Here is a 56120-nt window from a genome sequence, read left to right on the forward strand (position 1 = left end):
GAGTTTGGTGTCTTTATGTGTCTGACAGGCATCTTTCCATTCAAACTACCGTTTCGCTACCGTCAAAGTGCTACAAATATAAAGATTTGGTTTCAAAAAGAAAAAATGTGTAACAAAATGTTATTTTTGTGCAACTTTGTGAACAGCGTCAAACTTCGGATACCCCTGAGCTGAAAATTCTCGTTTTTATTTCTATTTATATGATTTTCTTATATTTAATTTTGCTAAGGTTATTTTTTCTCCGTAATGCCGGAAAGTTTGGATTTTACAGATAACGATTTTTGGACGTCTGGAGTGCCGTGCGAAAGGCTAAAAAATGTACTATTTAATCAGAAAATGCTAATCCACAATAAAATTACTGGTTATTTTTTGTGCAAATGTATTGCGATGAAATATTACGTAACAGGTGGAGGGGATTGAATGGTTGTGTTTAACGTGAGATGGGTATCCAGATAACATGAAAAGGGTATAAAAAAGGCCAGCAATGCTGGCCTTTGAAACAATAACGCACGTTTAGAAGGTGGCGTTACGCGGAGTACGCGGGAACGGAATAACATCACGGACGTTTTGCACGCCGGTGACGTAAGCGATCAGACGCTCGAAGCCCAATCCGAAGCCGGAATGCGGAACGGTACCGTAGCGACGCAGGTCGCGATACCACCAGTAATCCTCTTTGTTCAGACCCATTTCCAGCATACGGGCATCCAGCACGTCCAGACGCTCTTCACGCTGAGAACCACCGATGATTTCGCCGATTCCAGGAGCCAGAACGTCCATTGCAGCAACGGTTTTACCGTCTTCGTTAAGGCGCATATAAAACGCTTTGATATCTTTCGGGTAGTTTTTCACCACCACCGGCGCTTTAAAGTGCTCTTCAGCAAGATAACGTTCATGCTCGGAAGACAGATCCACACCCCAGTAAACCGGGTTTTCAAACTGTTTGCCGCATTTTTCCAGAATGCTTACCGCGTCGGTGTAATCCACCTGCGCGAAGTCAGCGTCAATGAAACGTTCCAGGCGTGAAATCGCGTCCTTGTCGACACGTTCAGCGAAGAATTTCATATCATCCGCACGCTCTGCCAGTACGGCTTTGAACGCGTATTTCAGCATCGCTTCAGCCAGGCCTGCAACATCGTTCAGGTCAGCGAACGCCACTTCTGGTTCCAGCATCCAGAACTCTGCCAGGTGACGACTGGTGTTAGAGTTTTCTGCACGGAACGTCGGGCCAAAGGTATAAATTTTGGACAGAGCGCAGGCGTAGGTTTCACCGTTCAACTGACCGGAAACGGTCAGGAACGCTTCCTTACCAAAGAAGTCTTTATCGAAATCGACTTTACCCTGATCGTTACGCGGCAGGTTTTCCAGATCCAGCGTAGAAACACGGAACATTTCACCGGCACCTTCCGTATCGGAAGCGGTGATCAGCGGAGTCGATACCCAAAAGAAACCCTGCTCGTGGAAGAAGCGATGCAGCGCTTGCGCCAGCGTATGACGTACGCGTGCTACCGCACCAATCATATTGGTGCGCGGACGCATATGCGCCACTTCACGCAGATACTCGATGCTGTGACGCTTAGCCGCCATTGGGTAGGTATCAGGATCTTCAACCCAGCCCGCGACTTCAACTTCAGTGGCCTGAATTTCAAAGCTCTGTCCTTGTCCAGGTGATGCAACGACTTTACCCGTTACGATAACTGAACAACCCGTCGTCAGGCGCAGTACGTCCTGATTGTAATTGGGCAGAGAATTATTGATGACGGCCTGTACAGGATCAAAGCAGGAACCGTCATAAACGGCGAGGAAGGAGATGCCAGCTTTTGAATCTCGGCGGGTACGCACCCATCCGCGCACGGTGACTTCGCTGTCAACGGCTACGCGGCCCTGGAGTACGTCGGCTACAGGCACAACGCTCATAATATTCTCTCTGTTAATAGTCGGATATATAAACACATGTCCACCCATAATGGGGGGGATACCTATGTTACCTGGCATCTGCAATCAGACAAGCAGAATTCGTAGCTGGAGTGAAAGATTTCGGAAATAAACGCGAATAAGGGAGCCAAAATGGCTCCCTGGAAGGATTAACTGGCTTTTTTAATATGCGGGAGATCGAAGGCTTTGCGCAGTGCACGAACAAATGCTTTATCGTGGCAGATGGTTTTACCCGGGCTGTCAGATAACTTCGCCACTGGTTTGCCGTTACATTCCACCAGCTTAATTACGATATTAAGCGGCTTAACCTGTGGAATGTCGCATGTTAGCCGTGTCCCAATACCAAAACTCAACTGTACGCGGGAAGAGAAGTGGCGGTAGAGTTCAATCGCTTTTTTCAGATCGAGGTTATCTGAAAAGACCAGCGTTTTGCTCAGCGGATCAATACCCAGTTTTTCATAATGGGCGATGGCTTTTTCACCCCATTCCACCGGATCGCCTGAGTCATGGCGTAATCCCTGGTAGCGCGTCGCAAACTCAACGCCAAAGTCGCGTAAAAATGCGTCCATGGTGATGCAATCGGTCAATGCAATGCCGAGTTGATCAGGATACTCATTTAACCAGGCGGCCAGGGCTACACGTTGGCTGGTGGCAAGTTCAGGACTGATTTGCTGATGAGCCTGGAACCACTCATGCGCCTGCGTACCCATTGGGGTTAATGACAGACGGCGGGCCAGATCGTAGTTACTGGTGCCGACAAACCAGGGCTCTTGCTGCAGGCGTTTAACGATAGCCTGCTGTACTTCGCGCGAAAAACGACGACGCGTACCGAAATCCATCAAATGGAAGCGGGACATATCGACATCTTTCGTTAAAGCAGAGAATTCTACTAGTTTGCTTTCCAGCTCATCGAGTGCCTGCGGGACGCCTGATTCAGGTGAGCGGTAACGGTGTACCAGTTCGCTAATCACCGCTAACAGCGGGACTTCCCACATGATCACTTCACGCCACGGACCGGTTAAGCGGATGTTTAGCTTACCGTTATCATTGGTGACGCAAACCTGTTCCGGGTTATAGCGGAAATCACGTAACCAGGTGAGGTAATCAGCTTTAAAGAAAGGCAGGCCGGAGAGCCACTGGTACTCATCCTCCTGCAGTCGCAGGTGCTGCATAGCATTCACCTGCTCACGAATAGAATCGGCATAAATACCGAGCAGGTCATCGCCACGGCAACGAAATTCAGCCGCTACTTGTACGTCATAGTAGTGGTGAAAAACGGCTTGCTGCATATGCAACTTATAAGCGTCTGTATCCAGCAGCGAGTGCAGAACAGGAGAAGCGAATTGTGTCATAGGTGCGCAGTAGCATCCTCTCACGGGAGCGTTTAGTACAATAAACAACTAAGAAAACCGCTGGAGTATACCCTGTTTAGCGATTTATTGAACCCCGATCACACCATAAGCTCTCTTTCTGGTCGAGGGCAATTCGTGCCACGTGTTATAAAAATGTAGCAAAAAGGGTGTTTGTGCCTGAAAAGATGAACATTCTGCGTAGCGCGATTTACGCAACAGGAATAGACTGAAGCCGAGACTCTATTAAAGATGCTAAAGGTTTTTTTATGACACAACAGCCACAAGCCAAATACCGTCACGACTATCGTGCGCCGGATTACCAGATTACTGATATTGATTTGACCTTTGACCTGGATGCTGAAAAAACCGTGGTCACCGCAGTGAGCCAGGCTGTCCGTCATGGCGCGTCCGACGCGCCCCTGCGCCTGAATGGCGAAGATCTGACCCTGGTGTCTATCCACGTAAACGACGAGCTGTGGACAGAGTATAAAGAAGAAGAGGGCGCTCTGGTCATCAATCAACTGCCGGAACGTTTTACGCTGCGTATCGTGAATGAAATTAGCCCAGCGGCGAATACCGCGCTGGAAGGGCTGTACAAGTCAGGCGATGCGCTGTGTACCCAGTGCGAAGCAGAAGGTTTCCGCCATATTACCTGGTATCTTGATCGCCCGGACGTGCTGGCGCGTTTTACTACCAAAATAATCGCCGATAAAACGCAATATCCGTTCCTGCTCTCCAACGGTAACCGCGTGGCGCAGGGTGAACTGGAAAATGGTCGCCACTGGGTTCAGTGGCAGGATCCATTCCCGAAACCGTGCTATTTATTTGCGCTGGTGGCCGGTGATTTTGACGTCCTGCGCGATACTTTTACTACCCGTTCAGGGCGTGAAGTGGCACTGGAACTGTACGTCGATCGCGGTAACCTGGACCGCGCGCCATGGGCGATGACCTCGCTGAAAAACTCCATGAAATGGGATGAAGAGCGCTTTGGCCTCGAGTATGACCTCGACATCTATATGATTGTCGCTGTGGATTTCTTCAACATGGGCGCGATGGAGAATAAAGGTCTGAACATCTTTAACTCCAAATACGTGCTGGCGCGTACCGATACCGCCACCGACAAAGATTACCTCGATATTGAGCGCGTCATCGGTCACGAATATTTCCATAACTGGACCGGCAACCGCGTGACCTGTCGCGACTGGTTCCAGCTGAGCCTGAAAGAGGGTTTAACTGTGTTCCGCGATCAGGAGTTCAGTTCCGATCTCGGCTCACGTGCGGTAAACCGCATCAGCAATGTGCGTACCATGCGCGGCCTGCAGTTTGCTGAGGACGCCAGCCCGATGGCGCATCCTATCCGCCCGGATATGGTCATCGAAATGAACAACTTCTATACCCTGACCGTGTACGAGAAGGGGGCGGAAGTGATTCGTATGATCCACACCCTGCTGGGTGAGGCTAACTTCCAGAAAGGGATGCAGCTGTACTTTGAGCGTCACGACGGTAGCGCTGCAACCTGTGATGATTTTGTGCAGGCGATGGAAGATGCGTCTAACGTTGATCTCTCCCATTTCCGCCGCTGGTACAGTCAGTCCGGTACGCCGATTCTGACCGTGCGTGATGACTATAACCCATCAACTGAACAGTACACGCTGACCATTAGCCAGCGCACGCCGGCCACGCCGGATCAGGCTGAAAAACAACCGCTGCATATTCCTTTCGCTCTCGAGTTGTATGACAACGAAGGGAAAGTGATCCCGCTACAAAAAGGCGGGCACCCGGTGAATTCCGTACTCAACGTCACCCAGGCAGAGCAGACGTTTGTCTTTGATAACGTCTACTTCCAGCCGGTTCCGGCATTGCTGTGCGAATTCTCCGCGCCGGTAAAACTGGAATATAAATGGAGCGATCAGCAACTGACCTTCCTGATGCGTCACGCGCGTAATGATTTCTCTCGTTGGGACGCGGCGCAAAGCCTGCTGGCGACCTACATTAAGCTCAACGTTGCTCGCCATCAGCAGGGACAACCGCTGTCGCTGCCGGTACACGTGGCCGATGCATTCCGCGCAGTTTTGCTGGATGAGAAAATCGATCCGGCGCTGGCGGCAGAGATCCTGACGCTGCCTTCAGTAAATGAAATTGCCGAACTGTTCGACATCATTGATCCGGTGGCGATAACCGAAGTACGCGAAGCGTTAACCCGCACGCTGGCGGCCGAGCTGGCGGATGAATTCCTCGCCATCTATAACGCTAATCATCTTGATGAGTACCGCGTTGAGCATGCCGATATTGGCAAGCGTACGCTGCGTAACGCCTGCCTGCGTTTCCTGGCCTTTGGCGAAACCCATCTGGCTGACACGCTGGTAAGCAAGCAGTACCATGAAGCGAACAATATGACCGATGCGCTGGCGGCGCTATCCGCGGCAGTCGCGGCGCAGCTTCCTTGTCGTGACGCGTTGATGCAGGAGTATGACAATAAGTGGCACCATGACGGTCTGGTGATGGATAAATGGTTTATCCTGCAATCCACCAGCCCGGCTAGAAACGTGCTGGAAACGGTACGCGGCCTGTTGAAGCATCGCTCTTTTAGCATGAGTAACCCAAACCGCCTCCGTTCGCTGATCGGTGCCTTCGCGGGCAGCAACCCGGCAGCTTTCCATGCGGAAGATGGCAGCGGCTATCAGTTCCTGGTTGACATGCTGACTGAACTGAACAGCCGCAACCCGCAGGTGGCGTCACGTCTGATTGAGCCGTTGATTCGTTTAAAACGTTATGATGCCAAACGTCAGGCGAAGATGCGTGCGGCGCTGGAACAGCTGAAAGGTCTGGAGAATCTGTCAGGCGATCTGTTCGAAAAGATCTCTAAAGCGTTAGCCTGATAATATTGCCGGATGGGTCCGGCCTACCATTCACGCGTAGGCCGGATAAGCGGTAGCGCCATCCGGCATTTTTAACCTTGCTTGCGTAGCTGAACTTCATTGTCGCCACGCTGCATCACCCGGTTCAACACCTCTGCTTCCAGTTCTGTCAAACGCACGGAACCAATCCGGCGAGGTCGTGCAATATCCACCGTTAAATCCAGCCCGATTTTTCCGTCCTCAATCAGCAAAACGCGATCGGCCATTGCTACCGCTTCGCTGACGTCATGGGTGACCAACAGTACGGTAAAGCCGTGCTCTTGCCATAAAGAGACGATCAGCTCCTGCATTTCAAGGCGGGTTAAGGCATCCAGTGCGCCGAGGGGTTCATCCAGCAGCAGCAGACCAGGACGATGAATTAATGCCCGGGCCAGGGCCACGCGCTGTTTTTGTCCGCCAGAAAGCGCTGCGGGCCACTCCTGAGCACGATTCTCCAGTCCAACGGCGGCCAGCGCATCTCGGGCCGCATTGTGCCAGTGACCTTTCAGACCCAGACCGACGTTATCGATAACCGTCTTCCATGGCAGCAGACGCGCATCTTGAAACATCATACGCGTATCATCCTGAATTTCCGCCAGTGGGGTGGTTCCGGCAAGTAATGCGCCTGAGGTGGGCGACTCCAACCCTGCCAGCAGACGCAGCAACGTGCTTTTACCACCACCGCTGCGGCCAACCACGGCAACGAATTGCCCGGCCTGTATATGCAAATCTAACTGATTGAGCACTGTATTGGCGGCGTATTGTTTTGTCACGGCGCTCAGCAACAGCGGCGTACCTTGGTTCAAGCGAGCGGTATTCATACGGTAGCCTCCTTTATATGGTAAGCCGGGTGCCAGCGCAGCCAGACTCGCTCCAGCAATTGGGCGCTGACGTCGGCAAGTTTGCCGAGTAAGGCGTAGAGAATAATGGCCACCACGACCACATCGGTTTGCAGAAATTCGCGGGCGTTCATCGCCAGGTAGCCAATACCGGCATTGGATGAAATGGTTTCTGCGACGATAAGCGTCAGCCACATCAGCCCGAGAGCGAAACGCACGCCGACCATAATTGAGGGCAGGGCGCCAGGGAGGATGACATGAACAAACAGTGAAAAGCCGGACAACCCATAGCTACGCGCCATTTCTACCAGCCCACGATCGATATTACGGATCCCATGCCAGGTGTTGATGTAAATCGGGAACAGCGTGCCCAACGCAACGAGAAAGATCTTGGCGGATTCATCAATGCCGAACCACAAAATCACCAGCGGGATCAGCGCCAGATGCGGTACGTTACGCAGCATCTGCACCGAGGTATCCAGCAGGCGTTCTCCCCAACGCGAAAGACCGCTGATCAGTCCCAGCGTCAGGCCAATCGATCCACCGATGGAGAATCCGATCAGCGCGCGCCAGGAACTGATGGCCAGATGCTGCCAAAGCTCGCCGCTGGCGGAAAGCGTCCAGAAGGCTTCGATAACACCCTCCGGAGAGGGTAGTATGCGGTTGGACAGCCAGCCCATTGATGATGCGAGCTGCCAGAGCGCCACCAGACCTACCGGTAAAAACCAGGGCGCGAGGCGCAATAACCATCTGTTTTTCGTCGTTGCCATTAGCCGCTCCTTAGCTTTGTGCGACTTTGCGCGGGATGAATTCGTTTGCAACCGCTTCTCCTTGCTGTTGCAGGCGCTGCGGTTGCGGAATTTCTGGTATCGCGACATCCAGATGCGGGAACAGCAGCTCACCAACCTTGTACGCTTCTTCCAGATGCGGATAGCCGGACAGCACAAAGCTGTCGATGCCCAGCGCGGCATACTCGTTAATACGTGCTGCGACCGTAGGACCGTCTCCAACCAGTGCGGTCCCTGCGCCACCGCGTACCAGTCCTACCCCTGCCCACAGGTTCGGGCTAATTTCCAGTTTGTCGCGTTTACCGTTGTGCAGTGCAGCCATTCGCTGCTGACCAACCGAATCCGTTTTTGAGAAGGCGGCCTGGGCTTTGGCGATGGTGTCGTCATCCAGATGGGCTATCAGACGATCCGCTGCCTGCCATGCCTCGTGCGTTGTCTCTCGTACGATCACATGCAGACGAATACCGAAGCGGATCTTGCGCCCGAGCGCCGCTGCTTTGGCCCGCACCTGTTCAATCTTCGCTTTCACCTGTTCGGGCGGCTCGCCCCAGGTCAGGTAGAGATCAACCTGTTCTGCAGCAAGATCTTGTGCGACATCAGACGAGCCGCCGAAATAAAGCGGTGGTCGGGGTTGTTGTACGGGAGGGAAAAACAGCTTCGCGCCGCGAACGTGAATATGTTTGCCGTTGAAATCCACCGTTTCACCTTGCAGCAAGCGCCGCCAGACCTGAGTAAATTCCGCAGAGGCTTCATAGCGCTCGGTGTGATCGAGGAACACGCCGTCGCCTGCCAGCTCCTGTGGATCGCTGCCGGTCACCAGGTTAAATAACGCCCGGCCATTTGAGAGTCTGTCGAGCGTTGCAGCCTGACGTGCGGCAACCGTTGGCGAGGTAACGCTTGGACGCAGCGCGACCAGAAACTTTAATCGCTGGGTGACCGGGATCATCGAGGCGGCGACCAGCCAGGCATCTTCGCAAGAGCGACCAGTTGGGATCAGAACGCCGGTAAACCCAAGACGATCGGCCGTTTGCGCGATTTGTTGCAGATAACCGTGATCGACAGGGCGCGAACCCTCTTCCGTTCCAAGATAATGACCGTCACCATGGGTGGGTAAAAACCAAAACATGTTCAGACTCATAATTTTTCTCCTGCCTGCTGAGTGGGTTGCCAGATACGCTGGTGAATATCGATTTTTTTCGGCACCAGACGGTTGTCATAAAACAGATCGGCGGTTTGTTGTTGCAGGGCTGCAACAGAGGCGTTGACTGGCACAATGGTGGTTGGCGGACGGTGATCCAGATAAGACGCAATCACCGGTTCTGGCAGTCCCATGGTTTTGGCCAGCAGGGTGATACTGTGCTGGCGCTGGCTGAGGGTTAGCGCATCGGCCTGGCTAAAGGTATCCAGTACGCCAAGAACAAATGCGCCATTTTTCTCGGCATAGGGACGGGCGGCGAGATAAAACGAACCGGTTTGCTTGAGGTCTGAGCCGTCTTTTAGCACGCGTACATCACCTTGCAGTAACGCGGCGGAATAATAGGGGTCCCAGATAGCCCATGCATCAACGTTTCCTTGCTGAAAGGCTGCTCGCGCGTCGGCGGGAGTCAGATAGGTCGGTTGAATATCGGTGAATTTCAGTCCAGCCTGTTGCAGCGCCCGGAGTAGTAAATTGTGGGCGCTGGAACCTTTCTGGAAAGCGACTTTATGTCCTTTAAGCTGCGCGACGCTCTGGATCGGGCTATTTTTCGGCACCAGAATCACTTCGGCTTTCGGCTTGGGCGGCTCGACGCCCACGTAAACCAGATCGGCTCCGGCAGCCTGGGCGAAAATTGGCGGAATATCACCGGTGCTGCCGAGATCGATACTGCCGATGTTGAGCGCTTCCAGCATTTGCGGCCCAGCCGGGAATTCAATCCACGAGATTTTAGTCTGCGGATAGCGTTTCTCGAGTAGCTGATGGCTTTTGGCCAGTACCATACTGACGCTTCCTTTCTGGTAACCAATACGCAAGGCATCGGGGGCCGATTCTGCGGCATGCCCCAGAGTTGATAGCGACAACAACCCACTCAGTGCCAGCCATGACGTGTGACGCTTGAGAAGATTAAGCATGGGCGGCACCTCGCAGGGTGTTCAGTTGAGGAAGTTGGACATCGCGACGATGTAACGCCAGCCAGAAGGTATCGAGCGCACTGTCCAGACGCTGCTGAAGGTTAGGCGTAAACTGAGGTTTATGTTGATAATCAATTACCTGCGAATCATCGGCAAACACACCGTGCAGGATCTCCTGGGCCTTTAATGCGCTCAGTACCGGTTTCAGCGCGTAATCGACGGCAAGCAAATGCGCCACGCTGCCGCCGGTAGCCAACGGCAAAACTACTTTTCCTTCCAGCGCTCGCTCGGGGAGCAGATCGAGCAGGGTTTTCAGGGCGCCAGAGTAAGCGGCTTTATAGACCGGCGTGGCGACAATCAGCCCGTCTGCATCCTGCAATTGTTTGCTAAATGTCTTCAGCGCCGGACTGTCAAAACGGGCATAGATTAGGTCTTCTGGGGCAAAGTTATGCAGGTTCCAGTGAAAGACTTCGACATCATGACCGTTTAGTTTTTCTCGAGCATATTCCAGTAACGCGCTGGAGCGAGAGGGGAAGCGTGGGCTTCCCGCCAGAGTAATGACGCGCATAATTTTAATCTCCCCTTATAACTAATTGTTTGCTTTTGCTTAACATTGATAACAATTTATGCAGTCTGGCAGAGAGATTTTGTTTATCGAAATGATTTATACGGCATAGAAAAGTTGAAAAGTGAATAAAACGGCAGAAGCAGGAAAACGATTGCTATTTATTGCCGCAGGTCAATTCCCTTTTTGCTCGCGATCGCACATAATACGCCCCCGGTTTGCACACCGGGAATCCAGGAGAGTTCATGTACTACCCCTTCGTTCGTAAAGCCCTTTTTCAGCTCGATCCAGAGCGCGCTCATGAATTGACATTCCAGCAATTACGTCGCATTACCGGCACACCGCTTGAAGCGCTTGTGCGCCAGAAAGTACCGGCAAAACCGGTTACCTGTATGGGGTTAACGTTTAAGAATCCGCTCGGGCTTGCTGCCGGACTGGATAAAGACGGGGAGTGCATTGATGCGCTCGGCGCGATGGGATTTGGTTCCATTGAGATTGGTACCGTGACGCCACGCCCTCAGCCGGGTAACGATAAACCGCGTCTGTTCCGTCTGGTCGATGCAGAAGGTTTGATCAACCGTATGGGGTTTAATAACCACGGGGTTGATAACCTGGTTGAGAACGTTAAAAAATCGCATTTTGACGGTATTCTGGGGATTAATATTGGTAAGAATAAAGATACCCCAGTAGAGAACGGCAAAGATGACTATCTGATTTGTATGGAAAAAGTCTATGCTTATGCGGGTTATATCGCGATTAATATCTCTTCACCGAATACGCCGGGATTACGTACGCTGCAATACGGCGAGGCGCTAGACGATCTCCTGACGGCAATTAAAAATAAGCAAAATGATCTGCAAGCGATCCACCATAAATATGTTCCAGTGGCGGTAAAGATCGCGCCGGATCTTTCTGTGGAAGAACTGATCCAGGTTGCTGACAGTTTAGTTCGTCATAATATTGATGGCGTAATTGCGACTAACACCACGCTCGATCGTTCTCTCGTTCAAGGAATGAAAAATTGCGATCAAATGGGTGGCCTGAGCGGTCGACCATTACAATTAAAAAGTACAGAAATTATTCGCCAGTTGTCTCAGGAATTAAAAGGCCAGCTGCCGATTATTGGTGTTGGTGGTATCGACTCGGTGATTGCTGCACGTGAGAAAATAGCTGCTGGTGCAACCCTCGTACAGATTTATTCGGGCTTTATTTTTAAAGGTCCGCCGTTGATAAAAGAAATCGTCAGCAATATCTGAATGCTACCTTAATCACAAACCAGGGCTTTATTTCTAGCCCTGGTTGTTTTATATTCCTTTACTGTTGCTTATTTAAACATTCTGAGCTTTTATTATTAGGGCAATAAACGAAGCGGCAAAAGGATACTGTCGTAACGGTGATGATTAAGGAAAGGAGAGAAACTGATGCGAATTAAACCCGACGATAACTGGCGCTGGTATTATGATGAAGAGCACGATCGTATGATGCTCGATTTAGCCAATGGCATGTTATTCCGTTCGCGTTTTGCTCGTAAAATGCTCACTCCTGATGCATTTTCTCCGTCAGGTTTTTGTGTTGATGACGCCGCGCTTTATTTTTCCTTTGAAGAAAAATGTCGCTACCTGGATTTAGCCAAAGAACAAAAAGCGGAACTGGTGCTCAATGCGCTGGTGGCGATTCGTTATCTCAAACCGCAAATGCCGAAAAGCTGGCACTTTGTTGCGCACGGTATTAACTGGTCGCCGGTCGTGGGTGACGCTGCCTGTGTTGATTTAAGCGATACCGATGAACAGGTAAACCTGTTAGTGGTTGAGCCGGGTGAAAACGCCGCGCTTTGTCTGCTTGCGCAACCTGGTGTGGTTATCGCCGGGCGCACGATGCAGCTTGGCGATGCGATTAAAATAATGAATGACAGACTGAAACCGCAAGCAGTAGTTGACAGTTTCAGCCTTGAGCAGGCGGTTTAGCTCTCCAGCCTGATTGCCGTTTTTGGAACACAGCTGCAGCACAGAATCGTTCCGTCGTCCCCTATCGCTGATTTCTTCAACGGGCTAACTTCGCCATCTACCAGTCGAATTCGACAGCATCCGCAAATGCCTGCCCGGCATGAATAGGGAACCCGGATACCCTGGTTTTCCAGCTGCTCAAGCAATACCTGCTGATTATTTCCGCGAAAGGTCTGTCCCTGCCAGTCAATAAGCACCGTGGCATCAGGCTGCTGCTCGGCGACGGTATCATCAGATTCCGCTGCGCCGTACGCTCTGGCGGGGCCGGTTGCCAAAATCTCTACCTCATCGCCGACGCGAATAACGCCACTGTTGCGTGCGATAAGATTCTGGCCGAAATCGACATCGCCGTTATCTACCGCAGTACGGAAGGTTTGCAGTGTTGCGAGAGGTTCGCCGGATGGATGTTTCTGGCCTTTTTCCGGGCTAACGGTAGTGAAAATACAGCGGCTACAGGGTTTTGCAACATCAAAAATGACGTCGCCAATACGAATCACTTTCCAGGTATCTTCTTCCCAGGCGCCAGCTCCCGAAACCACCAGATTGGGGCGGAACTGTTCCATTTTGACGCTTGCCGGACAGCGCTGTTGCACATCGCGCAGGGATGCTTCGTTGGCCAGCAGATAGGGATAACCATCAGCGAAGGATAAAGGAACATCAACATGTCGTTTTACACGGCGCGTCAGCTGCGGACCGACCCAGCGTAGCTGCACGTCACGGGAGAAAAAACTGCTAAGCCACTGGTTAATAGCCACTGGCGCAATGCGCGCGGTAAAATGATTTCCCCATACTTCAGTTGGCGCATCCTGGGTGGCGAAGTCGGCAAATCGTACGAGCGCACTGCTGCCGTCTGGAGCCGTAAGATGCAGCCCATCGTGGAATGGGGACGGCGTAAAACGGACCATTTGTGGGAACTGGCGGGCGGTTATGAACGTTCCATCAGGTTCAGTGATCATAAATATGCGATCAAAGGCGAGACCGCTAATATCTGCCAGGGCATGCGTAAGCCCAATGCCGCGCATTGATTTAACCGGATGAATAAAAAGTCGGGTTAACGTGACCACTGTACAGCCCCTCGAATGAAAATAAGCCTTCAACTTTATGACATACAGCCCATATTAGCTATAATGCGCAGCAATTTTCTCGGAGTAAAAGTGACATTATGAATTCTCTGTTTGCCAGTACGGCCCGCGGGCTGGAAGAGCTGTTAAAAACTGAACTGGAAAACCTCGGCGCGCTGGAGTGTCAGGTCGTTCAGGGTGGGGTCCATTTTAAGGGCGACACGCGGCTTGTTTACCAGAGCCTGATGTGGAGTCGCCTGGCCTCGCGCATTATCCTGCCGATGGGAGAGTGCAAGGTCTACAGCGATCTTGATCTGTACCTCGGCGTTCAGGCAATCGACTGGACAGAGATATTTAACCCTGGTGCTACGTTTGCCGTTCATTTTAGCGGCCTGAACGAAACCATTCGTAACAGCCAGTACGGCGCGCTAAAGGTCAAGGATGCGATTGTCGATGCATTTACCCGTAAAAATATGCCGCGTCCGAATGTGGATCGTGAATCTCCGGATCTGCGCATCAACGTCTGGTTGAATAAAGATACCGCCAGCATTGCGCTCGATCTGAGCGGTGATGGTTTGCACCAGCGTGGCTATCGCGATCGCGCGGGTCAGGCACCGATTAAAGAAACGCTGGCCGCCGCTATTGTTATGCGTTCTGGCTGGCAACCGGGAACCCCGTTACTCGATCCGATGTGTGGTTCCGGCACACTGCTGATTGAAGCGGCGATGTGGGCAACCGATCGTGCGCCGGGCCTGCACCGCGGGTACTGGGGCTTCAGCGGTTGGGCGCAGCACGACGAAGCCGTCTGGCAAGAAGTTAAAGCCGAAGCGCAGGTGCGTGCGCGTAAGGGACTGGCTGACTATACCTCGCATTTTTATGGATCCGACAGCGATGCGCGAGTGATTGAAAAAGCGCGCAGTAACGCTCGCCGCGCCGGTATCGCCGATCTGATGACGTTTGACGTTAAAGATGTCGCCAAACTGAGCAATCCGTTGCCGAAAGGACCGTATGGGACAGTTATCAGTAACCCGCCTTACGGCGAACGTCTGGATAGCGAACCGGCGCTGATTGCCCTGCACAGCCTGCTGGGCCGTACGATGAAAAACCAGTTTGGCGGCTGGAATTTGTCGCTGTTCAGCGCCTCTCCGGATCTGCTCAGCAGCCTGCAATTACGTGCAGACAAACAATTCAAGGCGAAAAACGGCCCGCTGGATTGTGTACAGAAAAACTATCACGTTGCAGAGACCACCGCGGACAGCAAGCCAGCCACGGTAGCGGAAGATTATGCTAACCGCCTGCGCAAGAACATCAAGAAACTGGAAAAATGGGCGCGTCAGGAAGGCATTGAATGTTATCGCCTGTATGACGCTGACCTGCCGGAATACAACGTTGCTGTGGATCGTTACGGTGAGTGGGTCGTGGTTCAGGAATATGCTCCACCGAAGACAGTTGATGCGCAAAAAGCGCGCCAACGCCTGTTTGACATTATTGCCGCAACGCTGTCAGTACTGGAAATCGCGCCCAATAAACTGGTGCTGAAAACCCGTGAACGCCAGAAAGGCAAGAATCAGTATCAGAAGATGAATGAGAAGGGTGAATTCATTGAGGTAAGCGAGTACAACGCGCGCCTGTGGGTGAACCTGACTGACTACCTTGATACGGGTTTATTCCTCGATCACCGTATTGCGCGCCGTATGCTGGGGCAGATGAGTAAAGGTAAGGACTTCCTTAACCTGTTCTCCTACACCGGCAGCGCCAGCGTACATGCAGGATTGGGCGGTGCGCGTAGCACCACGACGGTTGATATGTCGCGTACCTATCTGGAATGGGCGGAACGCAACCTGCGTCTGAACGGCCTGAGCGGTCGCGCTCACCGTTTAATTCAGGCCGATTGCCTGGGCTGGTTGCGTGATGCCAATGAACAGTTTGATCTGATTTTCATCGATCCGCCGACGTTCTCTAACTCAAAACGTATGGAAGACTCGTTTGATGTGCAGCGCGATCATCTGGCGCTGATGAAAGATCTGAAACGTTTGCTGCGTAAAGACGGCACGATCATGTTCTCCAACAACAAACGTGGGTTCCGTATGGATCTCGACGGTTTGGCTGAACTGGGATTGAAAGCACAAGAAATCACCCAAAAAACGCTTTCCCAGGACTTTGCCCGTAACCGTCAGATCCACAATTGCTGGCTGATTACCGCAGCCTGAAAGGAAAATTAAATGTCATTAATCAGTATGCATGGTGCATGGCTGTCGTTTAGCGATGCGCCGCTTCTTGATAATGCTGAACTGCATATCGAAGATAACGAGCGGGTCTGTCTGGTTGGCCGTAATGGCGCGGGCAAATCGACGCTGATGAAGATCCTGAACCGTGAACAGGGTCTTGACGATGGGCGTATTATTTATGAGCAGGATCTGGTTGTGGCGCGTCTGCAGCAGGATCCGCCGCGCAACGTGCAGGGTAGCGTCTACGATTTTGTCGCCGAAGGGATTGCAGAACAGGCGGTTTACCTCAAGCGTTATCACGATATCTCGCATCTGGTGATCGCCGATCCGAGTGATAAAAACCTCCAGGAACTGGCGAAGGTTCAGGAACAGCTGGATCACCACAATCTGTGGCAGCTGGAAAACCGTATTAATGAAGTACTGGAACAGCTTGGCCTGGAAGCAGACATGGAGCTGGCATCGCTTTCCGGCGGCTGGCTACGTAAGGCGGCGCTGGGCCGCGCGTTAGTGAGCAACCCGCGCGTGCTGCTGTTGGATGAACCGACGAACCACCTGGATATTGAAACCATCGACTGGCTGGAAGGGTTCCTGAAAACCTTCAATGGGACAATTATTTTCATTTCCCATGACCGTTCATTTATCCGCAATATGGCGACGCGTATTGTCGATCTTGACCGCGGCAAGCTGGTGACCTATCCGGGGAGCTACGATCAGTATCTGCTGGATAAAGAAGAAGCGTTGCGCGTAGAAGAGTTACAAAACGCGGAATTTGATCGCAAGTTGGCGCAGGAAGAAGTCTGGATCCGGCAGGGTATCAAAGCGCGTCGTACGCGTAACGAAGGTCGCGTGCGCGCACTGAAAGCCATGCGTCGCGAGCGTGGCGAACGTCGCGAAGTGATGGGCACAGCGAAGATGCAGGTCGAAGAGGCTAGCCGTTCAGGCAAGATTGTTTTCGAAATGGAGAATGTGGATTACCAGGTTGACGGAAAGCAGCTGGTGAAAGATTTCTCCGCGCAGGTGCAGCGTAGCGACAAGATCGCGCTAATCGGACCTAACGGCTGCGGCAAAACAACGCTGCTGAAGTTGATGTTAGGTCAGCTTCAGGCTGACAGCGGACGCATTCACGTCGGTACCAAGCTGGAAGTGGCCTATTTCGATCAGCACCGCGCCGAACTGGATCCCGATAAAACCGTGATGGACAACCTGGCTGAAGGTAAGCAAGAGGTGATGGTTAACGGTAAACCTCGCCATGTGCTGGGTTACTTGCAGGACTTCCTGTTCCATCCGAAACGTGCGATGACGCCAGTACGTGCGCTCTCTGGCGGGGAACGTAATCGCCTGTTATTGGCGCGTTTGTTCCTGAAACCCAGCAATCTTTTGATTCTCGATGAACCAACGAACGATCTTGACGTCGAAACGCTGGAACTGCTCGAAGAGTTGATTGATAGCTACCAGGGCACCGTGCTGCTGGTGAGCCACGACCGTCAGTTTGTCGATAATACCGTGACCGAATGCTGGATCTTCGAAGGCGGCGGTAAAATTGGTCGTTATGTCGGCGGTTATCATGATGCGCGCAGTCAGCAATCGCAGTATGTGGCGTTTAAGCAGCCAGTTGCGAAAAAAACAGAGGAGCCAGCCGCTCCTAAAGCAGAAATTGTCAAACGCGGCACCAGCAAACTAAGCTATAAACTGCAGCGCGAACTGGAGCAGCTCCCCGCGTTGCTTGAAGAACTGGAAGCTAAGCTGGAAGCCTTACAGGCTCAGGTTGCTGACGCCGCGTTTTTCAGTCAGCCTCACGAGCAAACGCAACAGGTGTTAGCTAATTTGAACGAAGCGGAACAAGAACTTGAGCAAGCCTTTGAGCGCTGGGAGTATCTTGAGTCTTTGAAGAATGGCGCATAATTAAAGGAGCACCTATGTGCGAACATCACCATGCCGCGAAGCATATTTTGTGCTCGCAGTGTGACATGCTGGTGGCGTTACCTCGCCTTGAGCATGGTCAGAAAGCGGCATGTCCACGATGTGGCACTACGTTAACCGTTGAGTGGGACGCGCCCCGGCAGCGTCCCACTGCCTATGTTTTAGCCGCACTATTTATGCTGCTGCTGTCAAACCTCTTTCCCTTTGTGAATATGAACGTCGCAGGGGTGAGTAGTGAAGTGACGTTGCTGCAAATTCCCAGCGTGCTCTTTTCTGAAGATTACGCCAGTCTCGGCACCTTCTTTATCTTATTCGTTCAGCTGGTTCCGGCCTTTTGCCTGCTGACGATCCTGCTACTGGTAAACCGGGTTCAGATGCCCGAGCGGCTTAAAGCATGGCTGGCGCGCATTTTGTTTCAGTTAAAAAGCTGGGGAATGGCAGAAATCTTCCTCGCCGGCGTGCTGGTGAGCTTTGTTAAGCTGATGGCCTACGGCGATATCGGCGTGGGCAGCAGCTTTATTCCGTGGTGCTTCTTTTGCGTTTTACAGTTGCGTGCATTTCAGTGCGTTGACCGTCGCTGGCTATGGGATGATATTGCGCCAATGCCTGTCATAAAGCAGGCCTTAAAACCTGGCGTGCCTGGTATTCGACAGGGACTGCGTTCCTGCTCTTGCTGCACTGCAATACTTCCCGCTGATGAACGGGTGTGCCCACGCTGTCAGACGAAAGGCTATGTGCGGCGTAAAAACAGTCTGCAATGGACGTTGGCATTACTGTTTACGTCAATCATGCTTTATCTTCCTGCCAATATTCTGCCGATTATGATTACCGATTTGCTCGGGTCAAAGCTGCCGTCAACCATACTTGAGGGGGTGGTTTTAATCTGGAGCGAAGGCTCGTATCCGGTAGCTGCGGTTATCTTTATCGCCAGTATTATGGTGCCGACGTTGAAAATGATCGCCATTGCCTGGCTATGCTGGGACGCCAAGGGGCACGGCAAGCGCGACAGTGAACGTATGCACCTGATTTATGAAGTTGTGGAATTTGTCGGTCGCTGGTCAATGATCGACGTATTTGTGATTGCGGTACTCTCTGCGCTGGTGCGCATGGGAGGGTTAATGAACATTTATCCTGCAATGGGTGCTTTGATGTTTGCTTTAGTCGTCATTATGACAATGTTTTCTGCGATGACATTTGATCCGCGTCTGTCGTGGGATCGTGAACCAGAACCAGGCCATGAGGAGTCCTGACAGCATGGAATCTAAAAGTGGGGAAGCCAAAGTGCAAAAGGTAAAAAACTGGTCGCCCGTGTGGATATTTCCTATCGTCACTGCACTCATTGGCGCGTGGGTTCTGTTTTATCACTACAGTCATCAGGGGCCACAGGTCACGCTTATTACCACCAATGCCGAAGGTATTGAAGGGGGCAAAACGACGATTAAGAGCCGCAGTGTGGACGTCGGCATCGTTGAGAGCGCAACCCTGACGGATGATCTGACCCATGTGGAGATTAAAGCGCGTCTTAACTCCGGAATGGAAAAGCTGCTGCATAAAGATTCTGTCTTTTGGGTGGTGAAGCCGCAGGTTGGACGTGAAGGTATCAGTGGGCTCGGCACGCTATTGTCCGGGGCTTATATTGAACTGCAGCCTGGCAATAAAGGCAGTAAGCTGGAAAATTACCAACTGCTGGATTCACCGCCGCTGGCCCCGCCAGATGCAAAAGGGATCCGTGTGATTCTGGACAGCAAAAAAGCCGGTCAGTTGAGTCCGGGCGATCCGGTGCTTTTTCGCGGCTATCGTGTAGGTTCGGTTGAAACCAGCACATTTGATGCGCAAAAGCGTACGATCAGCTATCAGCTTTTCATTAATGCGCCTAACGATCGTCTGGTGACCAGTAATGTGCGTTTCTGGAAAGACAGCGGGATCGCCGTAGATCTTACCTCAGCAGGTATGCGCGTAGAAATGGGTTCGCTCTCCACGCTGTTTGGCGGTGGTGTAAGTTTTGATGTGCCAGAAGGTTTAGAGCAGGGCGAGCCGGTCGCACAACAGTCAGCGTTTAATCTTTATGACGATCAAAAAAGTATTCAGGATTCACTGTATACCGATCATATCGATTATCTGATGTTCTTTAAAGATTCGATTCGTGGCCTGCAGCCTGGTGCGCCGCTGGAATTCCGTGGCATCCGCTTGGGTACGGTGAGTAAAGTACCTTTCTTCTCACCGAATATGCGCCAGGTGTTCAACAATGATTACCGCATTCCGGTGCTGGTACGCATCGAACCAGAACGTCTGAAGGCGCAGCTGGGCGAAGATACTGATGTTGGTGCTCATCTGGCGGAATTGCTTAAACGCGGATTACGGGCATCGCTTAAAACCGGGAACCTGGTGACCGGCGCACTTTATGTCGATCTCGACTTCTACCCGAAAGAGCCGCCGATTACTGGTGTGCGCGAATTTAATGGTTATCAAATTATTCCGACCGTGAGCGGTGGTCTGGCGCAGATCCAACAGCGTCTGATGGAAGCGTTGGATAAGATTAATAATCTGCCGCTGAACCCGATGATTGAGCAGGCAACCAATACGCTGTCGGAAAGCCAGCGCACGATGAAGCATCTGCAAACCACGCTGGATAACATGAACAAGATCACGTCCAGCCAGTCGATGCAGGATCTTCCGGCGGATATGCAGAACACGCTGCGTGAACTAAATCGTAGCATGCAGGGCTTCCAGCCTGGTTCTGCGGCCTACAACAAGATGGTGGCAGATATGCAGCGTCTTGATCAGGTGCTACGTGAACTGCAACCGGTACTGAAAACGCTGAACGATAAGAGTAATGCGCTGGTATTTGAAGCGAAGGACAAAAAAGATCCAGAGCCGAAGAGGGCGAAACAATGAAAAAGTGGCTAGTGGTGATGATGGCGGTCTGGCTGACGTCATGCAGCTCCAGCGGAGAGAATAAAAGCTATTACCAGCTCCCTATCGCACAAGGCGGTGTGCAGAGCTCCGCCAATCAGGGAAACCGTCTGCTGTGGGTTGAACAGATTGCGGTACCTGATTATCTGGCCGGTAATGGGGTGGTTTACCAGACCAGCGATGTGCAATATGTTATAGCCAATAATAATCTCTGGGCCAGCCCATTAGATCAGCAATTGCGCAATACGCTGGTTGCTAACCTCAGCATGCAGTTGCCTGGCTGGGTTGTTGCTTCGCAGCCGCTGGGAAGCACTCAGGACACGCTGAACGTCACCGTAACCGGCTTCCACGGTCGTTACGATGGTAAGGTTATCGTGAGTGGAGAATGGTTGCTGAATCATCAGGGACAACTGATCAAACGTCCATTCCACATCGAAGCTGTACAGACTAAAGACGGCTACGATGAGATGGTGAAGGTTCTTGCTAACGCCTGGAGTCAGGAAGCGACGGCTATTGCTCAAGAGCTGAAACGCATCCCATAAGCTTAAATAATTGTAAATTATGCCGCCCCTGGCTCACCGCCCGGGGCGGTTTTTTTTATTTTTTTAGCCGTGGAGATAGCTGTTCTGACTGACTATTTTTGTACAAATGATTTAGAGGCTAGCTCACAAATATGACACTGGCGTGAATTTTGCGCATTGACGAGCCTAATGTTTAGGGGTATTCGTTTAGTGTGATTGCACACTTAGTAATCACTGTTTTCTTTTCCACCAGACCAAAAAATGAGGGAAACGAGGCATGAAGAGACAAAAACGAGATCGCCTGGAACGGGCACATCAACGTGGATATCAGGCCGGCATTGCCGGACGCTCAAAAGAAATGTGTCCCTATCAGACGCTGAATCAGAGGTCATACTGGCTGGGAGGCTGGCGAGAAGCCATGGGGGATAGGGTTTTAATGGCCTGATTCTGTCTCTTTAGATAAAAGAAACCTCCGCAGAGCGGAGGTTTCGCCTTTTTGCACACCAGATATAACGGAGAAACGTTAATGTCTAGCTGCTACGCAGTCCTGGATTAGAACGCGGAAGTGTCCTGGAACAGACCCACTTTCAGATCGTTTGCGGTGTAGATCAGACGACCATCAACCAGCACTTCACCATCAGCCAGGCCCATGATCAGGCGACGGTTAACGATACGTTTGAAATGAATGCGGTAAGTGACTTTCTTCGCAGTCGGCAGAACCTGGCCGGTGAATTTAACTTCACCTACGCCCAGCGCACGGCCTTTACCTTCGCCGCCCAGCCAGCCGAGATAGAATCCAACCAGCTGCCACATGGCGTCGAGACCCAGGCAGCCCGGCATCACCGGATCGCCGATAAAGTGACAACCGAAGAACCACAGGTCTGGGTTGATATCCAGTTCAGCTTCAACATAACCTTTGTCAAAGTTGCCACCGGTTTCGGTCATCTTGATGACACGGTCCATCATCAGCATGCTTGGTGCTGGCAGTTGTGGCCCTTTTGCGCCAAACAGTTCACCGCGACCAGAGGCAAGAAGGTCTTCTTTCGTATAGGATTCGCGTTTATCTACCATGTTCTCTGTAAGCCTTATTTTATTGAAGCACGCAGGATAGCTAACACGTGTACGCTGAACAAGTCCGATCAGTTCGGAATAATCCAGTTCAGCCAACGTAGCGGCCATGGAAAACGGTGACGACCTTCCTGTTGCGTAGCCGTGGCAATACGCTCCTGAATGGTTTGCATCAGCGTTGTCTGGCCTTCGCCATCCCACACCAGATTTAACAACAGTGGCAGCGCATCAGTTACGTCGTCCACCGCCCAGATAGTGAATTTTTCTTCTTCTATGGCCTGTAGCAGCGCGGGATGCAGGCTGAGGTGTCTGACGTTAGCCGAAGGAATGATAACGCCCTGCGTGCCCGTCAGCTCACGTTGCTGGCAGATGGCGAAGAAACCTTCAATTTTCTCATTCAGACCACCGACAGGTTGCGCCCGACCAAACTGATCGACAGAACCGGTAATGGCGATACTTTGATTAACAGGCACGTCGGCGAGGGCGCTGATCAATGCGCACAGTTCTGCCATAGACGCGCTGTCACCGTCCACTTCGCTGTAAGATTGCTCAAAGGTCAGCGAGGCAGAGAAGGGGATTTGCTGCTCAAGCTGGAGTTCCGACATCAGGAACGCCTGCATAATCATCATACCCTTGGCATGAATATTTCCGCCGAGCTCGGCTTTGCGCTCAATGTCCGTAAACTCGCCGTCGCCAATATGCACGACGCAACTGATACGAGAAGGCTCGCCAAATGCGCGTGGGTGGCCTGGAAACTCAATCACCGACAAGGCGTTGATCTGGCCAATACGCTCGCCTTCTGTCTCGATAAGGATTTGCTCTTGCAGAATTTCATCCTGCATGCGTTCAGCCAGGAATCCCTCACGCCATTCGCGCTGAGCCAGCATCAGGCTGAACTGCTCAGCGTTGCAGGTTTCGCTCTCGCATAACGGGGCCACCTCTTTGAACTGTCTGGTGATCCACAGCGGGTTAAGCGGCAATGTATCCTGTTCACCGGTATAGCGAACGGCTTCACGGATCAAAACCTGCCAGGCATCAGGAGCGGGGTAAGGCAAATTATTGCGCATGGCAGTATGCGTGACCCACTGACACCACTGCGTCATGGTTTCGGCATCCACGATCTGCAGATTATCTTCAAACTCGCTGTAAATGGCCTGCTCAGCCAACTCTGGTTCCATATCCTGGAAATCCGCCAGCGATTCACGCTCACCCACCAAAATCACTTTCAGTTTAAGCGGCATAGGCGGAACAGAGACAGGCAGTGGGCGAGACTCATCAAAAGCCACCCAATCAAAACGCTCGTGGCTGACAATGGCTTTCAGACGCATCCACAACAGAGGTTGGGCCAACAGCGTGCGCAATGAGATAACCAGCACACCCCCATTGGCCTGATGTACCAGACCTGGCTGCAGCGTAATTTCGCCATTGAACTGACGTAGACAGCCAAACAGTTGTTCAGCTTCGGCCCAGTCAGCGCTGACCACCTGCGTCAACGTCGCAAAATTGTCTTCCGCTTTTTCAGCTGTACGATAACGAATAGTGTGACCGGAGATGTCGTAATGACCGCCAGTCAGGCTTCCTGCATCCGTGTGCAAGGGACGTGCAGCCTTTGCAATAAGGTTGAGATACTCAAGCTCCTCCGGTGCTTTCACCAACATGAACGAGGATGTTGTCCAGTGCTGAAGAAGCTGCTCTAGCGCGAATTGTAAACGTGGCTGAGTATCACTAAGTAAGGTGTCGGTGTCGTCAGTGACGTGCGGCTGTGCAAATACTTCCTGATAACTGTCGGTATCAGGAACCAGATCACGCCATGCAAGTTTCGTAATGGTCAAAGTTGATGTTTTTTAGTCTGTTGTAAAAAACGAGATTATACCGTAACCCTCACCACTAAACACCTGGAAAGCGCCGCGAAACGGTTGTGATGACGCGCGGCAGTTCACAGGCTGGATATTCTTTTCTTCAGATGCCGAAAAAGCTGATATTCTGATAAGAGTTACACGGTAACATTGAGATCGCAATGAAATATCAACAACTTGAAAATCTTGAAAGCGGATGGAAATGGAAGTACCTGGTGAAGAAGCATCGCGAGGGGGAGTTGATTACCCGCTATGTGGAAGCCAGCGCTGCCAAAGAAGCCGTTGATTTGTTGCTAACCCTCGAAAATGAACCGGTTCGGGTCAACGCCTGGATTGAAGAATACATGAACCCTGCACTGTTCAATCGTATGAAGCAAACGATCCGGGCGAGGCGTAAGCGGCACTTTAATGCAGAACATCAACATACGCGTAAGAAATCTATCGATCTGGAGTTTATGGTCTGGCAGCGTCTGGCAGGTCTTGCGCAGCGGCGCGGAAAAACACTTTCTGAAACTATAGTGCAGCTGATTGAAGACGCAGAGCATAAAGAGAAGTACGCGAACAAAATGTCGACATTGAAGCAGGATTTACAGGCGTTGCTGGGAAAAGACTAGCGGTTGGCTGGTGTAACAAGAGGCTTGTTTTGAGTGGAAACAGATGAAAAAAAACCCCGCATAGCGGGGTTTTTTTATAAGACGATAACTTAAGCCTGAGGCTGAGTTACAACGTCTTTGATGCCTTTAACTTCGATCTCAACACGACGATCCGGAGCCAGGCAGTCGATCAGTGCAGCGCGAGCTTTCACGTTGTCACAGGTGTTGCCAGTAACTGGGTTGGATTCACCCATGCCACGTGCAGAGATTTTGTCAGAAGGAATACCTTTAGAGATCAGGTAATCAACAACGGACTGAGCACGTTTCTCGGACAGACCCTGGTTGTAAGCGTCAGAACCGATGCGGTCAGTGAAGCCCAGAACCACTACGGAACCGTCTTTCGGATCCAGGTTGCTCAGCTGGCTGTACATCTGGTCCAGAGCCTGCTGGCCTTCTGGTTTCAGAGTTGCTTTGTTGAAGTTGAACAGAACGTCAGACTTCAGAGTGAAGTGCTTGGTCTGTACTTCTGGAGCCGGAGCCGGAGCAACAACTACTGGAGCTGCTTCTTCCTGCTGGCCGAAACGGTAAGAAACACCAACGCTCAACAGGCCGTTATCCGGACGACCACCAACGGTGTTCGCGTCACCGATGTTGTTGGTCCACTGGTATTCCAGACGGGTAGCGATTTCAGGAGTAATTGCATACTCTACGCCACCAGCGAATACTGGGGATACACCAGTGTCGTGGTCTTTGAAGCCTTCGTTGTTTTTAGCGTCTGCACGCCAAACCATACCACCCAGACGGGTATAAACGTCCAGATCGTCAGTGATTGGGTAACCCAGTTTAGCGGTCAGCTGAACGCCCTGAGCTTTGAAAGCGCCGTTTTGATGAGTCTGGTCGGTGTAGCCTTTGTACGGCATACGGCCTAACCAGTCGTAACCCATTTCAAAACCAACGTACGGGTTAACCTGATAACCACCGAACGCACCGGCACCCAGTTGGCTTTCGTGGGTCGGACCGGCGTTGTTGATCTGGTTGTTGCCAATATCATGGTACTGAGACCAGCCCATTTTAGCACCAGCGTACCAGGTGTTATCTTTCGGAGCGGCCTGCGCCACGGTAGCGAAACCAGCCAGTGCCACTGCAATTGCGATAGCTGTCTTTTTCATTTTTTGCGCCTCGTTATCATCCAAAATTCGCCATGAATATCTCCGAAGAGAGATAACACGGTTAAATCCTTCACCCGGGGACCAGTTCAATAGTTGCTCTACCGATATCTGCGGCTTACGCCGAGCACCCCTGGCGATGTAAAGTCTACAACGTAGTTGAAAACTTACAAGTGTGAAGTCCGTCAGGCATATGAAAAAAAAAGGCTTGTATACATAATATTTAACATTTATTGATGACTAAATGCACTGAGGATTTCCTGAAAACCGCTTGAGACAGGCGTTCGGACGAAAAACGCGTTAAAGCTCAAAGGCAAATTGAAGCATGAAAAAAAATTCCAGGATAAATCCTAATTTTACTCAATGATACAAATTCGAGTGAATTTTTAGCCCGGAATGCTGTCTCCCCGCAAGTGACTGTGCGCAAACAGGACGCATGATAAAACCCATCGCATTTCCTTCATTAGCCGCTTTTACCAGCTCGGCATGTTCATCTTCCGTTAATTCTTCTGCCAGCCAGCCGATAACGACACTGTAATTACCTGTGCGCAGCGCACGGATCATCGATTCCAGCGTATTGCAGGGGGAGAGTTGGCTAATCTGCATTACTTTTGTCAATGGAAGTCCGGCTGACTGCACCCACTCCCGGCTTAATTTTTGCTGAGGCGTCAGCCACAGCTGCCAGCGTGATTGCTGCCCTAACTGTTGCAGCAGAGGAAGCAGCAGTAGTTGCGTCATCATGGGCTGGTCCTCGCGATAGACTACTTCACTGATAAGCCCAGCGGTTGCGTTCTCTGATGAAACGCGCGCAATGTTGCTTGATGCGGAAGAGAACGACGAAGAACGATTTGCATAGCCTGAAGTGTACATAATCAATCCAGCCCTGTGAGTTACTGTATGAATATACAGTAACCCTGCTATCAACAAAGATCAACCTTATTTTCGGAAACAGGTTCGCAATTTTTAGTCGTCGTCACGGGAAAAATAAAATTCATCTTGCCCCATACGCATAAGTTGCCTATTTTCGTCATTAACGGATCCGCTATTGAAAATCATTTGCTTACGTTATGATTTAAAAAGGATTTTTATGAAAGAGCTTTCTTATGCAAGGATCTATAAATCGCAGGAATATCTGGCTTCTCTGGGGACAATTCACTATCGCTCACTGTTTGGTGGCTACAGTCTGACGGTTGGCGATACGGTCTTTGCCATGGTCGCCAATGGTGAGTTGTATCTTCGCGCCTGTGAACAGAGCGCCCAGTATTGTGTACAAAATTCTCCTGTCTGGCTGACATTTATTAAGCGGGGACGTCCTCTTGTACTTAATTATTACCAGGTGAACGATGCCCTGTGGCAAAACCAGCAGCAACTGGTGTCGTTATCGCGATATTCGTTGGATGCAGCGGTTAAGGAAAAACAGAGTCGCTTTACCCAGCATCGTCTGCGGGAATTGCCAAATATGACGTTTCATCTGGAGACTCTGCTGAATGAAGTTGGAATTAAAGATGAGGGGACTATGCGGTCGTTGGGAGCACAAATGTGCTGGCTGAAACTTCGGCAAAATAACCCGGCTCTGACGGTAAAAGTACTCTATGCCCTTGAAGGCGCGGTAGGGGGGATACATGAAGCCGCGCTCCCGGCGACGCGTCGCCAGGAGCTGGTGGAGTGGGTAAGTTCTCTTACGCCGGAACCGGGGTATTAGAAGGCAGAGCGGCAATTTGCTGCTGTAATCGCCGGATTTCCGGGAGCAGAGCGATCAATAACCCAACTTGCTGAACGACCAGAGGCTCTTTACTGTCCGGGCGTGGTTCCAGGTGCTGAATTCGCTGCTTCAGCCCTTCTAACGCCTGGTATACGCGTTGCTCGTCAGCGGGTTGATGGTGAAGGGCATCATCAACATAGCAAACAGCGTCATCCAGCAATGCCAGAACGTCTGGATTGGTCAACTGTTCGCGATGTGCGCCAAGCGCAGAAATATAGCTGGTAAACGTATGGTTGAGACACAGTAAACGGAACGCCGTTTCGCGGGTTTGGGCCGTCACATCCGGCTCGCTCGACATGTTTGACACCACGGAGGCGAGTTCAGCATCACGGTTATGCGCGTCACGGCGAGCGATACGGTAGGCCAGACGATTATCACGACCCTGATGATATTGTTCGAGAATTGCATCAAGGTAGCGGCAGTTAGCGTCAGTCGCCCGCTCAATTACCCGTGGTAGATTACGAAAACGCCAGTCTGGCCAGATGAAACTGACAGCCGCCCAGGCGATAGCACAGCCAATTAGCGTATCGATGACACGCGGCAGCGCAACCTCAAAGCCTTCGCCGAGCAGGTTAAAGCACAGTAATACCAGCAGCGTGATAAACATGGTGGCATGCGCATACTGGACGTTGCGAAAGGCAAAAAACAGTACACCAGTGATCACTAAAAGTATTAGCTGCCCTTCTAAAGAGGGCACAAACCACAGGATCGGTAAACCGATGGCAATCCCAACCAACGTGCCGATAATCCTGAGCGCCAGGCGATGTCGGGTGGCATTGTAGTTTGGTTGACAGACAAACAGGCTGGTCAGCAAGATCCAGTATCCGTGATTCATGCCGGTTACCTGGATAATGGCATAACCAACACAGAGCACTAACGACATGCGGACGGCATGGCGAAACAGTGCGGACTCTGGGGTGAAATTACGGCTCAGGCGTAACCAGATATCACTGAATCCATGGGGACTGTCATCAGCAAGCTGATTTTCAGACTCATTGCGCGAGAGTACCTGAGCCTGTTCAGACTCAATAGTGGCCAGTTGCGCATCGATAGCCCGCAGGTTCGATAGTAAGAATCCCAGCGTATTGAGCAGATCTGCAGGCTCACCACTGGCACGCATGCGCTCAAGTGCGGCATCTATATGGGTGAAGACGCGTTCAAAGTGCGGATCGTGCTGGTAAGGCGTGCGCAATAAAATACAACGAGACAATTGTGAACAGGCTTGTCCTTGCATCGACATCAACCGCTGGAAGCGGAACATCACATCGCTGTGACGGAAATGATCGCGTAGCGTTTGATATTGAATATGTGAGGAGCTTGCGCGTTCATGAATATCCTGCGCCACAAAATAGTAATGTAGCGTGCGACGTGTTCCCCGTTGTCCACGGTCACCGCGCAGGCGAGTCAGCAGCGACACTTTGGTCTGGTTTAGCGTTGCCATCAGTTGCCCATTAGCGAGGGCTAAATCATACAACGGCGCCTGGCTTTCATCTTCGATGTCGGGATCAAAAAGACGCGACTTCAGTTCCAGGTAGTGCGCTAATTGTTCGTAGCTGCGGGCCAGATTGTCCTGTAAGGGGCGGATGGGGAACAGAAGATGCCCGGTGAGCGTCAGCAGGTTATACCAGATAGCGCCCGCGAGCAGCAGGATTGGTTGTTGATACCACTGATCGTAAAGCGAGGTGCCCAGCATCGTGTAAATGGCGATGAGCAACGCGCCAAAAGCGATGGTTGCATAGCGCTGGCCTAATCCCCCCAGCAGAATAAAACCGCTGGTGGAAAGCGTTAACCCAATAGCAAACAGCCAGGGCCATGGGAAGAGCAGTTCAACGGAGGCTGAGGCAATAAAAAAGCACACCAGCGTGATGATTAAATTGCGCAGTCGGCCCGCGAGACGATCATCGAGATCGGTAAGTGCGGCAGCGACCATACCTAGCGTGAGAGGGATGGTCAGCTTGACGTCACCCAGCCACCAGGGCAGCGCCGTTGTACCGCATAGCGCGATAAAAATCCGCACGTAGTACAGCCAGGTGCTGTTCCAGGTATAGCGTTTGAGCAGAGGACTTAACATAAAGGCCATTGGTCCTGATTATTCAAAGCGACGACGTGCATTGGCTTCACGCGCTGCACGGGCAACTTCTACTGAAACTACCCGGCGACCCACCGGCCAGAGCGCAATGGCAGCGATTTTAAAGTTCGCAATGCCAACCGGAATACCAATAATCGTTATGCACTGAGCAATACCAGAGACAATGTGCATCAGACACAACCACCAGCCGAAGAAAATCAGCCAGAAAATATTGAGCACGGTGCCGCCGGTATTCAACAGGACGCTTTTACCGGCCGGATTCAGTTCATCGACATGTATCGCTTCGTTGCCATAGGGAAACAGCGAAAGTCGGGTTATCTCCCAGCATGAACGGGTCAAGGGTAAAGTAAAAATAAGCACGATACTGACCAGCGTTGCCAGTAACCAGGCCAGGGTGGTGGCGAACCCCCCAAGCACAAAATTTAAAATATTCAGAACAGTACGCATAAACCCTCGGTTAACTCTGGTTTTCTGTGAATTCGGCAATTGTAACGTTTTTTTGGGCTGGAGCACGTTTTCTCTGGCGGTTACACTGATAAGCAAACCTCTTCGTGTGGATCCGCTTGAGTCTTATGGAACTGAAAGCTACTTCTCTTGGAAAACGTCTGGCACAACACCCTTACGATCGGGCCGTTATTCTCAATGCCGGGATTAAAGTTTCCGGCGATCGTCACGAGTATCTTATTCCCTTCAATCAGTTACTGGCTATTCATTGCAAACGTGGTCTGGTGTGGGGCGAGCTGGAGTTTGTACTCCCGGATGAGAAGGTGGTTCGTCTTCACGGTACAGAGTGGGCGGAAACCCAGCGCTTCCATCATCATTTGAATGCACTCTGGCAGCAGTGGAGCCAGGAAATGAGTGACGTTGCTGCGGGGGTTTTACAGCAGCAGTTGGATGCGATAGCGGCGAGTACTAGTGAAAGTAAATGGCTGACGCGCGAACAAACGTCAGGGCTGCAGCAGCAGATTCGCCGTGCCTTTGCCGCTTTACCGCTCCCGGTTAATCGGCTGGAAGAATTTGAAAATTGCCGGGAGGCGTTACGTCAATGCCAGGCGTGGTTGAAGGACATTGAAGCCTGCCGCTTACAGCACAATCAGGCGTACACCGAGGCAATGCTGGAAGAGTATGCTGAGTTTTTCCAGCATATTGAATCTTCGCCGTTGAACCCTGCTCAGGCGCGCGCGGTAGTGAACGGTGAGCAATCATTGTTGGTACTTGCAGGGGCTGGAAGCGGTAAAACATCTGTGTTGGTTGCCCGGGCTGGTTGGTTGCTTGCGCGAGGAGAGGCGGCGGCTGAACAGATCCTGTTGCTGGCGTTTGGACGCAAAGCAGCCCAGGAGATGGATGACCGCATTCGTGAGCGTCTGCATACGGACGAGGTCACTTCACGGACATTCCATTCACTGGCGTTGTTCATTATTTCGCAAGGTAGCAAAAAAGTTCCAACAGTGAGCAAGCTGGAAAATGATGCCGCCGCTCGCAGTAAACTCTTTATAACGACCTGGCGTCAGCAGTGCAGTGAGAAAAAGGCTCAGGCTAAAGGCTGGCGACAATGGTTAGAAGAAGAAATGCTGTGGTCTGTACCCGAAGGTAACTTCTGGGATGACGAAAAATTACAGCACCGTCTGGCCTCCCGGTTGGATCGCTGGGTTAGTTTGATGCGGATGCATGGTGGAGCACAGGCGGAGATGATTGCTAATGCTCCGGAGGAGATCCGCGATCTGTTCAGTAAACGCATAAAGCTAATGGCGCCGCTGCTCAAGGCCTGGAAGAGTGCCCTGAAGGATGAGAATGCCGTCGATTTCTCCGGGTTGATCCATCAGGCTATTGTCATTCTGGAGAAGGGGCGGTTTATCAGTCCGTGGAAACATATTCTGGTCGATGAATTTCAGGATATTTCCCCTCAGCGCGCCGCCCTGTTAGCCGCCTTGCGAAAGCAAAACTCGCAGACCACGCTGTTTGCCGTGGGAGATGACTGGCAGGCCATTTACCGGTTCAGCGGAGCACAGCTTTCTCTGACGACCGCATTCCAGCAAAATTTTGGTGAGGGCGATAGCTGTAATCTGGATACGACTTACCGTTTTAATAGCCGGATTGGCGAAGTCGCAAACCAGTTTATCCAGCAAAACCCACATCAGCTCACGAAACCGCTGAACAGTCTGACGACCGGTGATAAAAAAGCTGTCACGTTGCTCGATGAAAGTCAGTTAGATCTGTTGCTGGATAAGCTGTCGGGTTTTGTGAAAGCTGAAGAGAGAATTCTGGTGCTGGCGCGGTACCATCATCTGAAGCCAGCCAGCCTGGATAAAGCGGCCACCCGCTGGCCCAAGCTGCAGTTGGATTTTATGACTATTCATGCCAGCAAAGGGCAGCAAGCGGATTACGTCATTGTTATGGGGCTTCATGACGGGAATGACGGTTTTCCGGCCCCGGCTCGCGAGTCGATTATGGAAGAGGCGTTACTCCCGGCTGTTGAAGATTTTCCTGATGCTGAAGAGAGGCGGTTGCTGTATGTGGCGCTAACGCGTGCACGGCATCGGGTATGGCTACTGTTTAGCAAAGACGCGCCATCATGTTTTGTTGATGAGCTTAAGCAACTAGACGTTCCGGTGACCCGGAAACCCTGAAAAGCAGGCGGCAGTTGCCGCCTGCTTAGCGTTTATTTGAGGCGTTCTGCAAGATAACGGGCGTAATCCGGGATCAAGATATCCGTTGCGTCGTTGAAGTTTGGCGACTGGATAATAAAATCAGCCGTTGACACGTTGGTGGCGACCGGAATGTTCCAGACTGTGGCCAGGCGTAGCAGGGCTTTGACATCAGGATCGTGGGGAACGGCGTTGAGCGGATCCCAGAAGAAAATCAGCACATCAATTTTCCCTTCTGAAATTAGCGCACCCACCTGCTGGTCACCCCCCATCGGGCCGCTCAGCATGGCGTTGACGTCCATTCCTGTCGCGCGTTGAATTAAATTTCCAGTTGTTCCTGTAGCATACAGAACGTGTTTTTCCAGTAATGGCTGGTGGCGTTCAACCCAGCTCATCAACATCTTTTTGCAGTGATCGTGTGCGACCAACGCAATATGTTTCTGCGCTGGTAATGTGCGAGTCGTTAATTCCATAGTACAGCTCCCAAGTTAACCTTGTTACAGAGTACTGGAAGCACTTGACGCTGCAAGAGAAAGACAAAAAAAATGCGTATATGAACATAAATGTCACGATGGGGGCTGTTTCTCAGCCCATTGTAAGAAGTTACTCCGCGTTTGTGCGTCAGCCTGTTGAAACCAATATTTTAAGCGCTGCTCAGTCAGCGTTTGTGACTGAGGCGGCACGCGGTCCAGTTCAGATACCCCGGAAAGCAGCGAACTGTCATCGGCCATCATCGTGGCAAATTGCGGTAAAGACGCATGCTTAGCCGCTTTGTTATAGCGCTCTGTTTCCATTTCATAATCTACGATTTTTGCGGTGGATGTGATTGACAGAATATCCAGCTTAACCGGTATAGGCATGGAATCCCCATCCAGCAGTTCTACGCGTGGGGCATCATCAAAATGCGTTGCATCTCGCTCGTTGCTCAGACGTGGCAGGTGAAAATTAACCTGACTGACGAGTTGGGTATCAAAGCTGATGACCAGCGGGGGCGAAATATACAGACGTTCTTCGTGGCTGGACAGGCGAATGGTTTTTTCTACGCGAAACACGAGCTGGTGCCGACCATTTTCCAGCTCAATACTTTCGGCACCACGCAGTAATGAGCTGGAGACTTTTTTTCCGTCCAGCACCAGAAGGTCAATATCATTAGACAGACGTAGAGAGGTAGCAAAAACGGTTACCGGCAAACACAGGGCAATTAAGGCTGTCACAATGCCGGCTTTCATAGGTTTCTCCTGTCCAGAAAAAATCTGTATAAGATGTATCTAAATTTTTCGATAATCATGTTTACTAACATATAGACATATTTTTGAGTTTAGCTCTCATGCGCCAGTATGGGATGAATGGTCGCAAAGTCAGGTTTGTCGTACACTTTGCTAAACAGCCTGGAGGAAAACGATGAAAGAGACCGATATTGCTGGCATTTTGACAACGACCCGCACGATTGCACTGGTGGGTGCAAGCGATAAACCCGATCGCCCAAGCTATCGGGTTATGAAATATTTACTCGATCAGGGCTATCACGTTATTCCTGTTTCACCGAAAGTTGCCGGAAAAACACTGCTGGGGCAGCAGGGCTATGCGACGCTGGCAGATGTACCAGAGAAAGTGGATATGGTAGATGTCTTCCGTAATTCCGAAGCGGCGTGGGGTGTTGCTCAAGAGGCAATTGCCATCGGCGCGAAGACCCTATGGATGCAGCTCGGTGTGATTAACGAGCAGGCAGCCGTACTGGCTCGTGATGCAGGGTTGACGGTGGTGATGGATCGTTGCCCGGCGATTGAGATCCCGCGGCTGGGACTGGCGAAGTAAGGTTGATCTGTAGCCGAACAAAACGCACAGACCCGATTAGCTAATCGGGTCTGTGTTTGCATCAATTGCGCAGGCGCGGGGCCTGAAGCTGTTTTCGAATTGTTCGCGCCAGTTCATCCATCGACGGTTGCTCCGGATGTTCTTCCTGTAGCTCACTACTCAGTTGTGCTTCGGCCAGATACGTATGTACTGGCAGACCATAATCGTCTTCCATCACCACGTGATACCAGGGAGCGGCGCGAAGTTCGTCGTTAACCGCCAACTCATCGGCTGACGGTTGATCAAGCGAATATTCCGGGTCGATATCCACGACCACTCCGAGGTAACCTAACAGGGAATGGCGGACCTGCTGGCCGATACCGAATTTGCTGGCAATCATAGTCACCTCCCGGGAAATAGATACCCTCTATGTAAGGGTAATATTCCACTTTTCAAGTTACATGATGCGACAGGCAAACCCTTTCAGATACAGCCCTTCCGGGTAGGTAGCGATCACCGGGTGATCGGCGGCCTGACGGAACTGCTCTATAAATTGTACATCACGACCAGCATCTATTGCGGCATCAGCGATGATTTTCTGAAATAAATCGGTGGTCATAAGCCCAGAGCAGGAGAAAGTCAGCAGTACGCCGCCCGGATTGAGTAACTGAATAGCCAGCATATTGATGTCCTTATAGCCGCGGCAGGCACCCATCAACTGGCTTTTGTTTTCGACAAATTTCGGCGGATCCATCACGATGACGTCGAATTTCTCTCCACGATCGCGATAAGCTCGCAGAAGTTTGAACACATCATCACGCACGAACTCAGCTTTGCTCAGATCCAGCTTGTTCAGTTCCACGTTCTGGCGGGCAATATCGAGCGCTTCCTGAGAGGTGTCAACGCTGACGACCTGACGGCAGCCACCCATTAATGCTGAAACCGCAAATCCACCGGTATAAGAGAAACAGTTCAGCACACGCTGATTTTCCACATAACGACGCGTGGCCAGGCGGCTATCGCGTTGATCGAGGTAGTAGCCGGTTTTGTGACCATGCTGAATATCAACCAGTAGCTTCATGCCGTGCTCTTCAATTGGCAGCAGTGCTGGCGGAAGCTCGCCCGTTACTGGCCCATGAGTCAGCTCCATACCTTCTTTTTTACGCACGGCCACATCGCTACGGTCATAAATGGCGCAGTCCGGGAAAACAATTTGCAGAGCGCTAATCAGGGCGGCGCGTTGGTATTCAGCTCCCGCACTGAGCAACTGCAACACCAGGAAGTTGCCGAAGCGGTCAATGGTGACACCCGGCAGACCATCGGATTCTCCGGCGATCAGACGGTAGCTGTCCAGACCGTCTTTTTTCGCCAGCCAGTCACGCCATGTCTGCGCCTGCTGCAGACGACGGGTAAAGAAATCAATATCGATGGACTCAGACTTGTCAAATGTCCAGACGCGTGCACGGATCTGCGACGCGGGTGAGTACGCGCCGCGTGCTAACCATTTACCCTGATGGTCAACAATATCGATGGTTTCACCGAGGTTGGCTTTACCTTCCATACGTGCGACAGCACCGGAAAATACCCACGGATGGCGGCGCAGTAATGATTTTTCGCGCCCTTTGGCTAACACTAAACGTACACTCATAATTTACTATTCTGTCAATTCAAAGAAATGGGCGCCATTGTCCTGAGTTTTACGCATATTTGCAACGCGCGCTGTGATGATAAGGAGAACCGCAATGTCGAAAGTCTGCATAATCGCCTGGGTCTATGGCCGGGTTCAGGGGGTAGGATTTCGCTACACCACCCAGCATGAAGCACAACGGCTGGGATTGACCGGATACGCGAAGAATATGGATGACGGCAGCGTAGAGGTTGTCGCCTGCGGCGAAAGTGACCGGGTGGAACAACTGATGAAGTGGTTGAAAGCCGGGGGGCCGCGAAGCGCCAGGGTAGACAGAGTTCTCAGCGAACCCCATCGTCCTGGCGACGAGCTAAAGGGATTTAGTATCCGTTATTAAATACATTTCACCGGTTTCGGCAGGCCGGCAATTTTAGTCGCCTGCTTGGCCGGACCTTTCGGGAACAGGCGGTAGAGATAACGGCTGTTGCCTTTCTCTTCGCCGAACTTGTTGGCCATCGCTTTTACCAGCATGCGGATAGCGGGGGAGGTATTAAATTCCAGATAAAAATCGCGGACAAAACGCACCACTTCCCAGTGTTCTGCGGAGAGCGTAATGCCTTCGTTTTCGGCGATTTTCTCGGCCAGCGGCTCGCTCCACAGCGTGGTATCTTTCAGATAGCCTTCGCTATCGGTACTGATTTCTTTACCTTCAAAGATCAACATAATTTGTCACTACGTTAGTCAAACTGGCGGCAGTTTACCAAAAAAGAAAGCCCCACATAAGCGGGGCTGGATAGTGCGAGTTGACAACTTAGTCGCGGCTGGCGAAGCCCAGAATGCTCAGCAGGCTGACGAAGATGTTGTACAGCGAAACATACAGGCTGACCGTTGCACGGATGTAGTTGGTTTCACCACCACGGATGATATTGCTGGTTTCAAACAGGATAGCGCCTGAAGAAATCAGAATAAACACCGCACTGATGGCCAGATGCAGAGCTGGCAGTTGCAGGAAGATATTCGCAACCATACCAATCAGCACCACCACGATACCTGCCATCAGCATACCGCCGAGGAAGGACATGTCTTTACGGGTGGTCAGCACATAGGCAGAACAGCTGAAGAAGACCAGAGCAGTGCCGCCCAGCGCCATACCGATAACATCACCCATGCCTGCAGACAGGTAGGTGTTCAGAATCGGTCCCAGAATGTAGCCCAGGAAGCCGGTGAATGCGAAAGCAGACAGAATTCCGACCGGCTTATCCGCAGTTTTATATGTCAGGAACATCAGACCATACATACCCACCAGCGTCAGGATTAGACCCGGGGATGGCAGCATCAGCACGGTGCTTGCCGTTGCGGTGATGGCAGAAAACGCCAGCGTCAGGCTGAGCAGAAAATAGGTATTGCGCAGCACTTTATGCGTGCTGAGTAGCGATGTACGGTCGCGCGAAGAACTAATAATACGATCCATGAGTCACTCTCTTATGACAGATGTAATTAATGATGGAGGATAATGAAATCAAGGGGAATGACACAGCGGTTTTACCCATCTTTACGCATTTTAACCCGCCAGACTTAAGCATATTATTTCAGCAAAAGTGTCTAAATTAGATGTTACCACTTATTGTTTGAAAATGTCAGATCGACATCTTATAGGTCACTGAAAAATATTGCGTTATTTACTGCATCCCTTTATGAGTGATTGCGGTGTCATCACAAAACAGAACAATAAGGTGCAGGGAATGACTCAACACAAATCGAAGGTATTTACGTTTACGCTGTTGGCCGCCTGTGTGATATCAATAAACGGCGCGGCATGGGCAGCTCATGTTCCCGCAGGAACAGCATTGGCTGAAAAGCAGGAACTGGTGAGAAATAACGGCAGTGAGCCGGCATCGCTGGATCCGCATAAAGTCGAAAGCAACGTTGAGTTTAATTTAATCAGCGATATGTTCGACGGTCTGGTTGCTGTCAAGCAGGATGGGTCTATCGAGCCCCGCCTTGCGGCATCCTGGGAGAATAAAGACAATACTATCTGGACCTTTCATTTACGTCCGGGCATTACCTGGTCTGATGGCTCTGCGATTACCGCACAGGATGTTGTCTGGAGTTGGCAGCGTCTGGTCTCGCCGCAAACGGCTTCACCTTATGCTTCGTATCTGGGCAATATGCATGTTGCGAACGCGGTTGATATTGCCCAAGGGAATAAAGATCCCGCTACACTAGGGGTCAAAGCCCTGGATGATACCACGCTGGAAATTACCCTGACGCAACCGACGGCGGCGTTTCTGGCGATGCTGGCGCATCCATCGCTGGTGCCGCTGGATAAAGTTCTGATTGGGCGTTTTGGCGACAAGTGGACCCGACCAGAACATTTTGTCAGCAGTGGGCCGTACAAACTATCGCAATGGGTGGTCAATGAGCGCATCGTTGCCGAGCGTAACCCACATTACTGGGACGATCGGCATACGGTTATTAATAAAGTTACTTATTTGCCCATCAGCTCAGAGTCGGCTGACGTAAACCGCTATAAGGCCGGTGAAATCGACATTGTTTATAGCGTACCGGTCAATCAGTTCGCCCAACTGAAAAAAACGATGGGCGATGAACTGCATGTCTCTCCCCAGCTTTCAACGTATTACTATCAGTTCAATACAACCCGCGCGCCGTTTAATGATCCGCGCGTGCGCCGGGCGCTGAATATGGCGCTGGATAAAGACATCATTGCGCAAAAGGTGATGGGGCAGGGGCAGCGAGCAGCGTGGGTTATCAGCCAGCCGGAAATAGGTGGGGTGAAACTGCATGCACCGGAGTATGCGTCATGGCCGCTCGAAAAACGTATTGCTGAAGCCAAAAAACTGCTTGCTGAAGCCGGTTTTGGTCCTGAGCATCCGCTTAGCTTGAATTTGCTCTACAACACCTTCGAAACGCACCAGCGTATTGCGATTGCCGCATCGTCGATGTGGAAGAAAAACCTTGGCGTCGAGGCGAAGCTGCAAAACCAGGAATGGAAAACCATGCTGGACACTATGCACACCGGTAATTTTGACGTCGTGCGCTATGCGTGGATAGCCGATTATGATGATGCTTCAAGTTTCCTCAATATTTTCCGTACCGGTGATAGCGAGAATACTACCAAGTACAGCAATCCCGCCTTTGATGAAGCGATGCGTAATGCGGCGAAAGCAAATTCACTGGAAGAACGAGGCAAATACTATCAGCAGGCTGAAGATCTTTTAGGTGATGATGTCCCTGCGATTCCGGTTTACCACTATGTCCGCACGCATCTGGTGAAGCCGTGGGTGGGGGGATTTGCGCCGGATAACCGGGGAAATTACTTCACCAAAGATATGTACATCAAAAAACATTAAGCGTTGTAGCCGGTATTTGTGCTGATTAAATGGTCAATCTGTTGTTATTTCAGTCGATTAACAACATTTTGGCTGTTTTTCAGGCAAACGAACACATTGGTGCTTTACAGGTCCGTTCGGGATGTTTATAGTGCGCCTCATTGGAAGCGTGGCCGAGCGGTTGAAGGCACCGGTCTTGAAAACCGGCGACCCGAAAGGGTTCTAGAGTTCGAATCTCTACGCTTCCGCCAATTTCTTAACAAAATCAATAGCTTAGATGTTACTTTTGATTTTGTACTGCATAAAGTATTGCATTAAAAGCCCGTGTAAACGGGCTTTTTTTGTATCTAAAATCTGGTATTTCCCCGCAACAAATATTTTAAACACTCCGTTCTTGCCTGAGAAAGGCCCCTACCTGTTTCTCTTCCTATACAAATTAACCAAGCAACATCCTTAGACCACAAACTTGTAATCGTAATGGTTAGCTGGACAACCAATTGTTCTGTCGGTTAAAACAGCTAAAAAAGTTAACTGGTAATTGAAAATGAAAGCTAGTGAAGTCATGAAGGCGGTAAAGACGTGGTTTAAGGTGAGCAATTATGATGCTTTGCAGGAGATCACGATTGAAGACCTGAAGAGGGAAGCGTTTGCCCGATTGAGGTTAGCTAAACATGATTTTGATGGAGAGTTGAATGACGACGACGACCGTGAGATCCGCCAGCGTTATCTGGACTATGAAGCTAAAATTTTAGCGGGAAAGCCTATATTAGTAAGTCCAAGCAACGCTCCAGCTCCTACCTATGGAAAAGACTACCCACTCAGGCAGGCAGTGGAAAATCCTCTCCTGAACGCAAAAATATACATCAAACACATCACCGTAGCGGATGCTGCGAAATATGAGCGTCAATTAAGAGAGATAAAGATACTCAGGCGTATGGGGCTTAAGGAAGAAGGGGTAACCATGCCAGCCTCAGAAGAGATTGGTCGGTGGCGGTTGACTGATATCGAAATGCTTCATCCCCACAAGCCACTTTATCTGGAACTCAACATCAGAAGGCTTACTGACGAAGAAGTCATCGAACATATGAAGCGTATGCTTCCAGAATGGCGCAGGACGCATGGTATCCCGGAACCGTTAACGGGAACATTCAGGTTCGGGCTTAGTACGATCAAGAGGCTAATTAACTTCAGGATCATCCCTCTACTGGATCTGCTGTTCTGGGCCAAGAGAAACAACGAAAAAATTTCCTATGAACAGCTTAGCAGGCTTCTTTATCCCAATGATTCTGAGGATATCAGAGGTGGATCTCAGATCAAAGACACGGATAAGCCATTGGCTGACAAAGTGCTTACCCGTGAGTTTGATAGGATGTTTAACATCTACCTGAGCAAAAATGACAGCATGATACACACCAAAGTTGCTGAGGCCTTGAAGATGAACGAAAAAGAGCAGCAAGAGGAATAACTTTTCTTCTGCAATTCGGGGGCATCTGATGAAGATGCGCCCCGTTCTTCAAAACCAGCGAAATTCACAAATTTCCATTTTCCCCGAAAATCATTTCTTTCGACTTCCTCATAAAAATCTTGTTTGCCAATCTCTGCATCCAGCGATCTCAATTTTTCCTACTATAGCTCTTGTCGAAACAACAGAGGAAAAAACAAATGAGAAATGAAATCGCAGGTAAAAGATTAATCCGTGTTCCAGAAGTTCTGAGAAGAGTCGGATTTAGTCGAACCACAATGTATGAGCTTATCAAAGAAGGACGGTTCCCGGATAAGGTAATCATAGGGGCAAGATCTGTAGCCTTTGTGGAAAGTGAGATTGATGCATGGATTGAAAATACCATTTCCTATTCACGCAGAAATAATAAATAACATAAAAGAGGAAGCAAAAATGAAAGTGAAAAAAATAGAAATAAATGTTAGTAATGATGATACAAAATACTTTGTTCTGAAAAGTGGCGAAGACTATGACTACTATTTGCGATGCATGCATGAGTATATGGGGGAAAGATTCTATCATAACCTTGAAGACGATGGTTATATGGAAGGTGTTTTAAAATCAATAATAGAGAACGGTAAGAAAGATTTTAATGAGTTCTTGAAAAAGCATAAATATAAAGCATCGATTAAAAACGTATATTTTGATGAGGTGCTTGTCAACCTGAGGCAGATACATCAGGTGATGAGTCACTATATTTTACATACATAATCGCTGGCGTCATCTATTCGGCCCCGTAAGGGGCTAATATAAAACGAAATGAATAAAATAAGCATTTAATTATGAGGATATAAACATGGCTAAAGAAAATACTATTGAAAATAAATCAACAGAACTGTTTTATGATCTAGCTTGTAGATCATTTTCCGCAAGTTGGAATATATTTATGGAAGTTAATGGCGATGGAGATGCCAATGAATATCTGGATGATCCGGATTTTATGAGTCCCTTTATCATTTATGTGATTGACCATATTCAGAATAACTTTGAGAGATTTACCACGCAAGAAGGAAACTGTGGTGATATTAATCAGGTTAACTTTGAACAAGTAGCAGCTCTGCTGGTAGGGTATTCAGAAAACTTTAGAAAGTAAGAACTAATCTTGCCCCGCAAGGGGCTAACTATAAATAAAAGGAAAAACAGATGAAGAATGATATGTCAGTAATCGTAAGTATGTTATGTAATAAAACACCTAAAGTGATGAGTCTTATCCAAGAGAGCTTGGATATATTTATCGCATTAAGAGGTAGCTCTGTCGAAGAAATCATGAATGATAAGACCTTGTTAGATGATTTAAATCGTTATGTAAATGAGACACTGTATGATGAGATGGATCTGGAATATGGTTCTGTAATCATCAAGATTGTATCTAATAAATAGTATTGATACCTACTCGATATGTATCTAATATTTAACTTAATAAAAGGAATCAGTATGAAAGAGATTATTTTAAATGAAAGTAATAAAGTGACAATAAATATTATCACAAATGTATTACAGGGATATTGCGAAACGATCTATAGCATCTCTGAAAAACAGCCTGAAACAGCCATGAATATTTTAACAGGGGAAATGTTATCAGAGATACTTTATGAAGTTTTGATTGTCTGTGAAGTTGAAGACTATGTTAAAAGCGGAAGAGGCAAAGATGTATCTGAGATCAATATGGATGAGTTAAAGGAAACTATTTTATACTGGCATAAAGAGCATATTATTGAACTTGTACTGAAAAACATAAAACCGGATGATGCTGATGAGCGTATTTATTGGAAGTTAAAAATGACGGTGAATCAGTATTAAAAAATGGCAATATTCCCTCGTGCAGAGGGAAATAATCCTATAATGAACTGGAGAGAACCAATATGATTGATGAATTTCACGTAATGTATATGTATAAAAAAATCCAAGCTGAAGCGGCTACTACCGACATCAAAACATTGGAGCAGCTTTTGAAGAGGTTCCACCAAGTTGTCGCGGAGCGCCGGGAAGAATACTATCAGGAGATTGGTGAGAAAAAGGCTCAGAAATTGAGGGCTAAGAGATTACAACAGTTGCATGAGAAAATGGGGCGTGATCGAGTATCACCGGCGGATCTCATTGACTGATAATAGAAAGTCATAATAATGTATCTTCATCAAGCAACGGAGGTATCTATGGGCTGGGAACTTCACATAGTAAGAACAGAACATTGGTTCGATAGCGCAAATGATCCAATAAGTAGTGAAGAATGGCTCCAGCTTGTTGATAGTGATGACGAACTATCAATAGATCATAAGAACGGTGATTTTTATGCTATTTGGAGTGGTCAAAGTGAACACGATGAACCTTGGCTTGATTGGAATGATGGAAGGATTTCGACTAAGCATCCAGACGAGGCGCTTTATTGTAAGATGTTGCAGATAGCTGATAAGTTAAATGCTGTAGTTGTTGATGAGGATGACCATAAATATTTACTATCAAGTGATCTGATGAATCCGTCATGGGTTAACTCATCATCTACTGGTAAAAAAACATCTTTATGGGACAGATTAACTTCGAAGCTAAAATAGTATATATTCAGTTTGTTATCAAAGATACTATTGATACCACTATATGATCATTAAATTCTGACACTGCTAAAACTTCATTTGAGGTGAAATTTTAGCAGGACTTAATGGCGCTTATAAATTACTTCCTGAGCAATCAACCTTTCCTAAAATATAATCATTTATTTCTTGGCTAAATTCTATAGTGATTTTATCATTAATAAAATGAATTCTGGAAAAGTGTTTGTTTATAAATGCTCTAATAGATACATTTTTCCCATCATTGATAATCAATCTAATTCTATTAGCTTCAATGGGGGAACCAAACATGATGTCAGCCGTATTACCATCAATGATACCTGACAACCTTGAAACAAAATCAGGATTATTTTCATAACCATCAAATGTTGAATCAATTTGTGTTCCCCAAGCATCATTAAAAGTTAATGCAAGTTTTTTAGTTAATAGTGACGTGTATGATATTTCCATAAATGATGATGAGAAGCATATTATGCGTAATGGGTATTTCCCTGAAAAAGTAGATGAAGCATTATCTGGCTTCTTTTGGCATTGCTCTGAGTAATATAGTCTGGTAATAACCATACTATCTGCCTTTAAAATAATATGTAAATCAATCCTTGATTTCAATGGCTTCACACCATCATTATTTATGAAATACCATTCATAAAATCCACCACAATATTTAGCTATTGAAGTATCTGCGCTTTCACCGTTACCTATGTCAGACTCACTATAAAGCATTTGCGATGAAATGTGCTCCGCTAGATCTTCCGTTGCTGATATTGCAATACTATCCGACCATCCACCCACAGAGTTGATAAACTCATCCTGTCGCCTAATAATAACTTCCAATAAAGATGCTCCAGTTCCTGAAACATAACACTTGCCAAAATTATCTGTTATTATCTCTTTGCATTTATTATGAGTTAATGGAGAAAGATTTCCATCATTATCTCTTACGATACCTAATAGTGAAAAAGAATGACTTCTAGGATTATTTAGTAGGAGTTTATCAATATTATCTCTGGTTATGTTACTAGTTGGTTCATAATTAGAACGATTGAGAAAATCTGCTGATAAATCACACCAAAAGTTAAATGCGTCACGACATTCGCCTGAAAAAGCTAATAGTCCTGATCTATTAGGTAATATAAATGTTTTTCTTCCCAATCTGGTGATATGCCATCTTTTGTTATCAGTAGTCCATTCACTGCATGTTTCACCTAATGCAGGAAGCCAAACTGTTTTTTTTTGAGAGAGATCTGGTCCATCTGTGTTTAGCAAAGTATCAGCAATAATATGGGGTTCTTTCTCACTATTCAAAAGTGCAATAGCTGTCATAGTATATCCTATAGTTGAAAGGTTATAAAATTGACCAACTCTTTTCTATAGCATATTTAAACAAAAAAATCATTATTTAACTTTGTGTTTTACAAGTATGAGTTCTCTTAAAACATTTCGATAGATTGTACACTCGACCTTCTGCGATCAATTGCAATCCAGTTTTCTCTAATAACGGTTTCAGGCGTGTTGGTTTTGTTATCAAGTTATATTTATTGTTTTATGTGGATAACACTTTATTTTTTGATTTTATATTTATTAGATTTTCTAGAATCAATCTTTGAAAGGTAATATGTTTTCATAAATGTTAAACGATCACCATTAAACATGTAATCGGGGTTAATAAAGTAATAGTTCTGTATCATGGTCTCTGCAATAAACTTCTTGTCAGCAAGTTCTTTCATGCCTTTGAAATATGTTGTTCTGGATATTTTTACGACATCTTGATCAACAATATCGTATGACATCAAGATAGTGTCAGTATCCTTATTATCTCTGATAGCAAGATAAAGGATCTTGAAAACTTTTTTACCCGATGAAGACAGTCCTTCAATAGCAGATACTCCGTCAACATAAAGTTTCACGAACTGTGTCTTATCAACCTCCATAGCCTGATAGAAACCGCCATTACCAACTTGCTCTCCAGTATTTTCATTAACTAATGCTAGTCGATCTTTTCCTGTAGTAATACGTCTAACGCCAGTTTTTGTATGTAGACTTGTATCATTAAGAAATGGGTTTTTAGTATGACGTGGGAGACCTCTTCTTGATTTCTTTACTTCAGTTTGTATCTTATTTTCTATCATGGTATTTACTCCTTTATTTTTTAGTTATATATTTAAGTAAATACTATATTTTCCGTGCAAGTCAATACTTAAAGTTTATATTTTTTAAAATAACTAACACTTAATGATTTTAATTTTGAAACTTGTAGTGCTACAACATATATATATAAATAACACTATATCATTTTTATTTGAGAATAGTTATCAACTTAAGTACCGGGATTCGGGACTTTAACTCCCGGATGTCGGTACTTGGTTTTAAGCTATAGCTGGCCTGAGAGCATTTTTCTTCTTCATTATTCAATTAGCGAAGCTGAGAACAACTATGCAGAGGTACTTTGGGGTACAGTTCTACTTTTTATTTTCATTGGTTTCTTCTCTTCAATTTATATCTCAGCAAAGTGATTGTTTGAAACAATCACTAAGCACTGCTGATATCTTAGTAAAGATGAAATTGTTTTTCCTTTACGTCAATGCGGCTGCCGCCGCAACTTTTTATGGATAAATCCATCATCAACAGGGAGGAACCCTGTTCCAGCAATGTGATTGTTTTGAACAATCACGAAGTGCTGCTTCTGAAAATATAGTTTTCCTATGTGTTTAAGAGCAAATGCTATATGTCGAGAGTAAGATCTTATGTGCAGGCGCATGATCGGTTTTCGATATTAGTATAATACTTTGAACATTAAATCTCATTTCATATCAGTGTCAGGGCGTAGCCGTGTGGTAGCACGTGAGCATTAGCTCATAAGATAAATATTTTTTTTCAAACAGAATGATAACAAAGAAGTAATCCATGCTGCGCATGGTGAGTTAAATTTGATTTCACTCAGTGATAAATGGTATTTAATTACATAACAGACAAAATAAGGAAGACGTGTAATGAAAAAAATAAAAACAATAAGTATCTTTAAATCAAATGAAAACATCCCTTTTATGACGTGTATCGTAAACGATATAGAAGAAAGTAAAAATAGAATAAAGCTTATTCTGGAAAATGGCGAAAACATCAATATTAAATATTACGGTTATTTTTTCCTATCAGAGGCCGAAGGCGATTTGGATAGGGAGCGAATGGTAAGTAGCTACAGAAGGTTGATTTCTGAACTCAGTCAGATCAGTGAAGAAACCGTAAAATCATTAATGCTCTAACCTGAACATCCCACTGCTGCTGCGATTTTAACTTTATGAAAAATATTGCTTTTTAAGTAAAAACAGAAATTGGTAAGTGATAAAGCTCGTGCGTTCATCATCGAACAGCAGGGGCATAAGCTATGGCACATCAGCTTAGGTCAGGTCTGTGACATTGTTCCCTGCTTCAGATCGCTGTAGACAGGTTTTGTTCCACCTATAAAAGCAGCAGAACAAATCATGTGTGCTGCTTCATTCCTTATCCCTCGAACATCTAGCTAAAGCAAGTCAACTGCGGCGATGTGTAGCTACCAATACCGCCAATTAATTGATAATAAAGATCGATAAATTAATATTGATAGTTAATGCCGATTAAACTCTGGTTATCGATCGGTGTTTTAATTGCTCATATCGATCGATAGTCATTGTTTGATAGCTATAAACTATCATTTGTTTTGTATCGATCGATTTAAACGATATGACGACCAACAAAAATAATTCAATCCTATCAATTGATTAGAAGATGATTCCTGATCTGCTGGCAAGAATACTTGGATCGGGCGAGACAAATCGGACTAAATCTTTGAGGAATAGATGAAAGGACATAACTTCTTACCACTGGTGGTCTCTCTGGCATTTCTTACTGGATGCCAACAGCTCAACGATGGCGTGAATAGCGTTAACGGGGCAATTAACTCTTCACTGTCATCATTGAACAGCACCGTTGATAAAGCGCTGGGGGTTTCAGCTTCTGGTCAGGATAGTGGTCCAGCAACGTCCATTACTGGTCTTGGTGCTGTCTGCAAAGACTATGAAGAAAATGCAATGGCAGCAGAAAAGAAATGGACAGGCAAAAGGATCGCTATAACCAATGCCACTGTTCTGGAAGTTACGAAGGGCAGAAGTGCCAGCGATATGATGACGGGAATGCCCAAATCTAACCCTAACTATTATCTGCTCTTTAAAACAGCCGATACAAGCTACTGCGGCGGGATGGTCTGGCTGGATTACTACTCTGGTATTGATGATGCTGTTCTTACCTATAAGAAAGGCCAGAAAGTCAGTGTCACCGGAACGGTAAACAATTTCGAAGTCCGCGGGTTCGCTACCGTCAACAACGCAGATATGCCAGTTCGTCTGGTTGTTCTTAGAAGCGGAACTATCAACAAATAAATCTGGGATAACATTATGCGTAAAATTTTACTCGCTGCAGGTATTGCTGCTCTTTTATCTGGCTGCGGTGAAAAAGGTGACTTTGAGAAAGCGATCAACGCCAAAATATCGCAATCAAAGCTGTGCTACTCCTTGCAGGACAATGACATTGTGTTCAATAAGGGCTTCCCCATCCGGGTCAATCACGGCTATCGTTCTGCCGGATACAGTGCCAGTGATGAAATCCTTAAAGGACTTGTTGAACAAGGGCTGCTCACTGTTTCACAACAGGCAAATGGCTTTAGCAGTGTTGATGTTCTGGAAGTAACAGATAAAGGCCAAGAGGTTGAGTTTTGGGACCGCGAGAATGGTGCCTGTGTCGGTCATCGGGAAGTTTCTGAGATAAAGGAATGGACCGAACCGGGAAACGGTAATCAGAAAGTTGTTCGCGTTTCTTATACATGGAAGTTGGCGGATGTTCCTTCATGGGTGGACAAAAAAGCGTTCTCCAGCGTCAAGGGTATGAATGAACCTGCTGATGGTGCCATGAATCTTGTTAAAACCAGCAATGGCTGGAAAGCCAATTAAGGAGCAAATCATGGAAAACAATACAATCAAGTGCCCATTTTGCTTAAAGGAAAGCCAGAGAGGTGTTCATGTCTGCACCGGCTGCATGGCGACTGTTTTATATGGTGCTTATCCACAATGGTATGCTGCCGTAGCTATCTTACTGACATTTGGACTGTCTATTCTTATCGGAATGTCTGCGGGGATTGTTGGAGCTACTATCAGCCTACCAATAATTGCTATTGTGGCTTTTATAGCTGGTAAGGCGATCTTCTCTGATAATGTTGTGTTCAGGAGGAGGATGTAAAACCCCCTTACTGTAAGTGCAAAAAAACCATGTCTGCGGATGTAGATGTGGTTTTTTATTGCATAATAAATAATTTTATATTCCAAAATGATATATGTGATATGTTGCCTGTCAGGCAACACTTGGCTATTATCAAATCATGGACGAACGAACTCGTTTGTCTTTGCTCTTTAAAAACCTCTAGGATCGGTAAAGGACTGAGTGAAATTTTCAGTCAACCATTTCTCCAATACGAGACGTGGCCCATGTCCCTCTTCATTGTGATCGTAACTTTATGCGAAATGTATGTAGCAATCGTATATCTACGATACGGCATTGTTTAATGCTGAAATGGCGGGGTATCCAATCAGTTGTGTTGGATGGGTGTTGGCTGGCTTTGTCTACGGTGTGCAACACGATCCACAGGACATTTTGGCGGGGATGCAAGTTGCATCGTGTTGTTAAAATGAGAGGTTTTTATGAAAGATGTTTTAGACACTTTGCGCCGAGTGCGTGAGAAGAGCAAACACACTGTAGACAATAGCTCTTTGAAAGAACTGGATGATGCAATACAAGCCCTTGAAGAGAGAATCAGGGAAAATTCAAAAGGCTGGTCTGCCTTAGATTATCTTCCCTATGTTGCTAGGATCTTGGCTGTAGTTAAGTTTCTACACGGTGATTCTGATATTCATTGATTTCTACCTACTAAGGAGATTTGTTATGTATCCATCTTCATTTTTTGAACGAGCAGCCAGCCATGTCAATCCCATTATCTGAGGTACATTATGTTAGATATTGGTTCAACCATTAAACTATGCCGTGAAGCACGTAAACTCACACTACAAGAACTATCAGATAGAACGGATTTAACTAAATCTTATTTATCTCGTATAGAAAACAATCAAAGAGATCCTACTATTACAGCGTTAGAAAAAATATCATTAGCGCTACACATTCCACTAAATATCATTATCCTTCTTTCTGAAAGTGAAGAGGCAAATGATGAGTTTTCTGATATCAATAATATGCTCAAAAAAACTATAATGGATACGTTAGTTAATGCATAAAAATTGGAGTTATTCAAACAGGCCACTTGCTAATATAGAGTCTCTATTAAAAATGCTAGAAACAAACGAAGAGAGGCTCGCTTATGTTTTAAAAAACAAAAAGAATTTTTTCAAAACGGTACCAGTATTAAGAAAAGGAAAAAAAAGAACGACGTATAAAGTGGTTGGGGAGTTATTAAAAATACATGAGCTTATTAAACAGCGTGTTTTTTCGGGGATATCACTCCCGGAGTATATTACTGGAGGTAGGAAAGGAGTCAGCTATATAGATGATTGTATATCACATCGGAATAAGTCAATTATCATTCAAGAAGATATGAAGGATTTTTTTCCTTCTATAAAAGAAGATCTGATAGCTAAAGCATTTCAATATTACATGAACTTCTCTCCTGAAGTTTCTTCATTAATAGCCAATCTGTCAACACTTGAAGGCTCACTTGTTCAAGGAACTAAATTAAGTACTGACATTGCCAACTTGATATTTTTAGAAGAGGAGGCTCTTATCAGTGCAGAAGTCGGAAAAATAGGTGGAAACTACACGAGATATGTCGATGATATAACTATTAGTTTCGAATCAGAGATTAATAATGAAGATATTTCAAAAATAAAAACAATGATTTTGTCAATGGCGCTAAAAAGTGGGGTTAGATTAAATAGACAGAAATCAAAAGTTTTGAGGAATGGTCAGTCCAAAATTGTACATGGTGTAAAAGTAATCAAAGAGCTTAGGCCAACACAAAAAAGAAAAGATAATATAAGGATGTGTCTTTTCAATTTGAAGAAAAAAGTGATTGAAAAGGAAAGTGTTATGGATGTTCTTATTTTGTATTTTAAAATTAGAGGGTTAGCAAATACCTTAAAGCAGCAAGGTGATAAAAATCATGCTGAGTATATAGAACAAGCCAAACAGTTAGTTGCTGGTGTTGACAGAAAGGATGCAATAAAATCAATCAGGGAGATGAGAAAGGTTAAGGATATCAGGAAGTTAAGATCATTATATTCAAAGTTAAAACCATTAGGTAATTCATCTAAAAGTATATCTGCTATTTTGGATGTTGAATATAAAACCTGCAAATGTAAGCTAAATAGCTAACTGATCGATAAATTATGGGGGGGTTATATTATTTATCAACACGATAACCGCATGGTCTCAATCGTGGTGAATTACAAATATGGCTCATTTCTCGTAATCTGCGGGTGAAGTATAGACCCAGTCCGCTTAATAAAAGATGTGGTTTTTTGTTACACGTTTATCATGTTCAATGCCAGTGGTATCGTGTTTCATTAACTGGAGTTTTTGTGGTGAATAAAAAATGAATAACAGACTTAATCAGCTATACATCAAAAACAATGATATTATTAATGAATATAGGAAAAAACATTCAGATAAAAATCTTCATGGACCACTTCTTTTAAATATCAGTAATTATTCATCTCAGAAGATAAAATTGATGGTTGTAGGGCAAGAGACGTTCGGCTGGAATAAATCTCTCTCAATAGTAGAACAGCGAACCACTTATCAAGAGTTCAATTTTGGATCATCATACTACAGTAGTCCTTTTTGGAATGTAATTAGGAAATTAGAAAGATCACTGAATATTGAGCCATATGCTATTTCGTGGTCTAATCTAAATAGATTTGATGTCGATTGTGGCTCACCAGATCGTACAGAACTTGCACAGGACATTGCTTCGCTAGACTATTTGGTTAAAGAGGAAATTAGTATTCTTAAACCCGATGTATGTATATTTTTTACAAATCACAAGTATGATAAAAGACTGAGGGACTTGTACCAAGATCTGGTTTTTGATAATGTTCATAGATTGCCAAAGAAACACTTTTCAAAATTAAATCACCCAGATCTTCCGAAGTATACGCTTAGAGCGCCGCACCCTAGAACAATTAGAACGCAGCGATGGGAAGATGATTTTATTACGGTTGTTTCACAATTTAAAAATGATTGATTAGCAATTTATTATTTTAATAACACATGCCATGAAAAAAGTAGATATTGGATGTAATTATTATCTCTTTTTTCTTGTTATCTATGATTTGGCGGTTTTAAACGCGGTATATATTTTCTTTTGCTTTCAGACTGTATGGGAGTAATCAGATCTAGACTAATATTATGTTCAGTCTGATCGAGTTTAGGACGACTTGGAAAACGCCTAATTTCATCAGATGTTGGTTTGTAGTCATCCTTGTTAAATCTGGCACGTCTTTCATGCTCAGCGCGTGGGACGTAGATGCCTTGAACTTCATCGAAGACATATTTTTCAGCTATACGCTTATCGTGCTCAGCATCGACTGAAACAGGGGCTGGCTTCTTCTTGGCCCAGATGAATTTCTCTCTTATATAATCTGCTACCAGTAAGGTGAAGCGCTTGAAGATCCCATCCTGACGGGGTTTAACCTGCTTTCTCTTACTCTTAACAGGAGCGCGTTTGGGGGCTTTTGCCGTTGAAGAGGATAGGGTTTTCAATTTAGTGCGTGTATGAGGCGCAGGAGCAACCAGTACAGGTTTCTGCGAGCCTGTAGATGAAGCTCTACCTGTATTATCCGGGATAACAATTTCCTCCGGCTCAGCCAGTGCATGAACCCTAAAGCTGGCAACATCAACAACGATATCTAAAGGTAGATCCTTAAAGGCATAGTAGGCTTCAACAGCTTCTTTTTTCAGCTCATCACGTATGGCTTGCTCTGCAGCACGTTGTTCCTCAGCTGCAACAGTTCCCCAGCGGTCACGAGGGATATGAAGTATTGGATCGCGGTTTGTTTCAATAGCTTTAGCCAGCCAGATTGCTTTCTCTTCGTTTGTAGCAGCAGCCGTAGCCTGTTCGAGGGCTTCCTTATACTGAACCCTGATAGAACGGTGATCAATGCGTTCATCGTGACCATACAGTTCAAGGAACTCATTGCACGTTTCCTGCCAGCCTTTACGCCAGCTATCAAGCATTTCAGGCTTGTCCCACTCACGCACCTTCTTACCAAAGTCGGTAGAAAGAATCTCACGGGTTGTTCCCATTATATGGATATGTGGGTTATGATCATTGATATCGTGAATAACGACATCAGCAATGATGCCTTGCTTGGTAAAGTGCTCAAGAACAAAAGCAGAAGTGAGTTCAATGCTCTGTTCGGGTGTTAGCTCAGCGGGGAGGGCAATCTTAAACTCTTTGGCAAGGCGGGCATCTTTTCTCTTCTCTGAGGCTTCAACAGCATTCCAGAGTGTTTCACTGTCAACAATCAGGGCAGGATGGGTATGTTCGGGGGCAAAAATCTGCGCAAAGGCAAGGTCCTCTTTATGTGCTGTTTTGCGGCCACAAACTTCGCCCGTTCTGTTATCGAAGAAAACTTTACGGTGACGATATGCAGCAGAGTTAACCGAAGACTGACCTTCGCCTCTGCTGATGTTCTCCATTTTAAAACTGTATATCGCCATCCAAATATTCCTCAATGCCAAATGGTGCTTTTCGTTTTACGTAAGGAAAACGCCGGGGTTGACGTTGACCTTGATTTTGTTTCAGAAGGAAACGGTTTTAGCCTGCGGCAGGCAACCGTCGGTAGACCCCACGGCATTAGAGCGAAGCGATAATGCGTAAGTGGGCATTGCTTTATTTTTTATCTCCATAAATGGCTCAAAAAATAACAGCAATGTATAAGGCTTACCCTTATTAATTAATACTAAATATATGAATGGCTGTAAAACAAACCGCCGAATTAAGCGGCGCAATCTGGATGAAAGGGCGAAGTGTTCCACGATATTACATAAATGGGGTTTTGATAGCGTCCGAAGGACAAAAAGAGTGTTAATTTATCTCGCCGTAAGGCGGGAAAAACTAAAGCATAAATAAAACAGTTAAATTTAGAGATGACTTCTCCGTTATATAATTAACAGGTGAGGTTTAAAAACTAGGGTGAAACCGAAAGGTGAAATGAAAATCACATATAAACAAAAATAAGTAACGCGGAGAGTATCAGATATTTTAAGTTAGTAGTTGCTATCACTTGTGTTGCATAAATTACAAAGTGCGCGATTTAGGTTCTTGTTGACTGGAAATCGTGAGGATATGGCCTAAACTCAGTCTGCATCATTTCTTAAAGCAGTTTGATGCATTGGGAATGATGATCAGTTTATTAATTACATACAGCAATTATAATGAGGATAAAATGTCCGAACATCAAGTATTATGCATCAATAAAAGCAATCGCCAGAGTGCTCATGAAAGGATAACTCATATTGGCGGTAAGAATGCTGATGGCACCAGATGGAAGCTTACACAGCAAGAGGCTATAAGCGGAATAGAATCTGGGAAATGGAGATTTTATGTTAATGCAGGAGGACATTCAGTGTGGGTGATTGTTGCTGTTAGCGCTTCTGGTAACAAATACTTAAAAACACAAAATGATGGCGAACAGCCTAATAACCTTTTGAGTCTTCCTGAGTGCGCATAAGTGTTAAAGAAAGGGCCTATTGGCCCTTTCTTACTATTTACTGCGCTTACCATGATTACTTCTGAATGTAGTTAGTTATAGAGATAATTTTAAAGTCCATTAAAAGACTTGAAGATATATAATAAAATAATTTTTGTATACTATTGATTAATTTATTAATTATGCTAATTGGTGTTAAGGAAATAAAGACAAGGAGGTTTTATGTATAAAAATAACGATGAAGCCATCGATCTTGAAGCAAAACGATTACTTGATAATGGAATCTATACCGATCTGGAAAAAGCGTATAGTGAAGCAGAAAAGATAATCACAGAAATAAGAGTTGAGTTTAAAAAGAAACAGGAAAACAAACAGTTCCGTTCCCGGATTAAATCAATCAAACGAGCACTTTCAGATGATGAGTTCAGAAGTAATATTCCTTATAATCATAGGCATCAGTGGAGAAAAGAATGAGTGATGATGAAATAAAAAATACCTATCTAACTGGCAATGTTTTTCAGAGTGATAGAAGCAGGCCGGAAATTAAGAAAACACTTGAGCAAAAAATTGCTGGAGCACAAAATAAATTAAATTACCTTAAAGCAAAAGAAAAAAGATACAGCAAAAAAGAAAACACACGACAAAAAATAATTCTTGGTGCAGAGGTTGCCAAGGTTTTAAACTGTGATATAAGTGAGGTAGATAAGCAATTACTCTTTGGTTTGTTGTTAGAAGTTCCATCGTTACATACACACGATATCGAACGGTATAAAGTCAATGGACAAATCTACATTGAAAGAGTTCTCAAGAAATTCAGACCATAAAATCATTTCACGTCCGAACAGCTCTTCGGCTTAAAACTTGTTTTAGGCTGGGGAGCTGTTGAGCAAGCCCCAGAGGGCGCGGTAGTCAATTTTTACTGCCATCCGTGGCAATAAATTACAACCAAACTCAGATGGCAAAGTCTTCAAGAGCTTTACCACCTTCTAGTGCAGCAGTAATCGCTTTTGGTGTACGACCTTGACCCGTCCACGTCTTTTCATCACCATTTTCGTCAATGTACCTGTATTTAGCAGGACGAGGAGCACGAACGGCAGCCGGACGGGAAGATTTAGGATTGCCCAGCAGTTCAGATGGATCAATACCATCTTCAAGCAATTGCGCACGAAGCGCTTCAATTTTGGCCTGACGTTCAGCATTTTGTTGCAGTGCAAGTGATTCTTCTTGGCGTCTGTCTTCGACAATAGCAGTTAATTTTTCCAGCATCTCTTCCAGTGTAGCCAGATCTGTTTCTCGTGCCTGAGCGCGAAGGGTACGGATGTTATTAAGTGCTTTAATAGCTTCAGTCATTATCTTTTATCCTGAATGTTTAGGGTCATGAGCAGGATAACATACAAAAGACGATAATGGATAAAATTACCCCTCTTAAAATTTTTTATTAAGTGTTTTTTATGGATTATATCTTAACCAATCTTGACCTCTTTTTTATTTTTGCTAATTGATATGTACGTAGAACAAAAAGGACGATGAAAATGAAAAAACAAAATAAGAAAGGCTTCTCATTACTGGAACTCATTTTAGTGTTGAGTGTAGGTAGTATGATGGCATTTATAAAATTTCAGGATATGAAAAATAATCAAGAAAACATGATGGCTGATACTGTTGGTAATCAGATAAAACAGATAGGAGAGGCGGTAAATCGCTATATCAGTATTCACTATGATAAACTATCTACTCTTTCATCAAGTAGCAGTCAGTCCAGTGATCCGGGACCAAGAACATGTTCGTCTAATGGTTGTGAAATTACATATCAAACGTTAGTAAATGAAGGGTTCCTGCCTGTAGGTTATACTGGCGTTAACATGCAAAAATCATCTTACAAAATAGTATTAAAACGCGCAGGAATTGCTCCCAATTTTGTTATCAATGGTCTTATTACAACAACATCGCCTTGGCTGGAAGGAAGAAAATATCGTTATGATTTGTTGGGAAAGGCTATGCAGGTAGCAGGTATTGATAGCGGAATGACGCAATCAGCAGCTTTAGTATCAGGTCTACAGGGCGCATGGACCGAGACATCATCAGCTTTTAATAATATTACTGCAGCGGGTCTACTGGCGTATCGTGTTGGATACGATTCTTCTATGTATTCAGTGTATTTGCGTCGTGATGGCACATTACCTATGACAGGTAATTTAAACATGGCTAATCAGGATATAAATAATGCCAGAA

At 47.2% G+C, this 56120-nt stretch carries 59 protein-coding genes and 1 tRNA gene (1 of these 60 cut by a window edge); 36 read left to right on the forward strand and 24 right to left on the reverse strand.

Features of this window, described 5'->3' with window-relative positions; all coding sequences use genetic code 11:
• Positions 1-513 precede the first annotated feature (513 nt).
• Positions 514-1914: an asparagine--tRNA ligase gene (gene asnS, locus OGV98_RS17595; protein WP_003035832.1), complete on the reverse strand. Its 1401-nt coding sequence runs from the start codon at positions 1912-1914 to the stop codon at positions 514-516.
• Positions 1915-2081: 167 nt separating this feature from the next.
• Positions 2082-3284, reverse strand: coding sequence for a nicotinate phosphoribosyltransferase (gene pncB, locus OGV98_RS17600; protein WP_003836860.1), 1203 nt, complete (start codon positions 3282-3284; stop codon positions 2082-2084).
• A 266-nt stretch (positions 3285-3550) separates the two neighbouring features.
• Between pncB and pepN the strand changes: the two genes are divergently transcribed.
• The gene (gene pepN, locus OGV98_RS17605; RefSeq protein ID WP_202580635.1) at positions 3551-6163 is read left to right on the forward strand and encodes an aminopeptidase N; all 2613 of its coding nucleotides are present in this window, start codon (positions 3551-3553) and stop codon (positions 6161-6163) included.
• A gap of 71 nt (positions 6164-6234) precedes the next feature.
• On the opposite strand, the gene ssuB is transcribed toward pepN, so the two are convergent.
• Genes ssuB through ssuE form a run of 5 tightly spaced genes read right to left on the reverse strand, consistent with a single transcriptional unit; the run spans position 6235 to position 10485 of the window.
• Positions 6235-7002 (reverse strand): aliphatic sulfonates ABC transporter ATP-binding protein, encoded by a 768-nt coding sequence (ssuB, locus tag OGV98_RS17610; protein ID WP_003035840.1) that lies wholly within the window; start codon positions 7000-7002, stop codon positions 6235-6237.
• A complete protein-coding gene (gene ssuC / locus OGV98_RS17615) occupies positions 6999-7790 on the reverse strand; it encodes an aliphatic sulfonate ABC transporter permease SsuC (RefSeq protein ID WP_193339222.1) in 792 nt (263 codons plus the stop codon). The genes ssuB and ssuC overlap by 4 nt, the downstream gene beginning before the upstream one ends.
• A gap of 10 nt (positions 7791-7800) precedes the next feature.
• Positions 7801-8946, reverse strand: coding sequence for an FMNH2-dependent alkanesulfonate monooxygenase (ssuD, locus tag OGV98_RS17620; protein WP_048219161.1), 1146 nt, complete (start codon positions 8944-8946; stop codon positions 7801-7803).
• Positions 8943-9917, reverse strand: a complete 975-nt coding sequence (locus tag OGV98_RS17625; RefSeq protein ID WP_202580634.1) for a sulfonate ABC transporter substrate-binding protein — start codon at positions 9915-9917, stop codon at positions 8943-8945. The genes ssuD and OGV98_RS17625 overlap by 4 nt, the downstream gene beginning before the upstream one ends.
• Complete coding sequence (gene ssuE / locus OGV98_RS17630) at positions 9910-10485, reverse strand: NADPH-dependent FMN reductase (RefSeq protein WP_202580633.1); 576 nt, start codon at positions 10483-10485, stop codon at positions 9910-9912. Before ssuE ends, OGV98_RS17625 begins: the two co-directional genes overlap by 8 nt.
• 242 nt (positions 10486-10727) lie before the next feature.
• Between ssuE and pyrD the strand changes: the two genes are divergently transcribed.
• Complete coding sequence (gene pyrD / locus OGV98_RS17635; RefSeq protein WP_003831973.1) at positions 10728-11738, forward strand: quinone-dependent dihydroorotate dehydrogenase; 1011 nt, start codon at positions 10728-10730, stop codon at positions 11736-11738.
• A 165-nt stretch (positions 11739-11903) separates the two neighbouring features.
• Entirely contained in the window at positions 11904-12446 is a 543-nt protein-coding gene (gene zapC, locus OGV98_RS17640; protein WP_003035852.1) for a cell division protein ZapC, read from the forward strand.
• Here zapC and OGV98_RS17645 read toward each other — a convergent pair.
• On the reverse strand, positions 12443-13549 hold the full coding sequence (locus tag OGV98_RS17645; RefSeq protein WP_032948943.1) for a YcbX family protein: 1107 nt from the start codon (positions 13547-13549) through the stop codon (positions 12443-12445). The genes zapC and OGV98_RS17645 overlap by 4 nt on opposite strands.
• Positions 13550-13647: 98 nt before the next feature.
• On the opposite strand from OGV98_RS17645, the gene rlmKL reads away from it, so the two are divergent.
• From rlmKL to rmf, 6 genes are all read left to right on the forward strand, one after another.
• The gene (gene rlmKL, locus OGV98_RS17650) at positions 13648-15756 is read left to right on the forward strand and encodes a bifunctional 23S rRNA (guanine(2069)-N(7))-methyltransferase RlmK/23S rRNA (guanine(2445)-N(2))-methyltransferase RlmL (protein ID WP_003035856.1); all 2109 of its coding nucleotides are present in this window, start codon (positions 13648-13650) and stop codon (positions 15754-15756) included.
• 12 nt (positions 15757-15768) lie between these two features.
• Positions 15769-17676 carry an ABC transporter ATP-binding protein gene (locus tag OGV98_RS17655; protein ID WP_003836846.1) on the forward strand — a complete coding sequence of 636 codons (1908 nt, stop codon included), beginning with the start codon at positions 15769-15771 and terminating at the stop codon, positions 17674-17676.
• Positions 17677-17690: 14 nt separating this feature from the next.
• On the forward strand, positions 17691-18944 hold the full coding sequence (gene pqiA, locus OGV98_RS17660) for a membrane integrity-associated transporter subunit PqiA (protein ID WP_003035862.1): 1254 nt from the start codon (positions 17691-17693) through the stop codon (positions 18942-18944).
• Positions 18945-18948: 4 nt separating this feature from the next.
• Entirely contained in the window at positions 18949-20589 is a 1641-nt protein-coding gene (pqiB, locus tag OGV98_RS17665; protein WP_003836843.1) for an intermembrane transport protein PqiB, read from the forward strand.
• The gene (gene pqiC, locus OGV98_RS17670; RefSeq protein ID WP_003035868.1) at positions 20586-21149 is read left to right on the forward strand and encodes a membrane integrity-associated transporter subunit PqiC; all 564 of its coding nucleotides are present in this window, start codon (positions 20586-20588) and stop codon (positions 21147-21149) included. Before pqiB ends, pqiC begins: the two co-directional genes overlap by 4 nt.
• Positions 21150-21405: 256 nt before the next feature.
• Positions 21406-21573 carry a ribosome modulation factor gene (gene rmf / locus OGV98_RS17675; protein WP_003035871.1) on the forward strand — a complete coding sequence of 56 codons (168 nt, stop codon included), beginning with the start codon at positions 21406-21408 and terminating at the stop codon, positions 21571-21573.
• 107 nt (positions 21574-21680) lie between these two features.
• On the opposite strand, the gene fabA is transcribed toward rmf, so the two are convergent.
• The gene (fabA, locus tag OGV98_RS17680) at positions 21681-22199 is read right to left on the reverse strand and encodes a bifunctional 3-hydroxydecanoyl-ACP dehydratase/trans-2-decenoyl-ACP isomerase (RefSeq protein ID WP_003035875.1); all 519 of its coding nucleotides are present in this window, start codon (positions 22197-22199) and stop codon (positions 21681-21683) included.
• 68 nt (positions 22200-22267) lie between these two features.
• Positions 22268-24028, reverse strand: coding sequence for an AAA family ATPase (locus OGV98_RS17685; protein ID WP_003035878.1), 1761 nt, complete (start codon positions 24026-24028; stop codon positions 22268-22270).
• A gap of 185 nt (positions 24029-24213) precedes the next feature.
• Here OGV98_RS17685 and matP point away from each other — a divergent pair, with 185 nt between their 5' ends.
• Complete coding sequence (matP, locus tag OGV98_RS17690; RefSeq protein ID WP_202580631.1) at positions 24214-24666, forward strand: macrodomain Ter protein MatP; 453 nt, start codon at positions 24214-24216, stop codon at positions 24664-24666.
• Between the two features lie 89 nt (positions 24667-24755).
• On the opposite strand, the gene ompA is transcribed toward matP, so the two are convergent.
• Together ompA and sulA are read right to left on the reverse strand one after the other, a co-directional pair.
• Positions 24756-25814, reverse strand: a complete 1059-nt coding sequence (ompA, locus tag OGV98_RS17695) for a porin OmpA (RefSeq protein ID WP_003836839.1) — start codon at positions 25812-25814, stop codon at positions 24756-24758.
• Positions 25815-26171: 357 nt separating this feature from the next.
• Positions 26172-26681, reverse strand: a complete 510-nt coding sequence (gene sulA, locus OGV98_RS17700; RefSeq protein WP_032948945.1) for an SOS-induced cell division inhibitor SulA — start codon at positions 26679-26681, stop codon at positions 26172-26174.
• Between the two features lie 217 nt (positions 26682-26898).
• Here sulA and OGV98_RS17705 point away from each other — a divergent pair, with 217 nt between their 5' ends.
• Entirely contained in the window at positions 26899-27513 is a 615-nt protein-coding gene (locus OGV98_RS17705) for a TfoX/Sxy family DNA transformation protein (protein WP_003035889.1), read from the forward strand.
• On the opposite strand, the gene yccS is transcribed toward OGV98_RS17705, so the two are convergent.
• Both yccS and OGV98_RS17715 read right to left on the reverse strand, forming a co-directional pair.
• Positions 27491-29644: a YccS family putative transporter gene (gene yccS / locus OGV98_RS17710; RefSeq protein ID WP_032939270.1), complete on the reverse strand. Its 2154-nt coding sequence runs from the start codon at positions 29642-29644 to the stop codon at positions 27491-27493. The two genes, OGV98_RS17705 and yccS, sit on opposite strands and share 23 nt — an antisense overlap.
• A gap of 18 nt (positions 29645-29662) precedes the next feature.
• Positions 29663-30109 (reverse strand): YccF domain-containing protein, encoded by a 447-nt coding sequence (locus OGV98_RS17715; RefSeq protein WP_003035892.1) that lies wholly within the window; start codon positions 30107-30109, stop codon positions 29663-29665.
• 125 nt (positions 30110-30234) lie between these two features.
• Here OGV98_RS17715 and helD point away from each other — a divergent pair, with 125 nt between their 5' ends.
• Positions 30235-32289 carry a DNA helicase IV gene (helD, locus tag OGV98_RS17720; protein WP_202580630.1) on the forward strand — a complete coding sequence of 685 codons (2055 nt, stop codon included), beginning with the start codon at positions 30235-30237 and terminating at the stop codon, positions 32287-32289.
• A gap of 32 nt (positions 32290-32321) precedes the next feature.
• Here the strand turns inward: helD and mgsA are convergent, their stop codons facing one another.
• On the reverse strand, positions 32322-32780 hold the full coding sequence (mgsA, locus tag OGV98_RS17725) for a methylglyoxal synthase (protein WP_003035897.1): 459 nt from the start codon (positions 32778-32780) through the stop codon (positions 32322-32324).
• Positions 32781-32873: 93 nt separating this feature from the next.
• Positions 32874-33536 carry a curli synthesis inhibitor gene (csgI, locus tag OGV98_RS17730; protein ID WP_003836835.1) on the reverse strand — a complete coding sequence of 221 codons (663 nt, stop codon included), beginning with the start codon at positions 33534-33536 and terminating at the stop codon, positions 32874-32876.
• A gap of 172 nt (positions 33537-33708) precedes the next feature.
• On the opposite strand from csgI, the gene OGV98_RS17735 reads away from it, so the two are divergent.
• Positions 33709-34122 (forward strand): CoA-binding protein, encoded by a 414-nt coding sequence (locus tag OGV98_RS17735; RefSeq protein ID WP_003035903.1) that lies wholly within the window; start codon positions 33709-33711, stop codon positions 34120-34122.
• 61 nt (positions 34123-34183) lie between these two features.
• Here the strand turns inward: OGV98_RS17735 and hspQ are convergent, their stop codons facing one another.
• Together hspQ and rlmI are read right to left on the reverse strand one after the other, a co-directional pair.
• On the reverse strand, positions 34184-34501 hold the full coding sequence (hspQ, locus tag OGV98_RS17740; protein ID WP_286551777.1) for a heat shock protein HspQ: 318 nt from the start codon (positions 34499-34501) through the stop codon (positions 34184-34186).
• A gap of 57 nt (positions 34502-34558) precedes the next feature.
• Positions 34559-35749, reverse strand: a complete 1191-nt coding sequence (gene rlmI / locus OGV98_RS17745; RefSeq protein ID WP_202580629.1) for a 23S rRNA (cytosine(1962)-C(5))-methyltransferase RlmI — start codon at positions 35747-35749, stop codon at positions 34559-34561.
• Between the two features lie 94 nt (positions 35750-35843).
• Here rlmI and yccX point away from each other — a divergent pair, with 94 nt between their 5' ends.
• On the forward strand, positions 35844-36125 hold the full coding sequence (yccX, locus tag OGV98_RS17750) for an acylphosphatase (protein WP_003035911.1): 282 nt from the start codon (positions 35844-35846) through the stop codon (positions 36123-36125).
• Here the strand turns inward: yccX and tusE are convergent.
• Entirely contained in the window at positions 36122-36451 is a 330-nt protein-coding gene (gene tusE / locus OGV98_RS17755) for a sulfurtransferase TusE (protein WP_003035914.1), read from the reverse strand. The two genes, yccX and tusE, sit on opposite strands and share 4 nt — an antisense overlap.
• Before the next feature lie 88 nt (positions 36452-36539).
• On the reverse strand, positions 36540-37199 hold the full coding sequence (yccA, locus tag OGV98_RS17760) for an FtsH protease modulator YccA (protein WP_003035917.1): 660 nt from the start codon (positions 37197-37199) through the stop codon (positions 36540-36542).
• Between the two features lie 271 nt (positions 37200-37470).
• On the opposite strand from yccA, the gene OGV98_RS17765 reads away from it, so the two are divergent.
• From OGV98_RS17765 to OGV98_RS17810, 10 genes are all read left to right on the forward strand, one after another.
• Complete coding sequence (locus OGV98_RS17765; RefSeq protein WP_174329421.1) at positions 37471-39099, forward strand: ABC transporter substrate-binding protein; 1629 nt, start codon at positions 37471-37473, stop codon at positions 39097-39099.
• Between the two features lie 142 nt (positions 39100-39241).
• A tRNA-Ser gene (locus OGV98_RS17770) sits at positions 39242-39329 on the forward strand.
• Positions 39330-39622: 293 nt separating this feature from the next.
• Positions 39623-40543 (forward strand): DUF6387 family protein, encoded by a 921-nt coding sequence (locus OGV98_RS17775; protein WP_286551781.1) that lies wholly within the window; start codon positions 39623-39625, stop codon positions 40541-40543.
• Between the two features lie 197 nt (positions 40544-40740).
• Positions 40741-40953 (forward strand): helix-turn-helix transcriptional regulator, encoded by a 213-nt coding sequence (locus OGV98_RS17780; RefSeq protein WP_286551783.1) that lies wholly within the window; start codon positions 40741-40743, stop codon positions 40951-40953.
• Between the two features lie 19 nt (positions 40954-40972).
• Positions 40973-41290, forward strand: coding sequence for a hypothetical protein (locus OGV98_RS17785; RefSeq protein ID WP_286551785.1), 318 nt, complete (start codon positions 40973-40975; stop codon positions 41288-41290).
• Positions 41291-41375: 85 nt separating this feature from the next.
• Positions 41376-41672: a hypothetical protein gene (locus OGV98_RS17790; protein ID WP_286551787.1), complete on the forward strand. Its 297-nt coding sequence runs from the start codon at positions 41376-41378 to the stop codon at positions 41670-41672.
• 50 nt (positions 41673-41722) lie between these two features.
• The gene (locus OGV98_RS17795) at positions 41723-41959 is read left to right on the forward strand and encodes a hypothetical protein (protein WP_286551790.1); all 237 of its coding nucleotides are present in this window, start codon (positions 41723-41725) and stop codon (positions 41957-41959) included.
• A 54-nt stretch (positions 41960-42013) separates the two neighbouring features.
• Positions 42014-42379: a hypothetical protein gene (locus OGV98_RS17800; RefSeq protein ID WP_286551793.1), complete on the forward strand. Its 366-nt coding sequence runs from the start codon at positions 42014-42016 to the stop codon at positions 42377-42379.
• Positions 42380-42441: 62 nt separating this feature from the next.
• Positions 42442-42684, forward strand: coding sequence for an H-NS family histone-like protein (locus tag OGV98_RS17805; protein WP_286551797.1), 243 nt, complete (start codon positions 42442-42444; stop codon positions 42682-42684).
• Between the two features lie 48 nt (positions 42685-42732).
• Positions 42733-43128 carry a hypothetical protein gene (locus OGV98_RS17810; RefSeq protein WP_192465015.1) on the forward strand — a complete coding sequence of 132 codons (396 nt, stop codon included), beginning with the start codon at positions 42733-42735 and terminating at the stop codon, positions 43126-43128.
• Between the two features lie 111 nt (positions 43129-43239).
• Here the strand turns inward: OGV98_RS17810 and OGV98_RS17815 are convergent, their stop codons facing one another.
• Entirely contained in the window at positions 43240-44466 is a 1227-nt protein-coding gene (locus OGV98_RS17815; RefSeq protein WP_286551801.1) for a hypothetical protein, read from the reverse strand.
• Between the two features lie 236 nt (positions 44467-44702).
• On the reverse strand, positions 44703-45272 hold the full coding sequence (locus tag OGV98_RS17820; RefSeq protein ID WP_286551803.1) for a replication/maintenance protein RepL: 570 nt from the start codon (positions 45270-45272) through the stop codon (positions 44703-44705).
• Positions 45273-46133: 861 nt separating this feature from the next.
• Here OGV98_RS17820 and OGV98_RS17825 point away from each other — a divergent pair.
• The 8 genes from OGV98_RS17825 to OGV98_RS17860 all read left to right on the forward strand — a co-directional run bounded on the left by OGV98_RS17825 (position 46134) and on the right by OGV98_RS17860 (position 51418).
• Complete coding sequence (locus OGV98_RS17825) at positions 46134-46403, forward strand: hypothetical protein (protein WP_286551806.1); 270 nt, start codon at positions 46134-46136, stop codon at positions 46401-46403.
• A gap of 573 nt (positions 46404-46976) precedes the next feature.
• Entirely contained in the window at positions 46977-47555 is a 579-nt protein-coding gene (locus OGV98_RS17830; RefSeq protein ID WP_286551811.1) for a hypothetical protein, read from the forward strand.
• 15 nt (positions 47556-47570) lie between these two features.
• The gene (locus OGV98_RS17835) at positions 47571-48122 is read left to right on the forward strand and encodes an SEN1982 family lipoprotein (RefSeq protein WP_286551814.1); all 552 of its coding nucleotides are present in this window, start codon (positions 47571-47573) and stop codon (positions 48120-48122) included.
• 10 nt (positions 48123-48132) lie between these two features.
• Entirely contained in the window at positions 48133-48408 is a 276-nt protein-coding gene (locus tag OGV98_RS17840) for a hypothetical protein (protein ID WP_286551817.1), read from the forward strand.
• Between the two features lie 458 nt (positions 48409-48866).
• On the forward strand, positions 48867-49082 hold the full coding sequence (locus OGV98_RS17845) for a hypothetical protein (protein WP_008499885.1): 216 nt from the start codon (positions 48867-48869) through the stop codon (positions 49080-49082).
• Between the two features lie 90 nt (positions 49083-49172).
• Complete coding sequence (locus OGV98_RS17850; protein ID WP_008499884.1) at positions 49173-49454, forward strand: helix-turn-helix domain-containing protein; 282 nt, start codon at positions 49173-49175, stop codon at positions 49452-49454.
• The gene (locus OGV98_RS17855) at positions 49447-50547 is read left to right on the forward strand and encodes a reverse transcriptase family protein (RefSeq protein ID WP_261442308.1); all 1101 of its coding nucleotides are present in this window, start codon (positions 49447-49449) and stop codon (positions 50545-50547) included. The genes OGV98_RS17850 and OGV98_RS17855 overlap by 8 nt, the downstream gene beginning before the upstream one ends.
• Before the next feature lie 220 nt (positions 50548-50767).
• The gene (locus tag OGV98_RS17860) at positions 50768-51418 is read left to right on the forward strand and encodes a hypothetical protein (protein WP_101739731.1); all 651 of its coding nucleotides are present in this window, start codon (positions 50768-50770) and stop codon (positions 51416-51418) included.
• 77 nt (positions 51419-51495) lie between these two features.
• On the opposite strand, the gene mobQ is transcribed toward OGV98_RS17860, so the two are convergent.
• Entirely contained in the window at positions 51496-52896 is a 1401-nt protein-coding gene (gene mobQ, locus OGV98_RS17865; RefSeq protein ID WP_286551833.1) for a MobQ family relaxase, read from the reverse strand.
• 728 nt (positions 52897-53624) lie between these two features.
• Between mobQ and OGV98_RS17870 the strand changes: the two genes are divergently transcribed.
• The 3 genes from OGV98_RS17870 (at position 53625) to OGV98_RS17880 (ending at position 54712) form a co-directional block, all read left to right on the forward strand.
• On the forward strand, positions 53625-53909 hold the full coding sequence (locus tag OGV98_RS17870; protein WP_032667201.1) for a DUF3892 domain-containing protein: 285 nt from the start codon (positions 53625-53627) through the stop codon (positions 53907-53909).
• 201 nt (positions 53910-54110) lie between these two features.
• Entirely contained in the window at positions 54111-54362 is a 252-nt protein-coding gene (locus OGV98_RS17875) for a hypothetical protein (RefSeq protein ID WP_286551835.1), read from the forward strand.
• Positions 54359-54712: a conjugal transfer protein TraD gene (locus tag OGV98_RS17880; protein WP_286551838.1), complete on the forward strand. Its 354-nt coding sequence runs from the start codon at positions 54359-54361 to the stop codon at positions 54710-54712. The genes OGV98_RS17875 and OGV98_RS17880 overlap by 4 nt, the downstream gene beginning before the upstream one ends.
• A 127-nt stretch (positions 54713-54839) precedes the next feature.
• On the opposite strand, the gene OGV98_RS17885 is transcribed toward OGV98_RS17880, so the two are convergent.
• Positions 54840-55238, reverse strand: a complete 399-nt coding sequence (locus OGV98_RS17885; protein WP_192465977.1) for an H-NS family histone-like protein — start codon at positions 55236-55238, stop codon at positions 54840-54842.
• A 182-nt stretch (positions 55239-55420) separates the two neighbouring features.
• Between OGV98_RS17885 and pilV the strand changes: the two genes are divergently transcribed.
• Positions 55421-56120 carry the beginning of a shufflon system plasmid conjugative transfer pilus tip adhesin PilV gene (gene pilV / locus OGV98_RS17890; RefSeq protein WP_286551843.1) on the forward strand. Its footprint extends 794 nt past the window's final position, so the window shows 700 of its 1494 coding nt (coding positions 1-700); its start codon is at positions 55421-55423; its stop codon lies off the right edge, out of view.

Source organism: Citrobacter sp. Cf136 (assembly GCF_030333815.1).
GTDB lineage: Bacteria > Pseudomonadota > Gammaproteobacteria > Enterobacterales > Enterobacteriaceae > Citrobacter > Citrobacter freundii.

What these genes read in the sequence shown, in the direction of transcription:
- asnS (WP_003035832.1), bottom strand. Translation starts at nt 1,914, where the DNA reads ATGAGCGTTGTGCCTGTAGCCGACGTACTCCAGGGCCGCGTAGCCGTT.
- pncB (WP_003836860.1), bottom strand. Translation starts at nt 3,284, where the DNA reads ATGACACAATTCGCTTCTCCTGTTCTGCACTCGCTGCTGGATACAGAC.
- pepN (WP_202580635.1), top strand. Translation starts at nt 3,551, where the DNA reads ATGACACAACAGCCACAAGCCAAATACCGTCACGACTATCGTGCGCCG.
- ssuB (WP_003035840.1), bottom strand. Translation starts at nt 7,002, where the DNA reads ATGAATACCGCTCGCTTGAACCAAGGTACGCCGCTGTTGCTGAGCGCC.
- ssuC (WP_193339222.1), bottom strand. Translation starts at nt 7,790, where the DNA reads ATGGCAACGACGAAAAACAGATGGTTATTGCGCCTCGCGCCCTGGTTT.
- ssuD (WP_048219161.1), bottom strand. Translation starts at nt 8,946, where the DNA reads ATGAGTCTGAACATGTTTTGGTTTTTACCCACCCATGGTGACGGTCAT.
- OGV98_RS17625 (WP_202580634.1), bottom strand. Translation starts at nt 9,917, where the DNA reads ATGCTTAATCTTCTCAAGCGTCACACGTCATGGCTGGCACTGAGTGGG.
- ssuE (WP_202580633.1), bottom strand. Translation starts at nt 10,485, where the DNA reads ATGCGCGTCATTACTCTGGCGGGAAGCCCACGCTTCCCCTCTCGCTCC.
- pyrD (WP_003831973.1), top strand. Translation starts at nt 10,728, where the DNA reads ATGTACTACCCCTTCGTTCGTAAAGCCCTTTTTCAGCTCGATCCAGAG.
- zapC (WP_003035852.1), top strand. Translation starts at nt 11,904, where the DNA reads ATGCGAATTAAACCCGACGATAACTGGCGCTGGTATTATGATGAAGAG.
- rlmKL (WP_003035856.1), top strand. Translation starts at nt 13,648, where the DNA reads ATGAATTCTCTGTTTGCCAGTACGGCCCGCGGGCTGGAAGAGCTGTTA.
- OGV98_RS17655 (WP_003836846.1), top strand. Translation starts at nt 15,769, where the DNA reads ATGTCATTAATCAGTATGCATGGTGCATGGCTGTCGTTTAGCGATGCG.
- pqiA (WP_003035862.1), top strand. Translation starts at nt 17,691, where the DNA reads ATGTGCGAACATCACCATGCCGCGAAGCATATTTTGTGCTCGCAGTGT.
- pqiB (WP_003836843.1), top strand. Translation starts at nt 18,949, where the DNA reads ATGGAATCTAAAAGTGGGGAAGCCAAAGTGCAAAAGGTAAAAAACTGG.
- pqiC (WP_003035868.1), top strand. Translation starts at nt 20,586, where the DNA reads ATGAAAAAGTGGCTAGTGGTGATGATGGCGGTCTGGCTGACGTCATGC.
- rmf (WP_003035871.1), top strand. Translation starts at nt 21,406, where the DNA reads ATGAAGAGACAAAAACGAGATCGCCTGGAACGGGCACATCAACGTGGA.
- fabA (WP_003035875.1), bottom strand. Translation starts at nt 22,199, where the DNA reads ATGGTAGATAAACGCGAATCCTATACGAAAGAAGACCTTCTTGCCTCT.
- matP (WP_202580631.1), top strand. Translation starts at nt 24,214, where the DNA reads ATGAAATATCAACAACTTGAAAATCTTGAAAGCGGATGGAAATGGAAG.
- ompA (WP_003836839.1), bottom strand. Translation starts at nt 25,814, where the DNA reads ATGAAAAAGACAGCTATCGCAATTGCAGTGGCACTGGCTGGTTTCGCT.
- sulA (WP_032948945.1), bottom strand. Translation starts at nt 26,681, where the DNA reads ATGTACACTTCAGGCTATGCAAATCGTTCTTCGTCGTTCTCTTCCGCA.
- OGV98_RS17705 (WP_003035889.1), top strand. Translation starts at nt 26,899, where the DNA reads ATGAAAGAGCTTTCTTATGCAAGGATCTATAAATCGCAGGAATATCTG.
- yccS (WP_032939270.1), bottom strand. Translation starts at nt 29,644, where the DNA reads ATGTTAAGTCCTCTGCTCAAACGCTATACCTGGAACAGCACCTGGCTG.
- OGV98_RS17715 (WP_003035892.1), bottom strand. Translation starts at nt 30,109, where the DNA reads ATGCGTACTGTTCTGAATATTTTAAATTTTGTGCTTGGGGGGTTCGCC.
- helD (WP_202580630.1), top strand. Translation starts at nt 30,235, where the DNA reads ATGGAACTGAAAGCTACTTCTCTTGGAAAACGTCTGGCACAACACCCT.
- mgsA (WP_003035897.1), bottom strand. Translation starts at nt 32,780, where the DNA reads ATGGAATTAACGACTCGCACATTACCAGCGCAGAAACATATTGCGTTG.
- csgI (WP_003836835.1), bottom strand. Translation starts at nt 33,536, where the DNA reads ATGAAAGCCGGCATTGTGACAGCCTTAATTGCCCTGTGTTTGCCGGTA.
- OGV98_RS17735 (WP_003035903.1), top strand. Translation starts at nt 33,709, where the DNA reads ATGAAAGAGACCGATATTGCTGGCATTTTGACAACGACCCGCACGATT.
- hspQ (WP_286551777.1), bottom strand. Translation starts at nt 34,501, where the DNA reads ATGATTGCCAGCAAATTCGGTATCGGCCAGCAGGTCCGCCATTCCCTG.
- rlmI (WP_202580629.1), bottom strand. Translation starts at nt 35,749, where the DNA reads ATGAGTGTACGTTTAGTGTTAGCCAAAGGGCGCGAAAAATCATTACTG.
- yccX (WP_003035911.1), top strand. Translation starts at nt 35,844, where the DNA reads ATGTCGAAAGTCTGCATAATCGCCTGGGTCTATGGCCGGGTTCAGGGG.
- tusE (WP_003035914.1), bottom strand. Translation starts at nt 36,451, where the DNA reads ATGTTGATCTTTGAAGGTAAAGAAATCAGTACCGATAGCGAAGGCTAT.
- yccA (WP_003035917.1), bottom strand. Translation starts at nt 37,199, where the DNA reads ATGGATCGTATTATTAGTTCTTCGCGCGACCGTACATCGCTACTCAGC.
- OGV98_RS17765 (WP_174329421.1), top strand. Translation starts at nt 37,471, where the DNA reads ATGACTCAACACAAATCGAAGGTATTTACGTTTACGCTGTTGGCCGCC.
- OGV98_RS17775 (WP_286551781.1), top strand. Translation starts at nt 39,623, where the DNA reads ATGAAAGCTAGTGAAGTCATGAAGGCGGTAAAGACGTGGTTTAAGGTG.
- OGV98_RS17780 (WP_286551783.1), top strand. Translation starts at nt 40,741, where the DNA reads ATGAGAAATGAAATCGCAGGTAAAAGATTAATCCGTGTTCCAGAAGTT.
- OGV98_RS17785 (WP_286551785.1), top strand. Translation starts at nt 40,973, where the DNA reads ATGAAAGTGAAAAAAATAGAAATAAATGTTAGTAATGATGATACAAAA.
- OGV98_RS17790 (WP_286551787.1), top strand. Translation starts at nt 41,376, where the DNA reads ATGGCTAAAGAAAATACTATTGAAAATAAATCAACAGAACTGTTTTAT.
- OGV98_RS17795 (WP_286551790.1), top strand. Translation starts at nt 41,723, where the DNA reads ATGAAGAATGATATGTCAGTAATCGTAAGTATGTTATGTAATAAAACA.
- OGV98_RS17800 (WP_286551793.1), top strand. Translation starts at nt 42,014, where the DNA reads ATGAAAGAGATTATTTTAAATGAAAGTAATAAAGTGACAATAAATATT.
- OGV98_RS17805 (WP_286551797.1), top strand. Translation starts at nt 42,442, where the DNA reads ATGATTGATGAATTTCACGTAATGTATATGTATAAAAAAATCCAAGCT.
- OGV98_RS17810 (WP_192465015.1), top strand. Translation starts at nt 42,733, where the DNA reads ATGGGCTGGGAACTTCACATAGTAAGAACAGAACATTGGTTCGATAGC.
- OGV98_RS17815 (WP_286551801.1), bottom strand. Translation starts at nt 44,466, where the DNA reads ATGACAGCTATTGCACTTTTGAATAGTGAGAAAGAACCCCATATTATT.
- OGV98_RS17820 (WP_286551803.1), bottom strand. Translation starts at nt 45,272, where the DNA reads ATGATAGAAAATAAGATACAAACTGAAGTAAAGAAATCAAGAAGAGGT.
- OGV98_RS17825 (WP_286551806.1), top strand. Translation starts at nt 46,134, where the DNA reads ATGAAAAAAATAAAAACAATAAGTATCTTTAAATCAAATGAAAACATC.
- OGV98_RS17830 (WP_286551811.1), top strand. Translation starts at nt 46,977, where the DNA reads ATGAAAGGACATAACTTCTTACCACTGGTGGTCTCTCTGGCATTTCTT.
- OGV98_RS17835 (WP_286551814.1), top strand. Translation starts at nt 47,571, where the DNA reads ATGCGTAAAATTTTACTCGCTGCAGGTATTGCTGCTCTTTTATCTGGC.
- OGV98_RS17840 (WP_286551817.1), top strand. Translation starts at nt 48,133, where the DNA reads ATGGAAAACAATACAATCAAGTGCCCATTTTGCTTAAAGGAAAGCCAG.
- OGV98_RS17845 (WP_008499885.1), top strand. Translation starts at nt 48,867, where the DNA reads ATGAAAGATGTTTTAGACACTTTGCGCCGAGTGCGTGAGAAGAGCAAA.
- OGV98_RS17850 (WP_008499884.1), top strand. Translation starts at nt 49,173, where the DNA reads ATGTTAGATATTGGTTCAACCATTAAACTATGCCGTGAAGCACGTAAA.
- OGV98_RS17855 (WP_261442308.1), top strand. Translation starts at nt 49,447, where the DNA reads ATGCATAAAAATTGGAGTTATTCAAACAGGCCACTTGCTAATATAGAG.
- OGV98_RS17860 (WP_101739731.1), top strand. Translation starts at nt 50,768, where the DNA reads ATGAATAACAGACTTAATCAGCTATACATCAAAAACAATGATATTATT.
- mobQ (WP_286551833.1), bottom strand. Translation starts at nt 52,896, where the DNA reads ATGGCGATATACAGTTTTAAAATGGAGAACATCAGCAGAGGCGAAGGT.
- OGV98_RS17870 (WP_032667201.1), top strand. Translation starts at nt 53,625, where the DNA reads ATGTCCGAACATCAAGTATTATGCATCAATAAAAGCAATCGCCAGAGT.
- OGV98_RS17875 (WP_286551835.1), top strand. Translation starts at nt 54,111, where the DNA reads ATGTATAAAAATAACGATGAAGCCATCGATCTTGAAGCAAAACGATTA.
- OGV98_RS17880 (WP_286551838.1), top strand. Translation starts at nt 54,359, where the DNA reads ATGAGTGATGATGAAATAAAAAATACCTATCTAACTGGCAATGTTTTT.
- OGV98_RS17885 (WP_192465977.1), bottom strand. Translation starts at nt 55,238, where the DNA reads ATGACTGAAGCTATTAAAGCACTTAATAACATCCGTACCCTTCGCGCT.